The organism is Thermocrispum municipale DSM 44069 (assembly GCF_000427825.1).
Classification (GTDB): Bacteria; Actinomycetota; Actinomycetes; order Mycobacteriales; family Pseudonocardiaceae; genus Thermocrispum; species Thermocrispum municipale.
The window spans coordinates 1-51,383 of record NZ_ATYT01000019.1 but is presented as its reverse complement, the minus strand read 5'-3'; the positions used below and the strand labels follow the sequence as shown (position 1 = coordinate 51,383).

The 51,383-nt window shown below is 68.5% G+C and carries 49 protein-coding genes, 2 tRNA genes and 2 pseudogenes; 26 read left to right on the top strand and 27 right to left on the bottom strand.

Annotated features, from left to right (window positions below):
• Nucleotides 1–133 precede the first annotated feature (133 nt).
• From ngcE to YWM_RS0114630, 3 genes are read left to right on the top strand one after another with little or no spacing between them, the layout of a single operon-like run.
• Nucleotides 134–1,543, top strand: a complete 1,410-nt coding sequence (ngcE, locus tag YWM_RS0114640) for an N-acetylglucosamine/diacetylchitobiose ABC transporter substrate-binding protein (protein WP_043661162.1) — start codon at nt 134–136, stop codon at nt 1,541–1,543.
• 9 nt (nt 1,544–1,552) lie between these two features.
• Nucleotides 1,553–2,479 carry a carbohydrate ABC transporter permease gene (locus tag YWM_RS0114635; protein WP_028851352.1) on the top strand — a complete coding sequence of 309 codons (927 nt, stop codon included), beginning with the start codon at nt 1,553–1,555 and terminating at the stop codon, nt 2,477–2,479.
• Nucleotides 2,476–3,369, top strand: a complete 894-nt coding sequence (locus YWM_RS0114630; protein WP_043661160.1) for a carbohydrate ABC transporter permease — start codon at nt 2,476–2,478, stop codon at nt 3,367–3,369. Before YWM_RS0114635 ends, YWM_RS0114630 begins: the two co-directional genes overlap by 4 nt.
• 1 nt (nt 3,370) lies before the next feature.
• Here YWM_RS0114630 and aroA read toward each other — a convergent pair whose 3' ends face one another.
• Nucleotides 3,371–4,642, bottom strand: a complete 1,272-nt coding sequence (aroA, locus tag YWM_RS0114625) for a 3-phosphoshikimate 1-carboxyvinyltransferase (protein ID WP_043661159.1) — start codon at nt 4,640–4,642, stop codon at nt 3,371–3,373.
• Between the two features lie 72 nt (nt 4,643–4,714).
• Between aroA and YWM_RS0114620 the strand changes: the two genes are divergently transcribed.
• From YWM_RS0114620 to YWM_RS0114565, 12 genes are all read left to right on the top strand, one after another.
• Entirely contained in the window at nt 4,715–6,382 is a 1,668-nt protein-coding gene (locus YWM_RS0114620; protein WP_028851349.1) for a CTP synthase, read from the top strand.
• Nucleotides 6,379–7,047 carry an NUDIX domain-containing protein gene (locus tag YWM_RS0114615; RefSeq protein ID WP_052344917.1) on the top strand — a complete coding sequence of 223 codons (669 nt, stop codon included), beginning with the start codon at nt 6,379–6,381 and terminating at the stop codon, nt 7,045–7,047. The genes YWM_RS0114620 and YWM_RS0114615 overlap by 4 nt, the downstream gene beginning before the upstream one ends.
• A gap of 50 nt (nt 7,048–7,097) precedes the next feature.
• On the top strand, nt 7,098–8,033 hold the full coding sequence (gene xerD / locus YWM_RS0114610) for a site-specific tyrosine recombinase XerD (protein ID WP_028851347.1): 936 nt from the start codon (nt 7,098–7,100) through the stop codon (nt 8,031–8,033).
• A 4-nt stretch (nt 8,034–8,037) separates the two neighbouring features.
• Nucleotides 8,038–9,051 carry a Gfo/Idh/MocA family protein gene (locus YWM_RS0114605; RefSeq protein WP_028851346.1) on the top strand — a complete coding sequence of 338 codons (1,014 nt, stop codon included), beginning with the start codon at nt 8,038–8,040 and terminating at the stop codon, nt 9,049–9,051.
• 197 nt (nt 9,052–9,248) lie between these two features.
• Nucleotides 9,249–9,602, top strand: a complete 354-nt coding sequence (locus YWM_RS0114600) for a hypothetical protein (protein ID WP_028851345.1) — start codon at nt 9,249–9,251, stop codon at nt 9,600–9,602.
• Nucleotides 9,603–9,696: 94 nt separating this feature from the next.
• The gene (locus YWM_RS26470) at nt 9,697–9,927 is read left to right on the top strand and encodes a hypothetical protein (RefSeq protein WP_028851344.1); all 231 of its coding nucleotides are present in this window, start codon (nt 9,697–9,699) and stop codon (nt 9,925–9,927) included.
• Nucleotides 9,875–10,402, top strand: a complete 528-nt coding sequence (locus YWM_RS0114590; RefSeq protein ID WP_028851343.1) for a 23S rRNA (adenine(2058)-N(6))-methyltransferase Erm(C) — start codon at nt 9,875–9,877, stop codon at nt 10,400–10,402. The genes YWM_RS26470 and YWM_RS0114590 overlap by 53 nt, the downstream gene beginning before the upstream one ends.
• A gap of 130 nt (nt 10,403–10,532) precedes the next feature.
• Nucleotides 10,533–11,459: a ParA family protein gene (locus YWM_RS0114585; RefSeq protein ID WP_084612420.1), complete on the top strand. Its 927-nt coding sequence runs from the start codon at nt 10,533–10,535 to the stop codon at nt 11,457–11,459.
• Nucleotides 11,456–11,836, top strand: coding sequence for a hypothetical protein (locus YWM_RS0114580; RefSeq protein WP_028851341.1), 381 nt, complete (start codon nt 11,456–11,458; stop codon nt 11,834–11,836). Before YWM_RS0114585 ends, YWM_RS0114580 begins: the two co-directional genes overlap by 4 nt.
• Nucleotides 11,837–11,877: 41 nt before the next feature.
• Complete coding sequence (locus YWM_RS0114575; RefSeq protein ID WP_028851340.1) at nt 11,878–12,708, top strand: segregation and condensation protein A; 831 nt, start codon at nt 11,878–11,880, stop codon at nt 12,706–12,708.
• Nucleotides 12,705–13,460 (top strand): SMC-Scp complex subunit ScpB, encoded by a 756-nt coding sequence (gene scpB / locus YWM_RS23790; RefSeq protein WP_043661157.1) that lies wholly within the window; start codon nt 12,705–12,707, stop codon nt 13,458–13,460. Before YWM_RS0114575 ends, scpB begins: the two co-directional genes overlap by 4 nt.
• Nucleotides 13,461–13,488: 28 nt before the next feature.
• A complete protein-coding gene (locus tag YWM_RS0114565) occupies nt 13,489–14,232 on the top strand; it encodes a pseudouridine synthase (RefSeq protein ID WP_028851339.1) in 744 nt (247 codons plus the stop codon).
• A gap of 4 nt (nt 14,233–14,236) precedes the next feature.
• On the opposite strand, the gene YWM_RS0114560 is transcribed toward YWM_RS0114565, so the two are convergent.
• Both YWM_RS0114560 and YWM_RS0114555 read right to left on the bottom strand, forming a co-directional pair.
• The gene (locus YWM_RS0114560) at nt 14,237–15,415 is read right to left on the bottom strand and encodes a cation:proton antiporter (protein ID WP_028851338.1); all 1,179 of its coding nucleotides are present in this window, start codon (nt 15,413–15,415) and stop codon (nt 14,237–14,239) included.
• A gap of 3 nt (nt 15,416–15,418) precedes the next feature.
• The gene (locus YWM_RS0114555; protein ID WP_028851337.1) at nt 15,419–15,901 is read right to left on the bottom strand and encodes a cation:proton antiporter regulatory subunit; all 483 of its coding nucleotides are present in this window, start codon (nt 15,899–15,901) and stop codon (nt 15,419–15,421) included.
• Nucleotides 15,902–16,008: 107 nt separating this feature from the next.
• Here YWM_RS0114555 and cmk point away from each other — a divergent pair, with 107 nt between their 5' ends.
• The 3 genes from cmk to der are packed head-to-tail and all read left to right on the top strand — an operon-like array spanning nt 16,009 to nt 18,853.
• Nucleotides 16,009–16,707 carry a (d)CMP kinase gene (cmk, locus tag YWM_RS0114550; RefSeq protein ID WP_028851336.1) on the top strand — a complete coding sequence of 233 codons (699 nt, stop codon included), beginning with the start codon at nt 16,009–16,011 and terminating at the stop codon, nt 16,705–16,707.
• Nucleotides 16,704–17,390 carry a lysophospholipid acyltransferase family protein gene (locus YWM_RS23785; RefSeq protein WP_043661155.1) on the top strand — a complete coding sequence of 229 codons (687 nt, stop codon included), beginning with the start codon at nt 16,704–16,706 and terminating at the stop codon, nt 17,388–17,390. Before cmk ends, YWM_RS23785 begins: the two co-directional genes overlap by 4 nt.
• The gene (gene der / locus YWM_RS0114535) at nt 17,387–18,853 is read left to right on the top strand and encodes a ribosome biogenesis GTPase Der (protein ID WP_425426559.1); all 1,467 of its coding nucleotides are present in this window, start codon (nt 17,387–17,389) and stop codon (nt 18,851–18,853) included. The genes YWM_RS23785 and der overlap by 4 nt, the downstream gene beginning before the upstream one ends.
• Before the next feature lie 80 nt (nt 18,854–18,933).
• Here the strand turns inward: der and YWM_RS23780 are convergent, their stop codons facing one another.
• Nucleotides 18,934–19,128 (bottom strand): hypothetical protein, encoded by a 195-nt coding sequence (locus YWM_RS23780; RefSeq protein WP_245566048.1) that lies wholly within the window; start codon nt 19,126–19,128, stop codon nt 18,934–18,936.
• A gap of 174 nt (nt 19,129–19,302) precedes the next feature.
• Nucleotides 19,303–19,572 (bottom strand): hypothetical protein, encoded by a 270-nt coding sequence (locus YWM_RS0114525; protein WP_028851333.1) that lies wholly within the window; start codon nt 19,570–19,572, stop codon nt 19,303–19,305.
• A 200-nt stretch (nt 19,573–19,772) separates the two neighbouring features.
• On the opposite strand from YWM_RS0114525, the gene YWM_RS0114520 reads away from it, so the two are divergent.
• A tRNA-Pro gene (locus YWM_RS0114520) sits at nt 19,773–19,847 on the top strand.
• Nucleotides 19,848–20,401: 554 nt separating this feature from the next.
• Here YWM_RS0114520 and YWM_RS26205 read toward each other — a convergent pair.
• From YWM_RS26205 to YWM_RS0114480, 8 genes are all read right to left on the bottom strand, one after another.
• Entirely contained in the window at nt 20,402–22,399 is a 1,998-nt protein-coding gene (locus tag YWM_RS26205; RefSeq protein ID WP_156914786.1) for a hypothetical protein, read from the bottom strand.
• On the bottom strand, nt 22,396–23,523 hold the full coding sequence (locus YWM_RS0114510; RefSeq protein WP_245566047.1) for a 5'-methylthioadenosine/S-adenosylhomocysteine nucleosidase family protein: 1,128 nt from the start codon (nt 23,521–23,523) through the stop codon (nt 22,396–22,398). Before YWM_RS0114510 ends, YWM_RS26205 begins: the two co-directional genes overlap by 4 nt.
• 14 nt (nt 23,524–23,537) lie before the next feature.
• Complete coding sequence (locus tag YWM_RS0114505; protein WP_028851331.1) at nt 23,538–24,260, bottom strand: NUDIX hydrolase; 723 nt, start codon at nt 24,258–24,260, stop codon at nt 23,538–23,540.
• 304 nt (nt 24,261–24,564) lie between these two features.
• Nucleotides 24,565–25,812 (bottom strand): CaiB/BaiF CoA transferase family protein, encoded by a 1,248-nt coding sequence (locus tag YWM_RS0114500; RefSeq protein WP_028851330.1) that lies wholly within the window; start codon nt 25,810–25,812, stop codon nt 24,565–24,567.
• Nucleotides 25,809–26,726: a hydroxymethylglutaryl-CoA lyase gene (locus YWM_RS0114495; RefSeq protein WP_028851329.1), complete on the bottom strand. Its 918-nt coding sequence runs from the start codon at nt 26,724–26,726 to the stop codon at nt 25,809–25,811. The genes YWM_RS0114500 and YWM_RS0114495 overlap by 4 nt, the downstream gene beginning before the upstream one ends.
• A complete protein-coding gene (locus YWM_RS0114490) occupies nt 26,723–27,193 on the bottom strand; it encodes a hypothetical protein (protein WP_028851328.1) in 471 nt (156 codons plus the stop codon). Before YWM_RS0114490 ends, YWM_RS0114495 begins: the two co-directional genes overlap by 4 nt.
• On the bottom strand, nt 27,190–28,824 hold the full coding sequence (locus YWM_RS23775) for a GMC family oxidoreductase (RefSeq protein WP_043661152.1): 1,635 nt from the start codon (nt 28,822–28,824) through the stop codon (nt 27,190–27,192). Before YWM_RS23775 ends, YWM_RS0114490 begins: the two co-directional genes overlap by 4 nt.
• A gap of 20 nt (nt 28,825–28,844) precedes the next feature.
• Nucleotides 28,845–30,329, bottom strand: coding sequence for an aldehyde dehydrogenase family protein (locus YWM_RS0114480; RefSeq protein ID WP_169720993.1), 1,485 nt, complete (start codon nt 30,327–30,329; stop codon nt 28,845–28,847).
• Nucleotides 30,330–30,508: 179 nt separating this feature from the next.
• Here YWM_RS0114480 and YWM_RS23770 point away from each other — a divergent pair, with 179 nt between their 5' ends.
• The 3 genes from YWM_RS23770 (at nt 30,509) to YWM_RS0114465 (ending at nt 33,095) form a co-directional block, all read left to right on the top strand.
• A complete protein-coding gene (locus YWM_RS23770; protein ID WP_052344916.1) occupies nt 30,509–31,183 on the top strand; it encodes a GntR family transcriptional regulator in 675 nt (224 codons plus the stop codon).
• A gap of 74 nt (nt 31,184–31,257) precedes the next feature.
• Nucleotides 31,258–32,679, top strand: a complete 1,422-nt coding sequence (locus YWM_RS0114470; protein WP_028851326.1) for an RtcB family protein — start codon at nt 31,258–31,260, stop codon at nt 32,677–32,679.
• On the top strand, nt 32,676–33,095 hold the full coding sequence (locus tag YWM_RS0114465; protein WP_028851325.1) for an archease: 420 nt from the start codon (nt 32,676–32,678) through the stop codon (nt 33,093–33,095). The genes YWM_RS0114470 and YWM_RS0114465 overlap by 4 nt, the downstream gene beginning before the upstream one ends.
• 3 nt (nt 33,096–33,098) lie before the next feature.
• On the opposite strand, the gene YWM_RS0114460 is transcribed toward YWM_RS0114465, so the two are convergent.
• Nucleotides 33,099–33,677 carry a TetR/AcrR family transcriptional regulator gene (locus YWM_RS0114460; RefSeq protein ID WP_028851324.1) on the bottom strand — a complete coding sequence of 193 codons (579 nt, stop codon included), beginning with the start codon at nt 33,675–33,677 and terminating at the stop codon, nt 33,099–33,101.
• 145 nt (nt 33,678–33,822) lie between these two features.
• On the opposite strand from YWM_RS0114460, the gene YWM_RS0114455 reads away from it, so the two are divergent.
• Entirely contained in the window at nt 33,823–35,367 is a 1,545-nt protein-coding gene (locus YWM_RS0114455) for an MDR family MFS transporter (protein WP_052344915.1), read from the top strand.
• A 74-nt stretch (nt 35,368–35,441) separates the two neighbouring features.
• A tRNA-Pro gene (locus tag YWM_RS0114450) sits at nt 35,442–35,516 on the top strand.
• 207 nt (nt 35,517–35,723) lie between these two features.
• Here the strand turns inward: YWM_RS0114450 and YWM_RS0114445 are convergent.
• The 5 genes from YWM_RS0114445 to YWM_RS0114425 form a co-directional block, all read right to left on the bottom strand.
• Entirely contained in the window at nt 35,724–36,971 is a 1,248-nt protein-coding gene (locus YWM_RS0114445) for a tyrosine-type recombinase/integrase (RefSeq protein WP_028851322.1), read from the bottom strand.
• Complete coding sequence (locus tag YWM_RS0114440; RefSeq protein ID WP_026529681.1) at nt 36,937–37,149, bottom strand: helix-turn-helix transcriptional regulator; 213 nt, start codon at nt 37,147–37,149, stop codon at nt 36,937–36,939. Before YWM_RS0114440 ends, YWM_RS0114445 begins: the two co-directional genes overlap by 35 nt.
• Nucleotides 37,146–37,733 (bottom strand): hypothetical protein, encoded by a 588-nt coding sequence (locus tag YWM_RS0114435; protein WP_028851321.1) that lies wholly within the window; start codon nt 37,731–37,733, stop codon nt 37,146–37,148. Before YWM_RS0114435 ends, YWM_RS0114440 begins: the two co-directional genes overlap by 4 nt.
• Nucleotides 37,734–37,813: 80 nt before the next feature.
• Nucleotides 37,814–39,592 carry a type IV secretory system conjugative DNA transfer family protein gene (locus YWM_RS0114430; protein WP_028851320.1) on the bottom strand — a complete coding sequence of 593 codons (1,779 nt, stop codon included), beginning with the start codon at nt 39,590–39,592 and terminating at the stop codon, nt 37,814–37,816.
• The gene (locus YWM_RS0114425; protein WP_028851319.1) at nt 39,589–40,101 is read right to left on the bottom strand and encodes a hypothetical protein; all 513 of its coding nucleotides are present in this window, start codon (nt 40,099–40,101) and stop codon (nt 39,589–39,591) included. The genes YWM_RS0114430 and YWM_RS0114425 overlap by 4 nt, the downstream gene beginning before the upstream one ends.
• 110 nt (nt 40,102–40,211) lie before the next feature.
• On the opposite strand from YWM_RS0114425, the pseudogene YWM_RS0114420 reads away from it, so the two are divergent.
• A pseudogene (locus tag YWM_RS0114420) lies at nt 40,212–40,532 on the top strand (DNA-processing protein DprA); the annotation flags it as partial.
• Between the two features lie 21 nt (nt 40,533–40,553).
• Here YWM_RS0114420 and YWM_RS26650 read toward each other — a convergent pair.
• Nucleotides 40,554–42,815, bottom strand: coding sequence for an ATP-dependent DNA helicase (locus YWM_RS26650; protein WP_211232505.1), 2,262 nt, complete (start codon nt 42,813–42,815; stop codon nt 40,554–40,556).
• On the bottom strand, nt 42,734–44,119 hold the full coding sequence (mobF, locus tag YWM_RS26645) for a MobF family relaxase (RefSeq protein WP_211232504.1): 1,386 nt from the start codon (nt 44,117–44,119) through the stop codon (nt 42,734–42,736). The genes YWM_RS26650 and mobF overlap by 82 nt, the downstream gene beginning before the upstream one ends.
• 306 nt (nt 44,120–44,425) lie before the next feature.
• Here mobF and YWM_RS26905 point away from each other — a divergent pair, with 306 nt between their 5' ends.
• Nucleotides 44,426–45,628, top strand: coding sequence for a DNA cytosine methyltransferase (locus YWM_RS26905; RefSeq protein WP_084612417.1), 1,203 nt, complete (start codon nt 44,426–44,428; stop codon nt 45,626–45,628).
• Nucleotides 45,629–45,697: 69 nt separating this feature from the next.
• Here YWM_RS26905 and lnt read toward each other — a convergent pair.
• The 6 genes and pseudogenes from lnt to YWM_RS23750 all read right to left on the bottom strand — a co-directional run.
• Nucleotides 45,698–46,981 (bottom strand): annotated as a pseudogene (gene lnt / locus YWM_RS23755) (apolipoprotein N-acyltransferase); the annotation flags it as partial.
• 223 nt (nt 46,982–47,204) lie between these two features.
• Nucleotides 47,205–47,570 carry a thioredoxin gene (trxA, locus tag YWM_RS0114400; RefSeq protein ID WP_028851317.1) on the bottom strand — a complete coding sequence of 122 codons (366 nt, stop codon included), beginning with the start codon at nt 47,568–47,570 and terminating at the stop codon, nt 47,205–47,207.
• Nucleotides 47,571–47,624: 54 nt separating this feature from the next.
• Entirely contained in the window at nt 47,625–48,518 is an 894-nt protein-coding gene (locus YWM_RS0114395; RefSeq protein WP_028851316.1) for a sulfite exporter TauE/SafE family protein, read from the bottom strand.
• A gap of 121 nt (nt 48,519–48,639) precedes the next feature.
• Nucleotides 48,640–49,239 carry a rhodanese-like domain-containing protein gene (locus tag YWM_RS0114390; RefSeq protein WP_028851315.1) on the bottom strand — a complete coding sequence of 200 codons (600 nt, stop codon included), beginning with the start codon at nt 49,237–49,239 and terminating at the stop codon, nt 48,640–48,642.
• A gap of 100 nt (nt 49,240–49,339) precedes the next feature.
• Nucleotides 49,340–50,749 (bottom strand): MBL fold metallo-hydrolase, encoded by a 1,410-nt coding sequence (locus YWM_RS0114385; protein ID WP_028851314.1) that lies wholly within the window; start codon nt 50,747–50,749, stop codon nt 49,340–49,342.
• A 352-nt stretch (nt 50,750–51,101) separates the two neighbouring features.
• A partial coding sequence (locus YWM_RS23750) for an integrase core domain-containing protein (protein WP_156914680.1) occupies nt 51,102–51,383 on the bottom strand: 282 nt, incomplete at its 5' end.

Genomic DNA, 51,383 nt, shown 5'->3' with positions numbered 1-51,383 from the left:
CCCGCACCAGGGTGCGGCCGTCGGCGCGGCGAGGCTTGCCGCATTGGCTCTTGCTGAAAACAAATTTTGACACTAGCGTCCTTGCTCGATCGCAAGTATCGTCCCTGCCCATCCATCGGATGAGGAGGCCGACATGGTCGACGTGGACAGGCGGGTATTTCTGCGCCAGGCCCTTGCGGCAGGGGCGCTGTTCCTACCGGTGTCGGGGATGATGGCTGGTTGCGCGACCGCCGGCGGCGGTGGCAACGAGCAGGCGAAGGGGGACGTGTCGGCGAAGAACCCGCTGGGTGTCGATTCGTCGGCCGCGCTCGAGGTGGTCACGTTCGCCGGCGGGTTGAAGACCACCTTCCCCGAGGTCCAGGCCGCGTACAAGAAGGCGCACAGCGGCGCGGACCTCTCGGTCAAGGGCATGGTCAACATCAACTCGCTGCAGCCGCGGTTCGCCAGCGCCGACCCCCCTGATCTGGTCGACGACTCCGGCGCACAGAAGATCCCGCTCGGCACCCTGGTCGGCGGCAAGCAGCTGGCCGACCTCGGGCCACTGCTGGACGCGCCGTCGGTGGACGATCCGAACGTCAAGGTGCGCGACACGTTGGTCGACGGCACCGTCGAGGTGGGCAGCTACAACGGCACCTTCCACGCGCTCAACTACGTGCTGTTCGTCTACGGCATGTGGTACTCGCGCTCGCTGTTCGACAAGCACGACTGGGAGATGCCCGAGCAGTGGGACGACTTCCTGGCGTTGTGCGAGGAGATGAAGGCGGCGGGCCTGGCGCCGGTGGGCTACGCCGGCCAGAACGCCGCGCAGTACGTCACCACCACGCTGCTGACCATGGCGGCCAAGGCGGGTGGCCCGGACGTCCTGGTGAAGATCGACAACCTGGAGCCGGGCGCGTGGGAGCAGCCCGCGGTGGGTGACGCGGCGGCGGCCATCGAACAGCTCGCGACCAAGGGCTACCTGCTGCCCGGCGCGGCCGCGCTCGAGCACACCGAGGCGCAGACCGAATGGGTCAAGGGCAAGGTCGGCGTCTACCCGAACGCCTCGTGGGTGGAGAACGAGATGAAGTCGGCCACCCCGAAGGGCTTCGACATGGTGATGTCGCCGGTCCCGAGCCTGTCGAGCGACGACGCGATGCCGACCGAGACGCTCTTCGCCAGCCCAGGTGAGTCGTTCATCGTTCCGGCCAAGGCCGACAACGTGCGGGGCGGCATGGAGTTCTTGCGCTACATGCTGGCCAAGGACAGTGCGATGGCGTTCACCGAGTCCACCGGCTCGCTCACCGTGGTCGAGGCGGCCAACGCAGCGGTCAAGCCCAAGACCACCGGACTGGAGTCCACCCAGGCGGCGCTGAAGGCGGCGGGCAAGAACACCGTCACCTACATCCACAACCTGTGGTACGGCGACATGCACAAGGCGTGCACGCAGGCGATGGCCGACCTGCTGACCGGCCGCAAGAGCGCGGAGGAGTACGTCAAGGCCTGCCAGGCGGCCGCCGACAAGACCGCCGCGGACGACTCGATCGAGAAGTACGAGCGGAAGTAGCCCTCGCCAGTGCGCCACGGCAAGTACCGGTTCATCGTCTCGTTCCTTGCGGTGCCGCTCGGGCTGTACATCCTGTTCGTCGTCTCGCCGAACGTGCAGGCGGTGATCTACAGCTTCACCGACTGGAGCGGGTACAGCGACCAGATCAACTTCATCGGGTTCGACAACTACGCCCGGTTGCTGTCCGACGACACCTTCTGGATCGCGCTGCGCAACAACGCGGTGCTGCTCGTGGTGCTGCCGCTGGTGACCATCGCGCTCGGGCTGCTGTTCGCCTACTTGATCAACATCGGCGGCACGCGACGTGGCGCGGTGGCCACCGGCCTGCGCGGGTCGAAGTTCTACAGCGCGGTGTTCTTCTTCCCGTACCTGTTGTCGGTGGCCATCATCGCCATCCTGTGGCGGCAGGCGTACAACCCGCGCGGCGGCATCGTGCCGGAGACGATGTCGGCGCTCGGCATCGACCCGCCCGCCGACGGCCTGCTCGGCTCACCGCAGACCGCGCTGTGGGCCGTCATCGGCGTCGCGGTGTGGCACGCCGTCGGCTTCTACGTGGTGCTGTTCACCGCAGGCCTGGCGGCCATCCCGCGCGACGTGTTCGAAGCCGCCGCGTTGGACGGGGCGAACCGGTTCACCATGTTCTTCCGCATCACGCTGCCGCTGCTGTGGGACAACGTGCAGGTCGCGTTCGTCTACCTGGGCATCATCGCGCTGGACTTCTTCGCCATCGTCAACATCATGACGCCGCACCCGGAGGCGATCGCCAACTCGACCGAAGTGGTGGCGCACTACCTGTACACGCGAGCGTTCAGCGGTGACATCAACCCGCAGTACGGCTACGCCTCGGCGATCGGCGTCGCGTTGTTCTTCCTGACGCTGACGCTGGCCGCGCTGATGTTCCGGGTGACCCGCCGGGAGAAGGTGGAGCTGGGATGACGCAGACGGCCGTGCCACCCCGCACCGAGTCCCCGACGCCGACCCCGGTCAAGGCGCGCGGCTCGTGGCGCCCCACCGACGCGTTCTTCCACGTGACGTTGGCGGTGTGGGCGCTGGTGTCGGTGCTGCCGCTGCTGTGGGCGGCCATCACCGCGTTCAAACCGAACGACGAGGTGTTCGGCACGCCGTTCGAGCTGCCCAGCGAGTGGCGGGCGGACAACTTCGTCCGCGCCTGGGGCGGGGCGTCGATCGGTCAGTTCTTCCTCAACACGGTGATCGTGGTGGCCGGGGCGCTGGTGCTGACCATGCTGCTGTCCACGATGGCCGCCTACGTGCTGGCCCGCTACGAGTTCCGCGGCAACCGGTTCCTCTTCTACGTCTTCGCCAGCGGGCTGATGTTCCCGATCTTCCTGGCGGTGGTGCCGCTGTTCTTCGTGGTGCAGAACCTCGGACTGCTGCACACCCACCTGGGTCTGATCCTCGCCTACACCGCCTACGCGCTGCCGTTCTCGGTGTTCTTCCTGACCGCGTTCTTCCGCACCTTGCCCACCGCGGTCGCGGAGGCGGCGATGATCGACGGTTGTTCGCACAGCGGCGTGTTCTTCCGCGTGATGTTGCCCATGGCGCGGCCGGGCATCGTCAGCGTCGCGCTGTTCAACTTCCTGAGCATGTGGAACCAGTACCTGCTGCCGCTGGTGCTGAACCAGAACAACGAGTCGACCGCGGTGCTCACCGAGGGCCTGGCGACGTTGGTCGCCCAGCAGGGCTACGACGCCGACTGGAGCGCATTGTTCGCCGGGATGGTGATCAGCATGCTGCCGGTGCTGATCGTCTACCTGATCTTCCAGCGCAAGATCCGGGAAGGCTTCGTGGCAGGGGCGATCAAGTGAGCTAGCCGGCGATCATCGAGCTCCACGTCTCGACGAAGCCGGGGAACGTCTTGCCTACGGTGCCAGGGTTCTCCACCTGAACACCTGGCACCCGCAGACCGACGACGGCCGCAGCCATCACCAAGCGGTGGTCCTCGTAGGTGTGGAAGCGCCCGCCGTGCAGCTGACCCGGGTAGATGCGCAACCCGTCGGCGGTTTCGCTGACCCGGGCGCCCAGCCCGCTGAGCTCGGTCGCCAGCGCGGCGAGCCGGTCGGTTTCGTGACCCCGCAGGTGTGCCACACCGGAGATGGTCGACGGCCCGTCGGCGAAGCACAGCAGCGCGGCGAGCACCGGGGTGAGCTCGCCGACTTCGTGCAGGTCCAGGTCGGCGCCGGGGAATCCGGCGGGGCCGGTGATGAGCAGGCCGTCGGCGTCGAGCGTCACCGTGGCGCCGAGCTCGCCCAACAGGACACGCAGGTAGTCGCCCGGCTGGGTCGTCGTCTCCGGCCAGTCGGGGATCCGTACCGAGCCGCCGGTGAGCATGGCTGCGGCCAGGAACGGCGCAGCGGTCGACAGGTCGGGTTCGACGGTGTAGTCAGGGCAGCTCAGCTGCCCGGGCGGCACGTGGAACCGGACGCCGTCGCGCTCCGGCCGCGCACCGAACGTGCGCAGCAGGTCGAGCGTCATCGCGATGTGCGGTTCGCTCGGCGGCTTGTCTCCGACCAGCTGAACCGTCACGCCTTCGTCGAACGCGGTGCCGCTGAGCAGCAGGGCGGACAGGAACTGGCTGGACGCTGACGAATCCAGCTCGACATGACCGCCGCGCAGCCCGCCACTCCCGTGCACGGTGAACGGCAGCCCGTCGCCGTCGATCGTCGCACCCAGTTTCCGCAACGCCGCCAGCAGCGGCGCGATCGGCCGCCGGTACAGCGCCTCGTCACCGTCGAACCGCACCCGTTGCGTCCCGATCGCGGCCACCGGCGGGACGAACCGGGCCACCGTGCCCGCGTTGCCCAGCTCGACGGTCACCTCCGGCTCACCGTTCCGTCGGGGGTGCACCAACACGCCGTCCTCGACCCGCTCCGACCGCGCCCCGAGCGCCGACAGCGCGCCGAGCATCAGCCGGGCGTCGCGGGAGTCGAGCGGATGCCGCACCCGCGTCCCGGTGTCGGTCAGCGCTGCCAGCAGAAACGCCCGATTGGTGATCGACTTCGACCCGGGGACCCGCACCGTGGCTTGCAACGGCGGGTCGGACGGCGTCAAGGTGGGAACGGCCCAGTCGGGGCTGCGCATGCGGGAATGACCTCCGGTGACGATGCGGGTGTCGCCCGCCGGTTCGGCGGATGCGTGTTAGCGTAGAGGCCCGTGGGACTTCAGCCAGCCAAGGCCGCCGTAGTCAAGCACGTATTCGTCACCGGCGGTGTGGCCTCTTCTCTCGGCAAGGGCTTGACCGCCTCCAGCCTCGGGCAACTGCTCACCGCGCGCGGACTGCGCGTGACGATGCAGAAGCTCGACCCGTATCTCAACGTCGACCCGGGAACGATGAACCCTTTCCAGCACGGTGAGGTGTTCATCACCGAGGACGGCGCGGAGACGGATCTGGACATCGGTCACTACGAACGCTTCCTGGATCGTGACCTGTCGGCCAACGCCAACGTCACGACCGGCCAGGTGTACTCGGCGGTGATCGCCAAGGAACGGCGAGGGGAGTACCTGGGCGACACCGTCCAGGTGATCCCGCACATCACCGACGAGATCAAGTCGCGCATCCTCGGCATGGCCGACGAGGACACGCACGTGGTCATCACCGAGGTCGGCGGCACGGTCGGCGACATCGAGTCGCTGCCGTTCCTCGAGGCCTGCCGCCAGGTACGGCACGAGATCGGCCGCGAGAACTGCTTCTTCCTCCATGTCTCGCTGGTGCCGTACCTGGCGCCCTCCGGGGAACTGAAGACGAAGCCGACCCAGCACTCGGTGGCCGCGCTGCGCAACATCGGTATCCAGCCGGACGCGCTGGTGTGCCGCGCCGACCGGCAGATCGGCGAGGACCTCAAGCGCAAGATCGGCTTGATGTGCGACGTGGACACCGACGCGGTGATCGCGTGCCCGGACGCCCCGTCCATCTACGACATCCCCAAGGTGCTGCACGCCGAGGCGCTGGACGCCTACGTGGTCCGCAAGCTGGACCTGCCGTTCCGGGACGTCGACTGGACGGTGTGGGGTGACCTGCTCGACCGGGTCCACCACCCGGACGAGACGGTCAAGATCGCCCTGGTCGGCAAGTACATCGACCTGCCGGATGCCTACCTGTCGGTGACCGAGGCGCTGCGGGCGGGCGGGTTCGCCCACCGGGCGAAGGTGGACATCCGCTGGGTGGCCTCCGACGACCTGAACACACCCAGTGGTGCGGCCGCCGCGTTGTCCGACGTGCACGGCATCGTCGTGCCCGGCGGGTTCGGCATCCGAGGCATCGACGGCAAGATCGGCGCGATCACCTATGCCCGGGAGCGGAAGATCCCGGTGCTGGGTCTGTGCCTCGGCATGCAGTGCATGGTCATCGAGGTGGCGCGGTCGCTGGCCGGGATCACCGACGCCGGCTCGACCGAGTTCGAGCCGAACACCAAGCACCCGGTGATCTCCACGATGGCCGAGCAGCTGGACGTCGTCTCCGGCGCCAAGGACATGGGCGGCACGATGCGGCTGGGCGCGTGGCCCGCGAAGCTGGTGGACGGCACGCAGGTGGCCAAGGCCTACGGCACCACCGAGGTGTCCGAGCGCCACCGGCACCGCTACGAGGTCAACAACGCCTACCGCAAGCAGCTGACCGAAGCAGGCCTGGTGATCTCCGGTACCTCGCCGGACGGCAAGCTGGTCGAGTTCGTCGAGCTGCCCGCGGACGTGCACCCGTTCTTCGTCGGCACCCAGGCGCACCCGGAGTTCAAGAGCAGGCCGACCAGGCCGCACCCGCTGTTCGACGCGTTCATCGAAGCGGCCGTGAAGTACCAGGCCGCGGAACGGTTGCCGCTGCCGTGACCGACACCCGGCCGGCCGGCCGAACGGGCGATCCGCGGCCCGGCGAGCACGAGTTCACCGTCGTGTCCAGCACCGACGTGCACATCGGCCGGGTCGTCGGGCTCCGCATCGACGAGGTCGCGATGCCGGGCGGCGGCACGGCCCACCGGGAGGTGGTCGAGCACCTCGGCGCGGTCGCCATCGCCGCGGTCGACGACGAGCAGTGCGTGACCCTGGTGCACCAGTACCGGCATCCCATCGGCCGTCGGCTGCTGGAACTCCCGGCCGGGTTGCTGGACGTAGCGGGGGAGGACCCGCTGCGCACCGCGCAACGCGAACTGCTGGAGGAAGCGGGCCTGAAGGCCGAGCGCTGGGACACGCTGGTCGACGTCGCCGCTTCCGCCGGGTTCACCGACGAAATGGTCCGGGTGTACCTGGCGCGAGACCTCACCGAGGTCGGCCGCAAGATTCTCGACGATGACGACGAGGAGCGCGACATCGTGCTGCACCGCATGCCACTGCGGGAGGCGGTGCAACGCTGCCTGACCGGGGAGCTGATCAACGGCGCGACGGTCAGCGGGGTGCTCGCCGCGGACGCGGTGCTGAATCACGGGGTGCCTGCCAGACCGGCGGACGCTCCGTGGCGGGACAGGCCGCGTGCGTTCGCGGCACGAAAGCGTTCCTGACCAGCGCGCGCCTGCCCGCGGACGGCCCCAGGCGGGACTATGGTGCAGCCATGAGCGGCATCCGGCCGGACCGCGCGATCCGGGCGTTTCTGGACCATCTGGTGGTGGAACGGGGAACGGCCCGCAACACGGTGGACAGCTACGCCAGGGACCTGCGTCGGTATCGGGCCCATCTGGACGCGCTCGGTCGCACCGACTTGGCCGCGGTGGAATCCGCCGACATCACAGCGTTCCTCGTGTCGCTGCGGGAAGGCACCGAGGACTTCCCGCCGTTGGCGGCCTCCTCCGCGGGGCGTGCGCTGGTCGCCGTCCGCGGGTTGCATCGCTTCGCGGTCAAAGAGGGCCTGGTGCCTCGTGACGTCGCGCGGGAGGTCAAACCGCCGCCACCACCGCGTCGGTTGCCGAAGGCGCTGCCGGTCGACGACGTGTTGCGGCTGCTGGACGTGACGGGCAACGATGACGAGCTCGCGCTGCGCGACCGGGCACTGCTGGAGCTGTTGTACTCCACGGGTGCGCGGATCTCCGAGGCCGTCGGGCTCGACGTGGACGATCTTGATGCGGACCAGCGAACCGTGGTGCTCGACGGAAAGGGTGGCAAACAGCGTCTGGTCCCTGTCGGTCGGCCCGCGTTGGATGCCGTCGAGGCGTATCTGGTGCGTGCCCGTCCGGCGCTCGCGGCGCGCACCAAGCGCCTCAGCACGACGCCCGCGCTGTTCCTCAACGCTCGCGGGGGACGGCTGTCGCGGCAGGGTGCGTGGCACGTACTGAAGGTCGCCGCCGAGCGCGCAGGGATCAAAGCCGACGTTTCCCCGCACACGTTGCGGCACTCGTTCGCCACGCACCTGCTCGAAGGCGGCGCAGACGTGCGCGTGGTGCAGGAGCTGCTCGGACACGCATCGGTCACCACCACGCAGGTGTACACACTGGTGACGGTCAACACGCTGCGCGAGGTGTACGCGACGGCGCATCCGCGAGCCAGGGGATAGTGCCATGGTGAACGCAGCCGATCCCGACCGACCGATCCGCTGGGGATTCCTGGGTGCGGGCCGTATCGCCGGCAAGTTCGCCGGCGACCTGCGCACCGCGCGCGGCAGCGAACTCGTCGCGGTGGCCGCACGTGACGCCGAACGCGCCCGCGCCTTCGCCGAGACCCACGGTGCCCGCCGCTCGTATGGTTCGTACGCCGAGCTACTGGCGGACGACGAAGTCGACGTCGTCTACATCGCGACCACCCACGGTCAGCACTACGAACAGGCGTTGCAGACCTTCGAGGCGGGCAAGCCCGCGTTGATCGAGAAGTCGTTCACGCTGAATGCGCGGCAGACCGCCGAGGTCATCGACGCGGCACGCAGTCGAGGGCTGTTCTGCATGGAAGGCATGTGGATGCGGACCAACGGCCTGATCCGCACCGCGTTGCAGCTGGCGAATGAGGGTCGTATCGGCGAGCTGCGCAGCGTGACCGTGGACAACGGCCTGCTGTTCCCCTACGACCCGGCGCACCGGCTTTACGATCTGCACCTCGGCGGCGGGGCCCTGCTCGACCTGGGCGTGTACGCCGTGACGTTCGCGTGGATCTTCTTGGGCGAGCCGGATCGTGTGCGGGCGACCGGCGCATTGGCTCCGACCGGCGCCGATCAGACGATGGCCATGCAGTGGGAGTACGACGACGACCGGTTCGCCCACGTGTCGTGCACGACCATGGCCGCGACGCCGCAGCGGGGGATCGTCGTGGGCACGAAGGGCTCACTGACGCTGGACAGGCCGTTCTACCGCCCGGAGCGGCTCATCGTCGAGCAAGCGGAAGGCCGGACCGTCACCAGCGAGGAGGTGCTGCAACCGATCGTCGGCAACGGGTTCGGCCCGGAAATCGCCGAGGTCGAACGCTGCCTGCGGGAAGGGCTGACGGAGAGCCCGCTGATCCCGCTGGACGACACGCTGGCGATCATGCGGCTGATGGACTCCGCCAGGGCCGAGGTCGGCGTCCGCTACGCCGCGGACACCTGAGACACCGGTCCGATCGCGGCGGGCCTTCGTTCATGGATGTCCTGTGGATGCGGACCAACCGCCTGATCCGAACTGCGCTGGTCGATACATGACGTGACCGTCGACAACGCTTCGCTGTCGCTCGTAGGATCCGGCGCACCGGCCCTACGAGCTGTACCCAGCTGATGCGCGAGGGCCATCAAGGAGGCATGGCACCAGTGCGATGGTTCAGGAAGAAGACGCGGCAAGGACGCAGCACGCACGGGGGCCGCAAAGCGTTCCGATACGTACTCGAGCTGGGCGACACGGAGAGCGACAGAGTGGTGTCCTCCGCGGTGATGGACCGTCTGGTGCAAGCCACCAAGGGACCCGCCTTGCACGCCTTGGACCGGCACTGGCGTACCGAGATGTGGTGTTCGGAGATCAGGACGCATACGAGCCTGCAAGGTCCTTGCGTGTATTTCATTCTCGACATCAATGTTCAGCCAGGAGAGACGCAGGACACCATGGCGCAGCGTGTCAACGACGAGTTCAGCAAATACTGGGACGCTGCCGTGCGCACCGTGCTGTAGCGGGCCGGCTCATCGTGGCGGCTGACGGGCGAACCGTCACCAGCGGGGAGGTCGTCGGCGACGGGGTCGGCCTGACCGATCGCCGAGTCGACCGGTGCTGGCGAGGAGCGTCGATCCGCACGACGGCACGCTGGCGATCATGTGGTTGATGGACTCCGCCAGGGCCGAAGTCGGCGTCGTCCGCTACGCCGCGGACGCCGGAAAAATTCGTTCGACCGTGACGGCGGTGATCACTACCGTGACCGGCATGACGTACATGGTGATGGTGCGCCGTGTCCGGCGCCCGGCGATCGCGTCGGGCGTGGGGTTGGCATCCGCTCGCTGACGAATGGGCGGCCCGCGTGGTCGCCGACGCCGACGTGCGTCCCGGGCAGTACGTGCTGGACATCGGCGCCGGGAAAGGCGCCCTGACCAAGCACCTGGTGGCCGCCGGGGCGCGTGTGCTGGCGATCGAACCGCACCCCGCTCGAGCCGAGGAACTGCAAGAACGCTTCGCCGGCCAACCGGTGACGGTGCTGCGTGTCGACGCCCGCGAACTCGTGTTGCCGCGGCGTCCGTTTCGGGTGGTGGCGAGCCCGCCGTACTCGATCAGTAGCGAGCTGCTGCGCAAGTTGCTGAAGACGCCGTCCGGGATGGTCGCCGCCGATCTCGTGTTGCAGCGCGCGGTCGTGCGCCGGTTCACCGATCCCGCGCGGGTACCGCGACGGTGGCGTGCGCGCATCGGCCGGTCGCTGCCACGTTCGGCGTTTCACCCGCCCCCGCGGGTGGATTCCGCGGTGCTGGTCGTACGCAAGCGGTAGGCGTCGAAAATGCGGCCGGTTGCTGCGGATTTGCGGACGAATCGCGGGCCACAACGGCGAGCCGCTTTGTTCGTTGCCGCGCCCGGTGCTTAGGCTTCCGACAGCAGCCACGGCAAGGAGCCTTCTCGCTATGTCGACATTCGAGCCACTCACGATGACGGCGACCAAGAGCCCGGGCGCCGACGAGGTCGACCAGGTCAACGGAGCCGACACCAACGGCACCCAGGCACGGGTGGGCCCGACCGGGCGCCCGTTGCGCGAGATCCCCACACCGCCGCCGGTGAAGGAGCACGGCCCGGCGCGCGTGCTGGCCATGTGCAACCAGAAGGGTGGCGTCGGCAAGACCACGTCGACGATCAACCTCGGGGCTTCGCTGGCCGAGTACGGGCGCAAGGTGCTGCTGGTCGACTTCGACCCGCAGGGCGCGTTGTCGGTCGGGTTGGGTGTGCAGCCGCACGAGCTGGACCGGACGATCTACAACGCGATCATGGAGCAGTCGTGCGACGTGCGGGACGTGCTGCGGCCGACCGGGATCGAAGGGTGCGACCTGCTGCCCAGCAACATCGACCTGTCGGCGGCCGAGGTGCAGCTCGTTGCCGAGGTCGGCCGTGAGCACAGCCTGCTGCGGGTGCTCAAGCCGGTGCTGGGCGACTACGACTACGTGCTCATCGACTGCCAGCCGTCGCTGGGCCTGCTGACGGTCAACGCGTTGACCGCGGCGCACGGCATCATCATCCCGCTCGAGTGCGAGTTCTTCAGCCTGCGTGGGGTGGCCCTGCTGATGGACACCATCGACAAGGTGCGGGAGCGGCTCAACCCGGACCTGGAGATCACCGGGATCCTGGCCACCATGTTCGACCCGCGCACGCTGCACTCCAAGGAAGTGATGGCGCGCGTGGTGGAGGCGTTCGGCGACAAGGTGTTCGACACGGTGATCAACCGGACGGTCCGGTTCCCGGAGACCACGGTGGCCGGTGAGCCGATCACCAGCTGGGCTCCCAAGTCCGCAGGTGCCGAGGCGTATCGGCAGCTGGCCCGTGAGGTGATTCTGCGGTGAGTCGACGGGCGCGGTTGCCCGGTGCGTCCGATCTGTTCTTCCGCAAGACGGCGGACCTCGGCACGGATCGGGGAGGGGCGACGCGGCGGGTCCCGCGGCGCGGGTCGCCACGAGTCAAACACGACACCAAGATCACGGTGTATCTGTCACAGCAGGAGCTGATCGCGCTCGAGCAGGCGCGGCTGACCCTGCGCGCCGAGCACGACCTGCGGGTCGATCGCGGCAGGCTGGTCCGGGAGGCGGTCGCGGTGATGCTGGCCGATCTGGAGGCCTCCGGCCCCGAATCGGTCCTGGTGCGCAGGCTCAGCAGTGACGACGAGGAGGCCGAGCAGGCCGAGCCCACCGATGCCGACGGGCCCGAGGAGACCGTGGCGTGATCGTGGCCGCGGACGACACTTCCGGCCCGGCGTCGGACACGGTGGACCAGCCCGACGAACAGCCGGAGGGTCGGCCGAAGTTCCGGGTGCGCCTGGAGAACTTCGAGGGGCCGTTCGACCTGCTGCTGCAGCTGATCTCGCAGCACGAACTCGATGTCACCGAGGTCGCCCTGCACCAGGTGACCGACGACTTCATCGCGCACACCCGCCAGCTCGGCCCGGAATGGAACCTGGACGAGACCACCGAGTTCCTGGTCATCGCGGCGACGCTGCTGGATTTGAAGGCGGCGCGTCTGCTGCCGTCCGGTGAGGTGGAGGACGAGGAAGACCTCGCCCTGCTGGAGGCCCGCGACCTGTTGTTCGCCCGCGTGTTGCAGTACCGGGCGTACAAGCAGGTGGCGGCGCTGTTCGCGGAACTCGAGGCAGGGGCGCTGCGGCGTTATCCGCGGTCGGTCTCGCTCGAGGAACGCTACGTCGAACTGCTGCCCGAGGTCATGCTCGGGGTGGATGCGGCGGCGTTCGCCGAGATCGCCGCCGCGGTGTTCCGGCCCAAGCCGCCGCCGACGGTGTCGCTGGACCACCTGCACGCCACCAAGGTGTCGGTTCGCGAGCAGGCGGCGGTGCTGCGGGTACGGCTGGCCGAACGTGGCGAGGCGACGTTCGCCGAACTGGTCGCCGACTGCGAGACCACGATGATCGTGGTCGGACGGTTCCTGGCGCTGCTGGAGCTGTACCGGGAGACGGTGGTGCAGTTCGACCAGCAGGACCCGCTGGGCGAGCTGCGGGTGCGGTGGACCGGGGGGACGGTCGAGGAGGCCAAGGCGGCCTCCGAGGCGGATCTGGCCAGTACCGAGGAGGAGGACTACGCGTGAGCGGGACGGCAGCGGCCGACGAGCCGCAGGAGTCCACCGCGGTCGATGAACGCCCGGAGGCGGTCGGCCAGGAACCCGAGCCGGACGACGCAGACACAACCCTCGACGCAGGCACCGTGGCTGTTGAGGGTGCCGCGACCGAGGACGAGGGCGCCGGCTCCGAGGCCGACGACGAGCCGGTCGCGATGGCCAAGGACCCGCTGCCGGATCTGACCTCCGACGAGGCGCTGATGTCGGCGCTGGAGGCGCTGCTGCTTGTCGTGGACGCGCCGATCGGGGAGGCGACGCTCGCGTCTGCGCTGGAGCAACCGGTCGACCGGGTGACCGAAGCCCTGCGCACGATGGCCAACGATCTGCAGGATCGCCGCAGCGGCATCGACCTGCGCCGGGTCGGCGACGGCTGGCGCTTCTACACCCGGGACGTCTACGCGCCGTACGTGGAGAAGTTGCTGCTCGACGGCCAGCGCTCGAAGCTGACCCGCGCGGCGCTGGAGACGCTGGCGGTCATCGCCTACCGGCAGCCGGTCACGCGCGCGCGGGTCGCTGCGGTGCGTGGCGTGAACGTCGACGGCGTGATCCGCACCCTGTTGGCCCGGGGGCTGATCGCGGAGGCCGGTACCGACCCGGAGACTGGTGGCACGCTGTACGAGACGACGGAGTTGTTCCTCGAGCGGCTCGGCCTGAGCTCGTTGAACGACCTGCCGCCGATCGCGCCGCTGTTGCCCGAGGTCGACTCGATCGACGACCTGTGACCGACCGAGACTTCCACTGAGAGCGAGCATGGCCGACAAGCAGAACGTCGAAGGTGTCCGCTTGCAGAAGGTGCTCGCCCGAGCAGGCGTCGCTTCGCGCCGGGCAGCCGAAGAACTCATCGCGCAGGGACGGGTGAGCGTGGACGGCGAGACCGTGCGCGAACAGGGCAGGCGCGTCGATCCCGAGCGCGCGGTCATCAAGGTGGACGGCCGGCGCATCGAGGTGCGTTCCGGCATGGTGTACCTGGCGCTGAACAAGCCGGCCGGTGTGCACACGACCATGCGTGACGAGCGCGGCCGCCCGTGCGTCGGCGACCTGGTGCGCGACCGCCCCGAGCGGCTCTTCCACGTCGGCAGGCTCGACGCCGACACCGAAGGCTTGCTGCTGCTGACCAACGACGGCGACCTGGCCCATCGGCTGATGCACCCGTCGTTCGAGGTGCTCAAGACCTACCTGGCCGAGGTCGAGGGCGCGGTGCCGCGCACCCTGGGCAAGCAGCTGCGCGCCGGGATCGAGCTGGACGACGGGCCGGTCGCGGTCGACGGCTACAAGGTCGTCGACAAGCTGTCCGGGCGGACGCTCGTCGAGGTGGTGCTGCACGAGGGCCGCAACCGCATCGTCCGCCGGATGTTCGACGCCGTCGGCCACCCGGTGCGCAGGCTGGTGCGCACCGCGATCGCCGACGTGCGTCTCGGTGACCTCAAGCCCGGCACGCTGCGCGAGCTGACCCAGCAGGAGATCTCGTCCCTGCACGCCGTGCTGGAGCAGTGACCCGTCAGGCCGCCGTGGGTGCGGTCGCCGGCTTCATGACGCGCTGAGCTACCGGCTCGGCCACCCTGGCCACGATCGGGCCGAGGACTGCCATCAGAAGCACGTAGGCCGTCGCCAACGCCGCGAGCTGTGGTGGCGCCGCGCCGGACGACACGGCCAGGCCCGCGATGACGATGGAGAACTCACCGCGCGCCACGAGTGCTGCTCCGGCACGGACGCGGCCTTTGCGGCCGACTCCGGATCTCGCCGCCGCGATCCAGCCGGTGGCCATCTTGGTCGCTGCGGTGACCACCGCCAGGATCAGCGCGAAGACCAGGACCGGCGGGATGTCGCTCGGGTTGGTGCTCAGACCGAACGCGACGAAGAACATCGCCGCGAACAGATCACGCAACGGCTCCAGCAGCTGCGCGGCGGTGTGCGCCGCCGGGCCCGCGATCGCGATGCCCAGCAGGAAGGCGCCGACGGCCGCGGAGACCTGCAATGCGGCCGCGATACCCGCGACCAGCAACGCCGATCCGAGCAGCTTGAGCAGGAAGATCTCCCGATCCTCCGAGTAGAGCACCGCGGAGACGAACCGGCCGAACTTCACCGCGATCAGCAGGACGCCGGAGACGACGAACAACGAGATACCCACCGTCGTCAGTCCGGCAACCAGGCTGACGCCGCCCAGTACGGCGGTGAGGATGGGCAGATAGAGCGCCATCACCAAGTCTTCGAGCACCAGGATGGCCAGCACCACCGGCGTCTCGCGGTTACCCATCCGGCCCAGGTCGCCCAGAATCTTCGCGATGATGCCGGACGAGGAGATATAGGTGACGCCGGCCATCACGAGTGCGCCGACCGGGCCCCAGCCCAGGATCAGCGCCACGACGGCACCCGGCAGAGCGTTCAACACCAGGTCCACCGCACCGGCCACCCAGGAGCGTTTCAGTCCGGTGACCAGTTCCGCTGCCGAGTACTCCAGGCCGAGCATGAGCAGCAGCAGAACGACACCGATCTCGGCCGCGAGCTCGGTGAACGAATCGATGTGCAGTTCGACGACGCCGCCGTGGCCGAAGAACAGTCCCCCCACCAGATAGAGCGGGATCGGCGACATCCCGATGCGTTGCGCCAGCCTCCCCAGTAAGCCCAATCCGAAGAAGACGGCACCGAGCTGGATCAACTCAAGTGCGGTGCTTCCCACGGATCAGCCCTTCTTCAGCAACTTCGCAGCGGCAGCCAAGCCCTCGGCGGTGCCCACGCACACCAGCAGGTCACCTGCGGTGAAGGTGAGTTCGGGACCGGGCGACGGCAGCACCTGACCGGCGCGCATGACGGCAACGATCGACACTTTCGTACGAGTTCGCATCTCGGTATCCCCCAGCGTGCGTCCGTCGAAGGGAGAACCCTCCGGGATCGGCAGCTGCTTGGTCATGATGCCGGGGACGTCGCGATGCTCCTCGGTGAGCTGGGCGACCAGCTGCGGCGCGCCGAGCAGGTTGCCCAAGGTCGCCGACTCGTCCGTGGTCAGCGGGATGGATGCAAGACAAGCGTCCGGGTCGTCGGTGCGTGACACGATGAGCTCGATGCCGCCATCGCGATGGGTGATCACGCCGATGCGTTTGCCTGCCCTGATCGCGAAGTCCTTGCGCACACCGATGCCGGGTAGCGGGGTGACTTCTACGTTCACGTGCCTAACGTATCCCAGCCGCACGTGGTGTACAGCAGCAGGCAGAATGAACCACCGGGTTTCAGCCGAGGAAAAAGGGAGTGACCGTGACTGCAGTGCTGCGTGGCGTGGTCGCGTTGGACGGCCCGTCCGGCACGGGGAAGACCACCGTTGCCAGGCGTTTGGCGCAGCGACTCGGGGCTGGTTACCTGGACACGGGCGCGATGTACCGGGCCGTGACGGTCGCGGCGCTGCGCTCGGGGGCGGACCTGAGCGACGGTGAGGCCTTGGCCACAGTCGCCGCGAAAGCCGATGTCGTGGTCGGCACCGACCCATGTTCGCCTTCCGTGAAACTGGGGGAGGAGGACGTCAGCGCGGAGATCCGCGGCGAGCAGGTCACGGCCTCGGTCTCCGCGGTCGCGGCCGTCCCGGCGGTGCGCGAGCGCCTCGTCACGCTGCAGCGCGAACTGATCGCCGCCGGGCTGGAGTCGGCAGGCGGCATGGTCGTCGAAGGCCGCGACATCGGCGCGGTCGTGGTTCCGGATGCCGGGCTGAAGGTGTTCTTGACCGCCGATCCCGACGTGCGCGCGGCGCGTCGCGCGGCGCAGGACAGCGCGGCAGGCCGTCCGGCGGAGCAGGCGTCGGTGCGCGCGGCGGTGGATCGCCGGGACCGGCTGGATTCCACCAGGGCGGTCAATCCGATGCGGCCGGCGGAGGACGCTGTTCATCTGGACACCAGCGAGCTCGACATCGAGCAGGTGGTGACCGCATTGTTGGAGTTGTTGTCCCAGCGCGACTTGTTGGACACCACCGGAGCGCCACAGTGAACGACTCGGGTCTGCCTGCGGGAGCGAGCCCGCTGCTGCACGACCTGGCGCGGGGGATAGCCCGGCATCTGTACCGCCCTGCGTACCGCATCCGCGTGCACCACGTCGACCGCGTGCCGAGGACCGGCCCGGTGGTGCTGATCGCCAACCACACGTCGCTGATCGAGCCGCAGCTGATCTTCGGGCTGGTTCCGCGGCGTTCGGTGTTCTTGGTCAAGGAGGAGCTGTTCGACTCGCTCGGCGGCCTCACCGGCACGTTGCTGCGCCGGATCGGCCAGTTGTCGGTGCGGCGCGGCGAACCCGACCGCACGCCGCTGCTGGACGCCGTCCGGCTGCTGCGCAGCGGTGGCTTGGTCGCGGTGTTTCCCGAGGGCACGCGCGGTTCCGGTAATGTCGAGAAGGCTGAACACGGTGCGGCCTGGTTGGTGCGCGCATCGGGTGCGCGAGTGGTGCCGGTGGCCGCTCGTGGCACGGCGCGCCCGCCGGGGAGCAGGCGACGCTTCCGGCCGACCGTGGATCTGCTGTTCGGCGAACCGTTCACCCTCGAGGTGGCGCGCGGCCGGGAAGGTTTGCTGGCCGGAACGGAGACGTTGCGGTCCCGGCTCGCGGCGACCGTCGCCGAGCTGGACAAATGGCGTGCCGGGGCGGGTCGTGCTGCCCCGGGCAGGAGTGAGGCCCTATGAGCGAGGAGTACTCCGTCGGCGAGATGCCGGAGGTTCTCGGGGACATCGGCGGCACCTGGGAATCGGAGTCGGAGTTCGCCGAGGTCGACGCCGCAGGCGAGGCGTCGGCGGCCGACGACGGCGAGCAGCTGCAGGCGCAGCCGGTGGTCGCGGTGGTCGGCAGGCCGAACGTGGGCAAGTCGACGCTGGTCAACCGGATCCTCGGCAGGCGGGAAGCGGTCGTGCAGGACACGCCGGGCGTGACCCGGGACCGGGTCGCCTACGACGCCGCGTGGGCAGGGCGCCGCTTCACCCTGGTCGACACCGGCGGCTGGGAGCCGAACGCCAAGGGCTTGCAGGCGGCGGTCACCGCGCAGGCCGAGCTGGCGATGTCCACCGCGGACGTGGTGCTGCTGGTCGTGGACGCCACCGTGGGCGCCACGGCGACCGAGGAAGCGGTGGCCAGAACCCTGCGGCGTTCGAAGCGCCCGGTGTTGCTCGCGGCGAACAAGGTGGACGACGAACGGCTGCTCCCGGACGTGGCGGCGCTGTGGAACCTCGGGCTGGGGGAGCCGTACCCGGTGAGCGCGCTGCACGGCCGCGCGTCCGGTGATCTGCTGGATGCGGTCGTGAAGGCACTGCCCGACGCCCCTCCGGAGCGTGTCGTCACCGGTGGCCCGCGCCGCGTGGCGTTGGTCGGCAAGCCGAACGTGGGGAAGTCGAGCCTGCTCAACAAGCTGACCGGGGAAGACCGCAGCGTGGTGCACGAGGTCGCCGGTACCACGGTCGACCCGGTGGACTCGATCGTCGAACTGGACGGCGACAAGTGGCGTTTCGTCGACACCGCAGGCCTTCGTAAGCGGGTGCGTACCGCGCGGGGGACGGAGTACTACGCGTCACTGCGCACCAAGTCGGCGATCGATGCCGCTGAGGTCGCGGTGGTGCTGCTGGACGCCAGCGAACCGATCGCCGAGCAGGACCTGCGAGTGCTGAGCATGGTGGTCGAGTCGGGGCGCGCCTGCGTGCTGGCGATGAACAAGTGGGACCTGGTCGACGAGGAGCGGCGGTCTCAGCTCGAGCGCGAGCTGGACCGGGGCCTGAAGCGGATCCCGTGGGCCGAGCGGGTGAACATCTCGGCGCTCACCGGGCGCGCCGTGCAGAAGCTCGCCCCGGCCATGCGCAGGGCGCTGGCGTCGTGGGATCAGCGGGTGCCGACCGGGCAGCTCAACGGGTGGCTGTCCGAGCTCGTCGCCGCGACCCCGCCGCCGGTTCGGGGCGGCAAGCAGCCGAAGATTCTGTTCGCCACGCAGGCGTCCACGCGGCCACCGACGGTGGTGCTGTTCACCACGGGGTTCTTGGAGGCGAGCTATCGGCGCTTCCTGGAGCGAAAACTGCGGGAACGGTTCGGGTTCGTGGGTAGCCCGATCCGGATCAACCTGCGGATCCGGGAGAAGCGTCCGCGGAAGTCGGCGAAGAAGAAGTAGCGGTGATGCCGGCTTCGTCGGGGCGGCCGCCGACTGGTCGGACGCCCCGACGAAGCGGCACGTTTCGCCGAGCGGGCTTGTCAGGCCGCGGGCGCGATGTTGAGCGCTGCCCGGCCCGCCTCGGTCAGCACGGCGGGTACGCGCTCGCCCGCGCGCCCCTTCCGTACCGCGGCGATAAGGCCACGACGGACCAGTTCACGCGCGGTGGCCTGATCGCAGAAGGCCAACCCGTCGATGAAGAGGTCCGGTACGCGGCTGCAGGTGAGTTCGGCCATGTTCTGGGCCACCGCTCGCAGGGTGGCCCGCTCTCGATGGTTCAACTCGACGACCGGCCCAGACACGGTCGCGCTCCCTTCCTGCTTCCCGACCTGTCGCCGGGATGTTGCCTTCCATTAAAGCCCGTGATACCTAGATCACACTGTCTCAATGTGGCCGACGACACAAACGTGTCACGCTGCTTGCCCGGATTGCGGTATAGCGCCGAGCGCCGCGCGGCCCACGTCGGTGATCTCCGCGGGGACCCGTTCGCCTGCCGAACCGGGGCGGCTCGGCCTGATCAGGCCACGATGAGCAAGGCGGTGGACGGTGCTCTGGTCACAGCACGCGAGCCCGTCGATGAACAGATCCGGCTCCACGCTCAGGGTGATCTCGGCGCCGCCGCGAGCCACCGCCCGCAGCGTCGCCCGCTCCCGATGGTTGAGTTCGTCGCCCCCGGTCATCGCTGTGCCTTTCCCCGCTGGTCATCGACGCCTGTGTGACGTTGTGTCGCCGGACACAGTTCCGTCGTTAACCGAATGGAGCAGCCGGACGGCATCCGACGACCGGTTGAGACTCGTTGGTGATCATTTCGCGACCTGTCCTGGCGGCCCCGGGGTCACCCGGATGTCGGCAGCCCGCAGACGCTAGGCTGGGCGGCACACGGGCTGTGGCGCAGTTTGGTTAGCGCACTTGACTGGGGGTCAAGGGGTCGCAGGTTCAAATCCTGTCAGCCCGACGGTGTGATGGAGGGCCGCTGACTACCAGGTCAGCGGCCCTTTTCGTGCCGGGCGGTGCGTGGGTCGAAAAGATCAACTTCGGCTCTCTCCTGTGGGCATTTGCGGGGCGGCGGATCCGGACCGCGGGCGCGCAGTGGGGTGCGGACAGGTACTTATGGAGCAAATCCCCAGCGTCGGTAACCGACTGACGGTCTGGGTGCGGTACCGCTGAGTGGTGGTGATCGAGTCTTCTGTAGGTGATGAACAGGCACTCCTGCGTCGGCAAGCCTCGTCAGAGCGGTGTGCCGTAGGTGGTGCCGTCGCAGTTGCTGATGGCCGAGAGCTGACACGACCTCGTCCCAGTGGGTGGCGTCGCGGAGAACGGCACGGCGATTCGTCCGCCTCGTGGTCTGGTGAAGAGCCGCGCATCCGGCGAGCCGTCCGTTTCCGCAATCTTGCGCTTTACGGCCTCTCGAACCTCCAAGGCACGTGGGGGAGGACCGACTCGAGGACAGGTGGTGGCAAGACGCTGTGAGTTGCGAGGCGATGCGTGCAAACTAGGTTGACGAGAGACTCACAGCCGCTCAACGCCATGCTGTAGCCACGGCCTGCCCTCAGCGGCAATGCCCTCCAAGAGGTGCAGCGTGTGCGAGAAGCCTGCGGATTCGAGGTCGACACGCACTGCCTGCTCATCGTCCCTCCCCGGTGGTTCCCTGGGTGTCTCGATCGCGTTCCACGTTCGTCCCACAGTGATGGTCCGTGTGGGACCGTTGGTCAGAGTCAACGAGAGGGAATGACTCAGGTCGGGCGACTTCGTGACATCGATCGATGAAATCGCGTCGAATCGGTAATTTCGACGTTCTTCCCCGGCGTATGTTGCTTTGTGGAAATTCAAAACAGTCTCGAACTCACGCACGCCGTCGCGAGATATCAATATCAGAAGCACTCGATATCGGGAATGTCGCGCAGGTCCGCCCTTTTCGCGTTGCGTTTGGCAAGGGCGTTCAGCGGTAAGCAAGAAACTGTGATCGATCACGTCGCTCATGCGCAGCTTGTAAACATTTAGTGCGTGCGCCAGAATCATGGTTTTATCGGCATTGAGCCAGGTTTCAATTTCGAGGTCGCTGGGCCGTAGAGCGGCGAGGCGCTGACGCCATTGGTTGTACTGCTCCGTGCGTTCGGTAAGTGTTTGCCGAAAGTTCCTTATGGCGTCCTCGTACGTTTGCCAGTCGGCGAGGTGGTGGAGCCATCCGACGACAACAGGCCGGCTGCAAGCGATGATGATACTGGTAGCCGCAAGGCTTGCGAAATCAAGGGTCTTGATCGCATGAGTGACGATAAAGAATAGTGCCACGACGCAAGCGGAGGACGATACCATGCAAGCCGACACCGTCTTCAGTGGTGGTGAGTACTTGTCGCGATACGTGTGAAGGCTGCCGCTCAGGTAGCGATCTCTCGTTTTCTGCGCGATACTTCGAATTAGCCAATTTATTTGGCCGGGTTTGATTCTTTGCTCGCGGTATATGTCGGCCAGTTCATTGCCGAAGTGCAGGCGGATCCCAGCGCTTTTGGCGAGCCATTGATCGACCGTCAAATTACGTGGGTGATATTTCGCAAAAAAGTAGTCGAAGTGCTCGTGGACCTGTCTGGTGAATCCATTCGGTGGTGCCGTGTTGATTCGCGGCGTTCCGTGGTGTATGCGGTCCTGTTCGATGATGGTGTCGATGTGGAACTTCCATCGAGCGCCTGAGTACAGTGCAGGGAATGCCGCGATCGCCGCGGTCAGGTAACTTAGTGTGGGCCACAGGGCGAGTTGAGTCAGGATTCGCGCGCCGAGAAAGCCGAATACGATAACAGCCGTAATTGACCATACAATGGTTCGTGTGCTAGGTAGCGTTTCCGGGCGAGCAGGGCGCTTAGCTCGCGGTCTGGCAGGCTCCGGCTGAAAGAATGCCCATGCGCGTCCAGTTCGATCATTGGCCAATTGCTCGCGTTTGGCGGATTCTTTGCGATTGTCCCAGAGTGCATCGGTTACGACGCTGTTCAACGTCAGGTTCAGGTGCTGTTGGATCGCTGCCTGCAAATCTTCAGGTAGATCGTAGAACAGCTTCAGGCCGCACTGATGATCTGGCTGATCTCTGCTGTTGGGCTGCGCCAATTGGAATACGGCCTTCAGGCCGGCGGACCATCGGTCTTCCGGGATATCCCGTAACTGCTCTTCAATGTGCTCAAGTTGCTTGCGATCGCTAGTTGTCAGATCGCGGATAGAGCGTTTGCTGAATATTGCGAGCGCGAGATGAAAGTAGACTTCAGCGGACGACAAGCCGTCAGATATTGCTTCCTCGAAATACCTGCGAGCGCCAATCGGATTTCCGCCGGCCAGACAGCGCTTCCCGTAGTCCAATTTGCCTGATGGGCTCAGGGGAATCTTGGATATATACGTGTAGTTGTTGATGATGGAAGTCGAGTTTTCGACGTTTTGATTGACGATTGAGGTCGAACCTTCGACGTGGTCACCTTGGATGCCTGCGATGTGCGCTTCGTTATGTACTTCTCGAGAACCCGTGTTCATGGCAACGCCCCCGCGGCAGTGAGGAGGACAGCCACGTTGGCGGCGACGTCAACGACGTCAATCGCAAGTCCTCGTAGGCGTTTCAACGACATGACGACGCGGCTCTTCGCATCCGGGCCGCCCGCGCTGAGCGCGGACTCGGCCTGGTCAATTTCGGCATGCGCGGCTTGGAGAGTGTCGGTGTCAATGGCTCCCGTTGCCCGAGCATTGTCGAGCTGCGCTCTGAGCGATCGCAGCTCCGCGACGAGGTCAGACGCGGATTGCGGCAGCTGGGGAGTGTTTTGGATGACGACACTTCGGTCGATGTGAACGCCCTGGATGCCTGCCGGGCCGTGTGCGACGTTAGTTACCTTCAGTTTGCCCTGGTGGGGAATCTCGGACGGCGTCGTCACGCTGCGGCTCCGTTCGCTGAGTTCGCTGGCGAGTTGTACGGCGAACGCGGCGGCTGCTCCGGCTGCCCGTGGCTGCCACCGGCGGTCGTTGGTTGATCCTTTGCTTCCGTCTGCCCGGTCACTGAGGCCGCGTACGACTCCCACCGAGACGCCGGAGAGGTGGCCCGCTTGGGCGACTCCGGCGCCTTCCATCTCGAACGCGTAAGCGTCGTTGAAGTGTTCGCGAACCCAGATGGCGTCGTAGGAGACGCGCGAGTTGTGCACGACTTCGCCAGCGGCGATCGGTCCGAAATGCACTGTCGGTTTCGGGGCGGAAAGGGGCAGTCGGGACGTCCAGCTTCCGGACCGGGCGATGTGAGTGGCGATCTGGTGCAACTCGTGCGGAATTTCCCAGGAGCGTGGCCGAGCTTTCGTACCATCGTCTTCGCTGGTAGCGCCGTGATACGCGTAAACGCGGGTGGCGACCACTACGTCCCCCAGTGGCAGATCCCACACAGCACCCGCAACCCCGGAGAACAGCAGGACGCCGGGAGAGAAGTGCTGGATCGCGCGCTCTGCCAATACGGCGGCACTGTTGTTACCGGTACCGACAAGGCCGAGTACGACTCGATCGCTCGTGCCCCGCACAGTGCCAATCTCGAACCGAGTTCCCCGTGGATGGTGGTCAGTCTCGATGTCGGTCAAGTGGTGACGCAGCGCGTCATATTCGACGTTGAGTGCGGACAGAATCACGACCGGATCCCGTGTCATCGATTCCCCCAAGTGGCGTGCGGGCGGGTGATGGGCGGTTGCAGAACCTTGCTCGGTCCAGCGCGGAACAACTTGGCTGGCCGGCCTCTGGTGGACCGCCGGCCGGCCTCAACCGGGACGATGAAGCCAGGAGCGTGCTGCGCTTTGCGGTAGAAGTTGCGCGGATCCAGCCGTACTCCCCATACGGCCTCGTAGACCCGCTGGAGGTCGGCGATGGTGAATGTCTCGCCGCAGAATGCGGTGGCAAGTGTTGTTCGTTCCAGTTTGCTTCGAGCGCGTTCGATGCCTTCCTCGAGAATGTGATGATGATCGAATGCCAGCGTGAGTCGTCCTGACGTCACGTCATCCACCAGGCGCCACGCTGCGTCCGTGACGTCGCCGCCGGCGGATGGTTCGGGTAATTCTGGCGATATGGCGAGGTAGGCGATCGAGATCACGCGCCCCCGCGGATCACGCTCTGGGGCGCCATAAGCTCCCAGCTGCTCGAGGTGGAGATTCTCAGGATCGAGGGCGGTTTCCTCCTGCAGTTCGCGATGTGCAGCAGCGAGGAGGTCCTCCTTGTCGTTGTTCAGGAAACCTCCTGGAAGCGCGTAGGTGCCGCGAAACGGATCGATGCCGCGCTCGGTGAGCAGGACGTGAAGCTTGGCTTCGCGGAGCGTCAAGATCACAAGATCGACGGCTACGAGGACCCTCGGCGGCGCCCACTTGTTGTCAAGCACCTTTCAACCGTGGCTTACTGTCAGAGTGACAGGAACCGCCAAGTAGGTGGTTCCGCTGCGAGCGTCGAGTGAACTGCCAGGCCGGACAGGAAGGCCGCCGTGCGTTCGCGTCTACCTGACGACCCATCCGCTGAAGCGGGAGATCTCGTGCCGCGTCCCTTATGCGGCCACAGTGCAGGTCCGGTCCCGGAGTTGACGCGAGGAAGCACGGCGATGCCGTCAGCACCTGGCCGGATGAGAGTGGGAGGAGGCTGCAAGGTTCGCACGGATGGAGTGCGAGGCTGCCGGGTTCGCGCGGGTGGGGTCACCGGCCGCTGTCGGCCGCTTCTTCGCGCATCCGGTCGATGTCCTCCCGCGTCCAGCCGAGCAGGCCACACAAGACCTCTTCGTTGTGCTCGCCGAGGTCCGGGCCGACGGATCGGACGGGCAGCGAAGTGCCGCCGAGCAGCGGGACGATGCCGGGAAAGGCCACCTCGCGCTCCTCGCCGTCCACCTCCACCGGTAACTGTTGGATCATCGCGCGGGCGCGGAACTGCGGGTCGTCGGTGATGTCGGCGGCGGACATGATCGGTCCGGCCGGCACCCCCGCGGAGTCGAGGATCCTCAGCACGTCGGCACGCGGTAGGGAAGTGGTCCACGCGGTGATCGCGTCGTCGAGCTCGTCGCGCCGGGCCCAGCGTTGGGCGTTGGTGGCCAGGCCGGGGTCGTCGGCGAGGTCGGGCCTGCCGATGGTCTTCATGTACCGCTTGAAGATCGCGTCGTTGTTGCCCGCGATGACGACGTAGCTGCCGTCGGCGCACGGGTAGGCGTTGGTCGGTGCGATGCCTTCCATGCGACCGCCGACGCGCTCCCTGCGGACGCCGTAGGCGGAGTGGTCCGGCACGAGGGATTCCATCATCGAGAACACGGCCTCATGCAGGGCCACGTCGATGTGCTGGCTCACCGGCGACGGGCCCTGCCGGCCTGCCGCGCGCGCCGATTCCCGCTGGAACAGCGTCATCATGACCCCAAAGGCCGCATAGAGGCCTGCGATCGAGTCGCCGATCGAAACACCCACTCGCGCCGGAGGCCGGTCGGGTTCGCCCACGAGTTCTCGAAGGCCTCCGTAGGCCTCGGCGACGGCCGCGAAACCCGGGCGCGCGGACAGCGGCCCGGTCTGGCCGAACGCGGAGACGCGGGCGACCACGAGCTCGGGGTTGGCCTCGGCGAGCGTGGCCGCGTCCAACCCCCAACGGTCGAGTGTGCCCGGGCGGAAGTTCTCGATGAGCACGTCGGATTTCGCGACGAGGTCGAGCACGGCACGCCGTCCCCGCGGCGTCCGCAGGTCGAGCTCGATCGACCGCTTGTTGCGGTTCACCGTTCGGTACAGCATCGACGTCTCGCCGGCGTAGAGCCGCCAGTTGCGCAGCTCGTCACCGGTGCGGGGGCGTTCCACCTTGATCACGTCGGCACCGAAGTCGGCGAGCATGCGCCCGGCCGTCGGCGCCGCGATGTAATTGCCCAGCTCGAGGACGCGGATTCTCTCGAGCGGCAGGGGAGTGCGGCTGGTCATCGCAAACTGCCTCCGGGGAAGTCACCGGCCCGGGCAAGCAAACCCTGCACCGGGCTGTCCAACTCGTCGGCAAGCCAGGTGGCGACCCGCGTCATCGCGGGAATCTCCAGGCGCGTCCCGATGTCGACGCCGTCGCGCTGCAGGAGATACGTGAGGTCCTCCGTCGCGATGTTGCCGGTCGCGGCCGGAGCGAACGGGCAACCACCGAATCCGCCGATCGAGGCGTCGAGCGCGATCGTCCCGAGGCCATCGAGTGAACTGGCCACGGCAGCGTTGGCGTACCCCGTGTTGCGCGTGTTGTGGAAGTGGAAGCGGATCCGGGGCACCCGGCTGTCGCGGCGGACGAGCTCGGCCATGCGTGACACCTGGCCGGGGACACCGACGCCGATCGTGTCGGCGAACGCGATCTCGTCGATCCCGAGGTCAGCCACCCGGTCGTAGACGTCCCGGACGCGCGACAGCGGCACGTCGCCGGCGAACGGGCACCCGAACGCCACGGCCAGGGTGACCGACACGCTCATACCGGCGTCACGACCGACGGCCGAGGCGGATGCGGCGTGCTGGAGCATGCCGTCCACCGTGGTGTTCTGGTTTCGCGCGCAGAACTCGTCCGTCACCGGCACGACGATGTTGATTTCCGAGCACGCGGTCGCCGCCGCACGCTCGGCCCCTCGAGCATTCAGCACGAGGCCGATGTAGGTGACGTCGTCCCGGACCGGCAGCTGCGCCAGGACCTCTTCCGCGCCGGCCATCTGCGGCACCCGGTCCGGGCGAACGAAACTGACCGCCTCCAGCCGCCGCAGACCAAGGTCGACGAGACGGCGGATCAGCTCGGCGCGGGTGTCGATGTCGAGCGTGCGCGCCTCGTTCTGCAGGCCGTCCCGCGGGCCGACCTCGACAAGTTCCACGCTCATGCCGCTCCTCCCGCGGGTCTCCAGTCGGTGGGCCGATAGATCGGACCACGGGCGCGAACCGGGTCGAGCAGGCCGCCGGGTGCGTACTCGGGCTGCGGTGAACCGTCCTGCGGTTCGCCCACCTGTCCGGCGTAGTTGAGCCAGCTCCGTGCCTTCGGGCTGAGCAGGTACGCGCCGGCGATCACGAACGTCAGCCGCGAGAAGTCCTCGGGGCGCTCACGTTCCAGCCGCTCACACCACTGCCTGGGGTGGTCCAGGTTCGCCTCGGCCAGCAGAGCACGAAAGCCCGCGTGCAAGTCGGGGCGAACGGCGAAGAACTCGTCGATGAACCGAGTCGCGACCGCGGCCTGGTCCGCCGACGGTCCGGATGAGCCTTCGGGGATGAGGGTCTCACCGAGGAGGTAGACGGCCTCGCGTTCGTCGTCGGTCAACATCGATTGGTCGAGGCCGCTGGGTGCGTCGGTCATGCGGTGACTCCTGAGCGCATGTCGGTGCGGGACAGTTGTCCGTGCCGGAGCAAGGCGTCGCTGAACCAGAGCGCGAGTGCTGCCTGGGTCGCGGCCGGGTTGACACCACCGGAGGTGACCCAGGTGCTCGAGTCGAAGATGAACAAGTTGGGGATGTCGTGCGTCCGCCCGAACCGGTCGGTGACCGAGCGCGCGGGATCGGTGCCCATCACCGCCGTCCCCATGAGGTGCCAGCCACTGGACCGCACGTGGGGGCCGACGACCGTTTCGCGCGCACCGGCGGCCTCGAACGACTCCACCGCGCGCGCCAGGTGGAACTCCATCAGCCGCTTGCTGTTCTCGTCGACGGTGTAGCTGAGCTTGGCCCCGGGCAAGCCGTCGGAGTCGACGTGCTCGGACGACAGCGTGACGGTGTTCCGCTCGTCCGGCAGGTCTTCGGCAACGAGGCTCCACATGGGCGCGTGGCCGAACCGGCGTGCCAGCGTGTGGTGGAAGTGCTCGAACCACATCGGCTCGCGCGACTGGGCCCAGGGATACGAACGGGTGAGCCCGAGCGGCCCGCCGGTGGGTTGCAGCCCCCATTTCGCACCCCGGACGAAGCCACGGGACGGGTCGGACTCGTAGAAGTGCATCGACTGGATCTGCTGACCCCACGAGCCCGAGTGGGTGGCCAGGTCCTCGTCGAAGATGCCGGCGACCGAGCCGAACGGGTGCATCATCAGCCGCTTGCCCAGCAGTCCCGACGAGTTCGCCAACCCGTCGGGGTGCTCGGCGGTGGCGGACATCAGCAGGAGGCGTGGGGTGCCGATTCCGTTGGCGCACATGATCACCGCGCGCGCTTCCACCTTGTGCAGCGCGCCGCGCCGGTCCAGGTACTCCACGCCGGTGGCCCGGTCGCCGCGGACGAGCACGCGCGTGACGCGGGCGCCCGTGCGCAGGTCGGCACCGCGCTCGATCGCCGCCGGCCAGTGGGTGATGTCGGTGGACGCTTTGGCGCGCTCCGGGCAGCCCTGCATGCAGGCGGCGTGCTGCCGGCACGGGTTGAGCATGCGGTAGTGACGGGTGGAGATCGCGTTGGTGCCCGGCCACCAGTGCCAGCCGAGCTCGTTGAGCGCCTTGGCCATTCGCCTGCCGGATGCCCGGATGGGCACGGGCGGGTTCGGCGGCCCCTCGCCTGCCGGATACGCCGGATCGCCTGCCAGCCCGGACACCCCGAACTGTCGCTCGGCCTCGACGTAGTAGGGCTCGAGGTCTTCGTAGCTCAGCGGCCAGTCGTCGGCGACGCCGTCGTGGCTGCGCACGCGAAAGTCGCTCGGCGTCATCCGGTGCCATTTCGCCGAGTACAGCACCGTGCCACCGCCCACGCCGTTCCACATCAGCGCGGAGATGTCCGACGTGCTGTCGTCGACCGGGTAGTCGGCCGGTGCCCGGCGGACGTTCGGGTCGCGAGCCCAGTAGCGGTCGGCGGTGATTTCGAAGTCGGGGAAGTCGGCGCGGGCCTTGTCGTAGTCGGGCCAGTCACCCTGTTCCAGGCACACCACGCGAAGCCCGGCCGCGGTCAGTCTGGCCGCGGTGACGCCTCCGGCGAGGCCTGCGCCGACGATCACCACGTCGGTCTGGTCGCTGCTCATCTGTTCCTACCTCGGGGTCGTCATGCGGGCAGGCGGACGGTGATGACCTTCTCCACGGACATCTCGCGCATGGCGGATGCGGGGCCTTCCTTGCCGAGTCCGCTGGCCTTCACACCGCCGTAGGGCATGTTGTCGGCGCGGAAGTTGGACGAGTCGTTGATGTGCACGCCGCCGCTCTCCACACCGCGCGCCACGCGCAACGCGGTGTCGATCGACGCGGTGAACACCCCGGTCATCAGCCCGTAGGGGGTGGAGTTGGCGAGCGCGATCGCTTCGTCCAGGTCGTCGTAGGGCATGACGGCGACGACGGGACCGAAAGCTTCCTCGTGGCAGAGGCGGGCAGGCTCGCGGACACCGAGCAGCACGGTCGGCCGGAGCTCGCCGTCGACCACCCCGCCCGTCACGACCTCCGCGCCGTGCGCCGTGGCGTCCTGGACGAGGTCGGCGACCCGGCGAAGCTCTGTCGGCGCGACCAGCGTGCCGACGACGGTCTCGGGATCGAGCGGATCGCCGGTGGGCAGCGCGGCGACCTCGGCACCGATCCGCTGAGCGAGGTCGGCCGCGATCGAGGACTGGGCGAGCACCCGCTGCACGGAGATGCACGACTGACCGGTGGCTGCCATACCTCCTGTGGCGCAGGTACGGGCGGCCAGCTCCAGATCCGCGTCCGGCTCGACGATGGTCGCCGCGTTCGAACCGAGCTCCAACACGACGCGCTTGAGGTGGCGGCCGGCGCGCTCGGCGATCTTCGCGCCGATCGCGGAGCTGCCGGTGAAGCTCACCAGGCGAACCAGCGGGTCCTCGCACAGCGCGACGGCGACGTCGGGTCCACCGTTGAGGACGCTGATGGCTTCCGCAGGCCAGCCGTTGGACACCACGGCGTCGGCGAGCACGACCGACGTGAACGGGGTGCGCTCGCTCGGCTTGAGCAGGACCGGGCAGCCTGCCCCGACGGCGGCGGCGATCTTGTGCACGGCAAGCAGGAGCGGGAAGTTGAAACCGGTGATCGCGGCGACCACTCCCACCGGCTCCCACACGGTGAACGCCAGTCGCCCTGCCCCGACGGGGACTGCGTCGACGGGGATCTCCCGCCCGCCGAGTTCGGCGACGGCGTCGGCCGCGGCTTCCAGCGTGGCGATGCAGCGTTGCACCTCGCCGCGGCTGTCCCGCAGCGATTTCCCGACCTCGAGCGTCAGCGAGACGGCGAGATCGTCGGCATGCTCGCCGAGGTAGCCGGCCGCGCCGCGAAGAATCTGCGCGCGTGCTCGACGCGAGAGCGCGGCACAGGTTTTGCATGCACTCTCCGCCGCTGCCGCGGCGTTCGCCACGATGCGCGCGTCCGCGTGGACGGCGGAGCGGCCACCGTTCGGTGACGCCGGAGACGGCACCTCGACGATCTGCCCGGCGGTCGTCGGCCGACCGGCCACGACCAGCGGCAACGGCCCGGCTCCGGGGCGGAGCATCGAGGCGTCGGGAAGGGTTGGCGGCGTTGTGCTGTCCGGCATCGGTGTCCTCATCGTCGTACCCGCTATTGCATGCAATATGCCGCCCAATGGGCGCCAAAGTCAACTGAAATCCGAGTTATTGCATGCAATACTGCGTGCAGCGCGCCGGGGACGGCGAGCGAGGGCAGAGTGGCTGTGGCTTAATGTGACGTCGGCTGGACGACGGTGAGGAGGCCTCGGTGAGCGAGACGTACCCGTCCGCGGAGCGGGTCTACCGGGAGCTGCGCCGACGGATCATGACATGGCAGCTTCCGCCCGGTACGGCGCTGCGCGAAGTGCAGATCGCCGCGGACTTCGGGGTCTCGCGCACCCCCGTCAGCCAAGCCATCCAGCGCCTGCGCGCCGACGGGCTGATCGAGCCGCGCGGTCGGCGGGGCGTCGAGGTGCGCCGGTGGAGCCAGCGCGATCTCGAGGACACCTACCGGATGCGCGCCAACCTCGAGGCATGGGCGGCCCGGCTCGCCGCTGAACGCTCCGACGAAGTCGACCTGGCCCGGTTGCGCACGCTGGCCGACGAGATGTCGGAGCTGGCCCGGGTGCAGCCGCTCGACCACGAGCGCATCGCCGAGCTCAACATCGAGTTCCACGAACTCGTCCGCTCGGCGGCGGGCAGTCACCGGCTCGTCGAGGCCCTCACCACCGTCGTGCACATCCCACTGCTGCACCGCGTCTTCACCGCGTTCACTCCGCGGCAGGTGATCGCGACGTGCCAGGAGCATCACACGATCATCGACGCGCTCCAGGCGGGCGACGCCGACTGGGCGGAGTCGATCACCCGTGCCCACATCCTGGCCGCGCTGAACGCGTTGAAGGGCCCACGCGGCCTGTTCGCCGAGGTCGAGCGCGCCGGCTGAGCAGATCCCACACGGTCGCTAACGTGGGAGCTGACCGGCCTGAAACATCCCGTATCCGCGGCGGAGTGTGCACGGTGAAGCTGATCGAGGAGACGCCTTACCGATTCCGGATCGACCCCTCCGGCGACATGCGCGTGCCCGGTGTCGTGTTCGCGTCCGAGGCGTTGCTGCCGGAGGCCGCCGGTGACCAGTCGCTGCAGCAGGTGGCCAACGTGGCGGCCCTGCCGGGGATCGTCGGTGCCTCCTACGCGATGCCGGACATCCACTGGGGCTACGGGTTCCCCATCGGCGGGGTCGCTGCGACCGACGTGCGCGACGGGGGAGTGGTCTCACCGGGCGGGGTGGGCTTCGACATCTCGTGCGGCGTCAGGTTGCTTGCGGCCGACCTGAGCCGCGAGGAGTTCACCTCGGTTCGCGACAAGATCATGGACGGCTTGGCCCGCGTGACCCCGCGAGGCGCGGGCAAGGGCGCGATCTGGCCGATGTCGACGCGGCGCGAGCTGGACCGCGTGCTGACCGGTGGTGCCCGGTATGTCGTCGAACAGGGCAGGGGCACGCAGCGCGACCTGGACCGCTGCGAGGAGTTCGGCGCAGTCGCCGACGCCGACCCCGGCCAGGTAAGTGATCGTGCGGTCGAGCGCGGCTTGGCGCAGCTGGGCAGTCTGGGCTCCGGCAACCACTTCCTCGAGGTGCAGGCCGTCGAGCAGGTCCACGACGACAAGATCGCCGCGGCGTTCGGGCTGCGCGAAGGTCAGGTGTGCGTGATGATCCACTGCGGGTCGCGCGGCCTCGGTCACCAGGTCTGCACCGACCATGTGCGCGGCATGGAGCGGGCGATGCCCGAGCACGGGATCACGGTGCCCGACCGGCAGTTGGCCTGCGTCCCGGTCGACTCGCCGGAAGGTCGCGCCTACCTGGGGGCCATGGCGGCGGCGGCCAACTACGCGCGGGCGAACCGGCACCTGCTCGGGCTCGCAGCGGCCGATGTGTTCGGCAAGATCACCGGCCGCGACCTCGAACTCGTCTACGACATCTCGCACAACCTGGCCAAGGTGGAACGGCACGAGGTCGACGGCGTCGCCCGGGAGCTGTGCGTGCACCGCAAGGGCGCCACCCGCGCATTGCCGCCCGGGCATCCGGACCTGCCCGCCGACCTGAGCGAGGCAGGGCAGCCCGTCCTCATCCCCGGGTCGATGGGCACCGGGTCGTACGTGTTGGCCGGGGTGCCGGGTGGTGGCGCGTTCTACTCGACGTGTCACGGCGCTGGGCGCGTGCTCAGCCGCACCCAGGCGGCGAAGAAGGTCAACGTCACCAAGCTCGTCGACGAGCTCGAACGGCAACACGGCATCGCGGTGCGTGGCGCCTCCCGTCGTGGTCTGGCAGAGGAAGCCCCGGCGGCCTACAAGGACGTGTCCGAGGTCGTCTCGGTCGCGGAGCGAGCGGGCTTGTGCCGCATCGTCGCCAAACTGGTGCCGTTGGGTGTGGTGAAGGGATGACGACTGATCGTGGACACCACGCCGTTCCGCACACGGCCGACGTCCGGATCGAGGCGTGGGCGCCCACCCAGGAGGAATGTCTAGCCGAGGCGGTGGCCGCGCTCGTGGAGTGCTTCGCCGACGTCAAAGACGCCTCGGCCGGCCGCACGGTGACCGCGGAACTCGCCGCGGACACCGACGAGGACCGGCTGATCGCCGTGCTCGACCAGGTCATCTACCTGGTGGACACCGAGGACGCGGTGGCCGTCGGACTGACCGTGGAGATCGATGCACCGGTGCTGCGAGTCGCCATGCCGGTAGTGGACCTGGCCGACGTGGAGATCATCGGCTCGGCGCCCAAGGCGGTGGCCTTGAGCGAGCTACGGATGGAGCACGCCGAGGGGCGGTGGAACGCCTCGGCGATCGTCGACGTGTGAACGTCAGCCGATGCGAACCCGGCTCAGTGCGCGTTCCACGACCTTCATGATCGGCTCCTTGCCGCCTTGCTCGAACCACAACGTGCCCGCGGTGCGCAGAACGGTCATGAACACCGTCGCGGTCAGCCGCGCCACCTCGTGATCGAGCTCCGGGTCACGCTCCTGCAGCACCGTCGCGAGCTCCCGGGCCAGCGCGGCGTGATCTGCTGCCTGTTTGGCCATCAGCGAGGGGTGCCGCATCAGCAGCCGGAACTGCTCGACGCCGGCCAGGTCCGGCTCCATGTCCTTGTTCAGCTCCCTCGCACTGCGCCACAGCGCGAGCCAGGGGTCCTCGTCGGCGGGTCGGCTGCGGAGCAGGTCCAGCAGCTTGCGCGTGCGCTCCCGCTCGCCGTGGAGGATCGCGTCCTCCTTGTTCGCGAAGTAGTTGGAGAACGTGCGCCGGGAGACACCGACCTCGTCCGCGATCCGTTCGACGGTGACGTTGTCCAAGCCCTCGCGCAGGGCGTGCCGCAGCGCGACCTCGTGCAGCGCTTGCCGGGTCGCGGCCTTCTTCCGGTCGCGCAAGGACTCCGCACTCGTCATGAGGCAACACCTTAGCGGTATGGCTTAATTCACTTTGAGAAAGTTTGCCCAATGGGAAACGATTGAGGGGTCGTTCGCGTTATGCACTGACGGAAGCATATGGGAGTCAGCGCGGAAGGAGCGCGAGTTGGAATCACCTGAGGTGATGGGGCGACGGCAGGTTTTCGAGTCCTTGAGCGGGCTGCTGCTCGTCCTGTTCGTCGCGATGATCAGCTCGACGGTGGTGTCCATCGCGCTTCCGCGCATCATCGGCTCACTCAACGGCACCCAGACCCAGTACACCTGGGTGGTCACCGCGACGCTGCTGACCATGACCGCGAGCACGCCGATCTGGGGCAAGCTGGCGGATCTGTTCAACAAGAAGCTGTTGCTGCAGGTCGGCATCACGATCTTCGTGACCGGTTCGCTGCTGGCCGGGTTCTCCCAGAACGTCGGCGAGATGATCGCGGCGCGGGCGTTCCAGGGGCTGGGCGTCGGCGCGCTGCAGTCGTTGGTTCAGGTGGTCATCGCCGCCATCATCCCGCCGCGCGAGCGTGGCAAGTACAACGGCTACCTGGGTGGTGTCATGGCCCTGGCCACGGTCGGCGGGCCACTGCTCGGTGGATTGATCGTCGACGTGTCGTGGCTGGGCTGGCGGTGGTGCTTCTTCGTCGGCGTGCCGATCGCCGTCATCGCGTTCATCGTGCTGCAGAAGACGCTGCACCTTCCGCACGTGCGCCGGGAGGACGCCAAGGTCGACTACCTGGGCGCGACGCTGATCGCCGCGGGTGTCAGCCTGCTGCTGATCTGGGTGTCTTTCGTCGGCAACTCGTTCGCGTGGCTGTCGTGGCAGACCGGTGCCATGGTGGGTGGCTCGCTGGTGCTGCTGGGCGCGGCGATCGCGGTGGAGTCGCGCGTGCCCGAGCCGGTGGTGCCGCTGCGCATCGTGGCGAGCCGTACCCCGGCGCTGGCCATCCTCGCCAGCGTCGCGGTGGGTATGGCGATGTTCGGTGGCGCGGTGTTCCTGGGGCAGTACTTCCAGGTCGGCCGCGGCTACTCGCCGACGGAAGCCGGTCTGCTCACCATCCCGATGATGGCGGGCGTCCTCGTCTCGTCGACCATCTCCGGACGCCTGATCAGCCGGGTCGGGAAGATCAAGCCGTACCTGATCGCCGGCACCACGATCCTGGTGCTCGGCTTCTTCGGCCTCGGCCTGATGGATCACGCCACGCCGCTGTGGCAGGTCGGTGGCGCGATGCTGGTCGTCGGCATCGGTGTCGGCATGACGATGCAGAACCTGGTGCTGGCGGTGCAGAACGCGGTGCCGTTGTCCGACGTAGGTGCGGCCACCGGCTCGATCACCTTCTTCCGCTCACTCGGCGGCACCGTCGGTGTTTCCGTGCTGGGTGCCGTGCTGGCCAACCGCGTGACCGCCGACCTGAACGCCGCGTTCGGCGGGGCCATGCCCCAGTCCGGGTCCGGGGGTACCAGCGCGCTGAACCTGAAGGCATTGCCACCGCAGGTTCGCGAGGTGGTCATGACCGTGTACGGCGACGCGACCGCGCACATCTTCCTGATCTCCGCGGCGGTCGGGATCGTCGGCGTGCTCGCGGCGCTGGCGCTCAAGCCGATCAGGCTCCGTACGACGCTGGACCTCAAGCCTCAGACGGCGGTGGAGGACGCGGACTCCGTGCCGACATCGGCTCGCTGAGACCAGGAGACCTCGCCCGGGTCGTGGGTGACCGGTGCGCTATCGTTGAGCACGCACCCGGACCTCGGGTGCGGCGGGCTGTGGCGCAGCTTGGTTAGCGCACTTGACTGGGGGTCAAGGGGTCGCAGGTTCAAATCCTGTCAGCCCGACGTAAAAGCCCAGGTGAGAGTAGGTTTCTCGCCTGGGCTTCATCATGTCCGGGGGTCGTTCTCTGTGGTCCCCCTCTGGTCCCCCGGCGCTCTCGCCGGTGGTCGCCTGTGGACGAACTGATCGCCCAGAACCCGCGTCCTGTGGATAAGGGGACCAAAAGGGGACCAGAACGCTTCCGGGAGCACTCCCGCGGGCGTCGGAGCGCATCACAGGCCCCTGGTCGCGGGGCTGCTGCGCCGGGCGTTCTTGCGTTGTCCGGCGGTGGAGAGGAAGGCGTTGGCCTGCTCGGCGGCGGAGGCGAGGTGGCGGTCGTCGGGGTGGAGATAGCCGCGCGTGGTCTCCATCGAGGCGTGCCCGAGGATGTCTTGCAGTACGTGCAGCGGGATGCCCGCGTCGGCCATCCAGGTTGCCCCGGTGTGGCGTAGGCCGTGCCGGGTGAGGTCGGGCAGTCCGAGCTTCGCGACGATGCCGTCCCAGTTGGTGGCGTCGCGGACGGTCGCGGTGGTGAGGTAGCCGCCCTTCGGGCCGACCAGCAGGGAATCCTCGGGCTCCTTCCCGTCGGTGAGGCGTTCGAGCACTGGCCGGAGTGGTTCGAGGATCGGCACGCGGCGTTCTTTGCGGCTCTTGGTCGGTTTTGTAACCAGGCCGCCTTTGCCGGGGAAAACCTGCCGGCGGATCACGACGAGGTTCTTGCCGTAGTCCACGTCCCCGACCTGCAACCCGGAGACCTCCGAGGACCGTGCGGCGAGTAGCGCGGCGAGCATCACGAAGTCGCTGTAGGACTGATGCACCTTGCCGCACGCCCTGGCGAGGCGGTTGAGGGTCTTCATGTCCGGGATTGCGTGCGCCCGTGGGGAGGTGTGTTCGGCGGACTGGCCGCGGAAGGCGTTGCGGTTCAGGCTCCGCTTGGCGCGGTTCTTCGCGGGATTGATCTGGATCAGCCCGTCCCGCACGGCCTCATCGAGCACCCGCACGAGCGGGGCGATGGTGTTCTTGATGGTCGACGCGCCGTGACGCTGCTCCCACTCATCAATGGTGCGGTCGATGATCCCGGCGGTGATCTGGGTGACCGGCAGGTGCCCGAGCGCGGGCAGCACGCGCAGTTTCAGCCCGTACCCGTAGGTCTCGCCGGTGGAGGTCGGGTCCAGGCCCCGCGCCCACCGGTCGCCGATGGAGGTGACGAACTCCAGCAGCGTCATGGACACGTCCATGCCCTTGGTCGATGAGTTGCGGAGCTGGTCGAAGAACGCGTGCGCGGCCGCTTCGTCTCGCACGATTTCCGAGCGGATGATACGCCGCTTGGTGGTCGGGTCGGTCCACCGGGCTCGGGCGCGGATGCCGTAGGAGCGGCGCTCCATGTCTGTGGAGACCTTCACGCCGATCGGCGGGACCGGCTTGGGCTCGGCGGTCGGCTGCGGTTCAGCTCTGCGGGGCCCGGTCGTGTTCCAGCTCACTCAGCCAGCGGTCCACGGCGTCGAGCCGGTACCGGGCGATCCCGCCAAGCCGCAGGAACGGCGGCCCAGTGCCGGCCGAGCGCCACCGCGACAGGGTGGACTCCGAGACCTTCAAGTACGCGGCGACCTCACGGCTGTCCAGCAGGGGCGAGACGAGTGCCTCGGTCTTGTCGCTCACGACACTTCTCCGGTGTCCGGGTCGAGGTCGCGGTAGAACGCTTCCTCTGCCTCGCGGCGGGCCTGGACGTCGGCCATGACGAACTCCGCGAACTCGGCGTCGCGGTCGGTGATCGGGATGTCCTCGATCGGGTCGCCGGGTTCCTCGCCGGGCCAGACAGTCTGCCGGGTGGGACGGTCGTGGTCGAGCCGGGTGCCGCAGGCGGCGACCCATTCGCGGAGCCGCTGGCGGGCGTCGGCGAAGTCGCGGTGCCAGCCGAGCGGTGCGCTGCCGTTCTGGTCCGGGTCGTAGGCGCAGAGCCAGTGAAGGTGCAGCGCGCTCAGCTCCCACAGCAGCTCCGGGTGCATGTGCCAGGCGGGCGGGATCACGGAGGCGGGGAGCCCGTAGGTGTGGCGTAGCCAGTCCACCCAGCGGTTGAGCTCCAACCACTCGGCCTCGGCGTCCTCGGCACTCAGCAGGTTCCAGTTGATCGGGTGCGGCGGCTCGGCGATCAGCGGCTCGTCGTAGCCGTCGTCGTCCATCTGGTCCACATCCGAGTCGGGAACATCGTTCGTCGTGGCGTCGCCACCGGGTTCGTCGGACATGCTGGGCTCCTGTCTGCTCTCCGGCGCCGGTTCGTGCCGGGCCGTTGTGGCGGGCAGGTGCTCCGTGCCGCGACCGGCGTTCAGGTGCCGGAACGACGGAGCAGGGCTTCGATCTCGGCACGGTCGGCGGCGAGCTGGCCGGCGTCGGGACGCTTGGGCCAGGGGTGCAGGTCGGTGACGATCGGGGCCGCGGAGCGCAGCAGCACGATCCCGGTCCCGAACGGGAGCCGGCGGATGCGGTCGGGCGGGAAGATCGGCACCCGGCGCACGGACCGCTGGTTGGAGCGGGTGCCGTGGTCGCCCAGCGTCACGGAGTCGGTGTATTCGTCGCGTTCGCCGACCAAGGCGCTCAGGTCTTGCAGGTCCCGGCTGTTGGAAGCCCCGCCGAGGATGACCTTGACGATCGAGGCGTCCCAGATCGCGTTCGCCTGGTGCTCGTTCCACTTGTCCCGCGCCTGCGCGAGCGATTGGAGCACCAGCATGGTCGTGATCCCCGACCCGCCGCCTTCGGCCATCAGCGTCGGCAGCGACGGCAACGGCGAGAGGTTGGCTATCTCATCCAAGGCCAGCAGCATCGGCGGATCGAGCCGGGCACCGGCCGACCGTGCGGCCAGGCGGCGGGCGGTCTCGATGAGGTCTTCCACGAGCGCGGCGACCAGCGCGGCGCTGGCTCCCGCACCGGACCCGGTTGCCAGCAGGAACAACGTGCCGCGGTCGCGGATGAACGCTTCGGGATCGAAGCCCTCACCGGGGCCGGGCGATACGGCGTCGAGCACGCGCGGGTCCGCGAGGGAGCCGAGAGCCAAGGAGACGCCCTGCCAGATCGAGTCGCGGGTGCGGGGGTCGGAGTCGATCATCGCTTCCAGAGACTCGGCCCACTCGGTCGCAGCCTGCGTGGAGCCGGTCAGGATCGCCACCGCGTCAGCGGCCGCGGTCGGATCGAGAGTCCACCTGAACAGCTCGGCGGGCGGCCGATGGTCGATCGCTGCCGCGTGCAGCAGGGCTTGGAGCGCGGCCCGTGTCTTGCCCTCCCAGAAGCCTCCGCCGTCGACGCCGCCTGCGGACAGGCCGGTGCCGGCGGCGAGCCCGGTGGCGCGGATCATCGCCGTCTGCGGCGACTCGCAGCCCCGGATCGGTGACCAGCGCAGACCGGCGGGCAGACCCTCGGCCAAGTGTTGCGGGTCGAAGATCGCGACGGGGCCGATCCTGCGACGGGCGCGCATGGTCGCGGTGAGGTTGTCCGGCCTGGTCGAGGTGACGACGACGGCGCCGGGCGCGTCGAGGATCGCCGGGATCACCAGATGCAGGCCCTTCCCGGAGCGGGGCGGCCCGATCACCATGATCGAGTCCTCGACCGACGCCCACACGCCGGTGCCCTTGGAGGTGCCGAGCCGGTAGCCCACGTCCGCCGGCTTCGGGTCAGCCAGGCCGGGGCGCAGGTTTCCCGCGCGGCGCAGCAGCGCCTTCTCAGACGCAGCGGCGGCGACTTCGTGCCGTGTGGCGATCCCGGCCATGCGGCGCGGGTCGGTCTCGATCCGGTGGGTGTGGCGGCGCAACCGCAGCCACGCCCATAGCCCGCCGGTCACGAGGCCGGCGAGCAGCAGCCCGGCGACGATCCAGTAGACGACCGGGGTCAGGCCGTCCGCGTCGAGCGCCGCGCCGGGATCACCAGGGCGGAACAGCACACCGACCCCGGAAGCGGGATCGCCGGCCGGCTGGGGCGTGCCGGTCAGGAACGCGGCCACCGATCCCGCGGCGCGCAGGATCAGCGCGACGCCGAACAGGACGACCAGCCCGATCATCGCGGCGTTGGTCAGCTCGTCCCCGAACGAGCCGGTCTGCCGGCCCTGCTCGTTCACGGCACTCGCCGGATGATCGTGGTGCCGGAGACCCGGCCGAACAGGATGACCTCGATGACCTCGCCGGTCCGGTCGGCGCCGTTCCCGGCTGGGTCGATGAGGGCGCGCGCGGTGCCGGAGTGGGCGGCGTCGGTGTGCCCGGTGACGACTGCGACCGCCACGTCCTCGCCCGGAACGAACCCCTTGCCCTCGACGGTGTGAAACACCGGCCCGGCCTGCGCCGCCGGTTCCGGTTCGGGCTCGGGGCGGGAACGCCGGCGGCGGGCGGCGACGATGTCGGTGAACGTCGTGCCGTCCGCTTCGCGGACCTCGACCCTCGCCGGTGTCGTCCGGTCGTTCGTGGCGCGGTCGATGATCTGCCCGAACGAGGAGCGCCGCCACGGCGGCGCGAAAGGGTCAGGGTCCAACCGTTTCCCGTCGACGGTGACGGTCACGGTGCCGTCCTCGCGCACATCGAGCACGACGAGCGGAATGGACACCGGGACGGGCTCAGGCTCGGGCTTCCTCATAGCGTCGAGGTGAGCCAACGCCGCCATGAGAGCATGCGTGGCGCTCCTGGGCGTCCGCGCGCACGTACGAGCCGTGCAGGTCGAACCTCTGCCGCGTACGGAGGAATGTCGGACGTCTCTGGCAGGCGCTCTCGGGTGCGACTGTCATCCCCGAAGCCGGTCCCCGGTCCGGCTCGATGACCACCGTTCTCGCCGGACACGAACTCGGCCGGGGCGTCGGCGCGGTGCCCGGCCCCGTGACCAGCGTCACGAGCGCGGGACCGAACGAACTCATCAAGCAGGGCCTCGCCTCACTCGTCACTCAGTCGAGCGACGTGATCGACCTACTCGACGCCGACAGGGCCCAGGACCGGACTGTGACGCGGTCCGAGGTCGGACGCGAGATCGGGCATCGGCGCCCGTCGCCGGGCACGCCGGGGCGCTCTCTCTGACGGCCGCCCCGCTGGACGGGTTCACAAGCTCGGTGCGGGGCGTGATGTGGTCGCTGGCCGCACCGCATCAGCCGTCGTGCCTTCGTGAGCGATCGCCTGGGCGCGGTTGAGGGCGGCGCGGGCGCGGATGGCGTCGATCTTCTGGCTGGTGCTCTCCGGCGTCGGGCCGAGCGGGGTCCGGTCGTCGGTGATGCCGTAACGGTCGCGGTAGGCGGCGACGGTGCGAGCGGCACGCCACCACGCCGCCTTCTGCTTGTCGCCCCTCGGAGCCGCGCCGAGGTCGGCCGTCCACGGCTCCTCATCGGTGAGGTAGCCGCGGAGCACGGCGTCGGCGCGGGCTTCGATCAGCTCGCGGCGCTCGTCCAGGGCTCGCCGCATGTCGTCTGCCATCTGCCCGCCGGCGTGCGGGATCAGTCCGACGATCAGCCTCGGGGCCTTGCGGGTGCGGCCTGATCCGGCGGGCCGGGCGGTGGCGCGTGCCACGCGGGCGTGCAGGACGGAGGCGATGTCATCGGCATCGTCCAGACTCCGCGCGGCGACCAGCCGCGGGAGCAGCGCGTCGAGGTCGTGGTGGTTGGCCTCGGCGTGACGCAGCTCGGCCGACAGCGCGCCGTAGGCGTCGGAGCCGAGCACGTCTTCGACCTGCTCGACGGTGAGCCCGGACGCGGCGAGCAAGATCGCCCAGCGGTCGTGCTGGGCGGCTTGCGCGATCGTGTCGTACTCGGCCGCGAGCTGCGCGATCGAGCCCCAACGGTCCTGCTCGGCAGCGACCGTGTCGTGCGCAGACAGCTCGGCGCCGATGTGCTGCAACACGCCGTAGAGGATCGAGCGGGCGGTGACGTTCGGGTTGTCGCCAGGATGCGGCACCGCGTGTTCGGCGTCCTCTCGGTCGACGGTGACATAGGCGTGGTTGCTGTGGGCGCCGCGGGTCAGGGAGACGTAGAAGTTCTCGCGCGTCGTGGTGGCAGTGACGACCGCGTGCGCGGTGTCGGTGGTAACGCCCTGGGCGCGGTGCGCGGTGATCGCGTAGCCGAGGTCCAGGTGCTCGGCCACGTAGTCGGCCGGCAGGACGATCCCGCCGCCGAACCTGCGCCCGGGCGGGCGGATGCTGACCGACCCATCCTCACGAACTCCGGTGACGGTCCAGCGGGAGCCGTTGCGGACCCACGTTCGGCCGTTGCGGAGCCGCCGGTCGTTCTCGCGGGTGATGACCAGATCGCCCTCGGAGACCGCGGTGCCGTCGCGCAGCGGCAGTTCTCGGGTGGGACTCACGGTGCCGTCGATGATCCGATCCGCCCGCGCTCTGGTGTTCAGCTCGGTGACGGTCGCGTGGGTCTCGGTGACCAGGATCGACGCGCGCCCGGCGGCAAGGTCACGCCGCCATGCGGTGTAGGCGGCGTCGATCATCGCTTCCTCGTCGCCGCCGGTGATCCGGCCGTGCTCAATCAGGGTGTCGATCGCCTCGGTTCGGCCGTGGCGGAGCTGGAGCGAGGTGGTCTTCTCCCATTCGCTGGTGAAGCGGTGCAGATCGGTCAGCTCGGGGGCGTCGTCGCGGGCGTGCACGAGCATGGCGAAACTGCCGCCGGCGCCGGGTGATTGGAGCTGGCCCCAGTCGCCGACCAGGAGGACTTTCGCGCCGGCCTTCTCGGCTTCGTGGGTGAGCCGATCCAGCGACATCGTGCCGGCCAGGCTCGCCTCGTCGATGATGACGAGCTGCCCGGCCGTGAACGTGGTCCCGTACATGATGTGGTTCTGCCACCACTTCGCCGTGTTCTCAGTGGTGATGCCGAGGTCATCGGCGAGGACCTGCGCGGCGACCGCGGAGGGGGCGAGCCCGATCACCGACCCTGTGCCGTGCTCCTTCTCCCATGCCCGCCGGAGCCCATTCATGGCCGTGGTCTTCCCGGCGCCGGCCGGGCCGACCAGCACGTCCACGACGCGACCGGAGACCGCGATCGCGGCAAGGGCCGTGGTCTGATCCTCGCCGAGCACCCGGCCGCGTGCGTCGGGCTTGCGGGCGATCCTCTCGACCGTCTCCAACGGCACGGTCGGTCCTGTTGTGGCGGCGGCCCTTGCAAGGAGTAGGTCTTCGGCGGCCAGCAGGGCTTCGGATGAGAACAGGGTCGAGGCGTGCGGCCGGAACCGGGAGGTGCCGTCGACGCGGCGGAACTGCAACGGGTTCGACGCCAGCTCCGGCGGCGTCAGCCGTAGCGAGGCGTGCTCGGCGGCATCGACCACGAGCCCGGTGATCGCCTCCCGGTCCTGGATGCTGGGAACCGCCACCCCATCAACTGCCGGGATGCTTCGGCGTGCAGGTTCCAGCGGGTCCAGGTCGAACGCTTCTCACCGACCGTCTCCATCACGGTCTGCCCGACCTCATGCACCAGATCCAGCGGCACATCATCGGCGCGCAGCACCCGCCGCGGCGCTTGCGCGTTCGCCGTGGTCAGCGTGCGCGCCCAGCCATTCGGGTCCCGGCGCAGCACCCGGCCGGCGCGTTGCCGCCACTCGGCGGTGAGGTCGGCCAGCGAGCGGACCTGCTTCTCCGGCCTCGTGGCGAGCGTCGCCTGCGCCCGGAGTTTCAGCACCGTTCGCGCGGAGGGCTGCCTGCCGTGCTTGGCGACGTACTCCGCGATCAGGCGGTCTTTCTCGGCCTCGATGTGCCGGGAGCGGGTGGAGAACTCGGTCACCAGTTCGTCGGGCACGCCCTCGATTTCCCATGCCGGGTTTCGATCCCGGCCTCGCTCGCGCGCTTCCCACTCGACGCCGAGGACGCGGGTGAGCTGGTCGGCCAGAGCGGCGTTGTAGAGCTCCGACACGGCGACGACCACCGCGTGCATCGGCCGTCCGGCGAGGGTCCGCCAACGGTCGTCCTGCACGGTCAGGACCTTGTTGCTGATGACGACGTGGGTGTGCAACTGCGGGTCGCCGGCGCGGCTGTCGTAGTGATCGAACGCCGCGGCCACGACGCCGGCGACATCGACGTGTGCAACCGCGCCGCCCGGGCCGGTTGCACCGACGCGGGTTGTTGCAACCTCGCGTTCGAGGAACGCAACCAGCTCCGCAACCGCCGCATGATGAGCGTCCGCGATCAAGGCTTGGGTGCCGGCGTCCGCAACCGCCCAGATCGTGGAGACCGACTTCGGCACGCTGAACGTGAAGTCGTAACCGGCTACCGCGCGGCGGGTGCCGCGCTCGGCCTCCTCCGCCTCGATCGCGGCCACTTCCTGCGCTCGAGTCGCCGGCCCCAACTCGGGGTCGAGGGCGTCGACGCGCTGCTTGATCCGCTCGGTGATCGACGCGAACTGCTGGTAGGCGCGGCCCAGCGGCTCGCCCGTGATCGGGTCATGGCCCATCCCGACCAACAGCGCGAGCTGAGCTTCGGAGACCTGCGCTCCCTCGACCAGCTCGCCGTGCCCGAGACGACCCAGCCCCGAGCCCATCCAGAAGCCCGGCGGCGTCCCCGCCTCCGCGTAGTAGCGAGTCAGCGGCGTGGACAGCGAACGATCGCCGTCGCCCGCAGCGATGGACTTCAACAGGTACTTGTACCCATCGCCCGCGCTCATCACGCGCATCGAAACCGTCACCTGGGCCGCTCCTTCCGCCGCCGTTCGGAGGGCAGGTGAGCCCGCGAACCCGGTCGCATCCGATGCGACTCGGGACGGTCGAACCTCTTCTGAAAGACGTGTGATGGCTCGGGGAGCCGGCGGCTGAGGACCAGCGACGCCGCCTGAGTCACGGACTCCGAAGCGCGCCGGGATGGTGCGCCGAGTGCGGGCATGGCACCGGCGACGAGACATGGCGGCGTGGTTCGGGAGGTCGTGCACCTAGTCGCTGACCAGCCCGGTGGTGCGTGAAGTCCGACCGGGGATCACCCCTCAGCCGGAGCCCTCATGCACGACCCACACGACCGGACTCGCCCGCTCAGAGTCGGATCGCTGTTCTCCGGGTACGGCGGTCTCGACCTCGCCGTCGAACACGCCTTGGATGGCGAGACGATCTGGTTCTCCGAGAACAACGAACACGTCTCCCGCATCTTCGCCCACCACTGGCCCGACGCCCCCAATCTGGGCGACATCACCACCATCGACTGGCGCACCGTCGAGCCGGTCGATGTTCTCTGTGGAGGCTTCCCCTGCCAGGACGTCTCGACCGTGGGCAAGCGCGCCGGCCTCGCGCCCGGCACCCGCTCCGGGCTCTGGTCGTACATGGCCGCCGCGATCGACGCGCTGCAACCCCAGCTCGTCGTCATCGAGAACGTGCGCGGCCTGCTGTCCTCACCCGCCGTCCGCGCACCCCTAGAAGGAGACGACGATGCGCAAAGCAATCCCGGCCACGCAACCCCCGGCGATGCAGCCCTTCGCGAAGTGGAACCCGACCCGTGGGGTCTGGGAGACCTCGCAGCTCGACCTCTCCGGGCAGTCGGCGCCGTACTCGGCGATCTGGCCGACCTGCGGTATGACACGCAGTGGATCGGCCTACCAGCGTCCCTTGTCGGCGCTCCTCATCCCAGGCTTCGCGTCTTCATCCTCGCCCGCAGCCGGGGCACTGTTCAGGACGCTGCTCGCCACGGACTCGACTCGTGGCGGCGAGTCACTGGAACAGGTGAGGGCGAGGCGGGGGACGATCGCGCTCTCGCATCAGATCATCGACCTCGCGCTAAACGGGCCGGCTGGCTTGCAGAGCAAGAGCAGCGAACCCGAGATGCTGTGGTTCCTGATCGAGGACATCTTCGCCGCTGGGGACGCTACGCCCGCGCCATCGCCCGATGGGAGCATGTGACAGGACGAATCGCGCCAGCGCTGCTAGACAGGACTAGTGGACCGCGGCCGTCGCCCGAGTTCGTGGAGTGGTTGATGGGTCTCCCCAGTGGTCGGATCACTGATCCGATCCATCAACTCACGGCTAATCAGCAGATCGCTGCGCTCGGCAACGGCGTTCTTCCGCTACAAGCGCTCTCGGCGATGCGCGTCGGCGCACTCGTGCAGGCCGATGCTGCTTCGTTGGCTGGAGTCAAGCACCCGATGGTGTCGCGAGGATGCACGGTCTCGCAGGAGGAGGAAGGCGAGGACGAGAAAGCCGGCGAGAGTGCCTGAGACGATCAGCGTGTTGATCGACTGCGCCAACATGACGGCGGCGGTGAGCCCGTCCCGGAGCTCAAGGTCGGCGATCATGAGTCCGGGTTCGTCCGCGGCTAGTGCGGCCAGCGTGGCGCCGTTCGGGGCGAGTACCTGGCTGGTGCCGGTGGTGGAGAGGTTGACGACGCTGCGGCCGGTCTCGATGGCGCGCATGCGCGCGAACGCAAGCTGTTGCAGGTTTTCATCGGTGTCGCGGAAGTCGGCGTTGTTCGTCTGGAACATGAGCACCTGGGCACCGCTGTGCGCGCCTTCGTGAATGACGTCATCGAATGCCACGTCGAAGCAGATCGCCAGTCCCACCTCTACGCCGTCGACCTCGATGGCGGGTGTGTCGACGCCGGCGGCGTACTCGCGTTCAAGGAGGTCTACCAGGCTGGGCACGAGCGCGCCGTAGAACCACCGGTCGGGCACGTACTCGCCGAAGGGGACGGGATGGCGTTTGGCGTGCGTGGCCATCGGCCCGTTCGAGGTCCAGAGGAAGGAAGTGTTGTAGACGAGGTGGCCGTCTGCCGCGGCGGCGTTGAGCAGGATCGGCGCATCGTATCGGGCGGCTGCATCGTTGAGCGCGTGAGCGGTGGCCTCGTCGGCGAGGGGATCACTGTCGACGCCGCCCTCGGGCCACAGCACGACGTCGACCTGTTCATCTTTGAGAGGGGCGGAAGCGGCGAGCTGAGATTCCAGGACCGCGCCCGGTTCGTGCTCATCGACGTACGCGGCGGGGCCGTTGCCCTGCACAGCGCCCACCCGGATGGTGCCCGCGTGACTGGTCGGGAACTGCGGCACCAGGACCATCACCGCTGCGAGACCGAGCGCGGGGATCGACGCCGCCCACGAGGCGAAAGGTGTTCTCGGGTGCTCGGTGGCGTTACCGCGTGCCTGTTGCGCGCGCACGATCCAACGGAGTGCTTCGATCGCGGCGGCGCACACGGCGACCATCAGGAAGCCCAGGCCGGAGACGCCCACCCATGACGCGACCGGAGCGATCGGGCTTTCCGATTGGCTCATCGCCACCCGTCCCCACGGGGATCCACCGTAGGGCCAGGAGCCCATGATGAGTTCGCGGATCGTCCAGGCTCCCGCTACCAGCAGCGGCAGCGCCAGCAGCCGCATCGCGAAGGTGTCGCGCCGGCGCGGCAGCCATCGGTAGGCGAGGACGATCGGCACCGTCAGCACAGCCGTGTAGATCGTCAGCGCGCCAGCCAGGGCCACCCACGGGACCCCGCTCAGCGGATGCTCCCCGAGAAACTGCGCCGACCAGGACACGTGAGGAAACCAGAACGCTGCGCCGAAGACTGTCCCGACCAGCAGCGCCCCCCCAGGACCGTCGCCCGATGAGAGTGACCAGGGACAACGTCACCGAGACGAACGCCAGCGGCCACCACCCGAGTGAGGGGAACGCCGCATCCATCGCGAGCCCGGCCACGCCGGCGACTGGCATCGCGGCCCATAGCGGCAAGGGCGCAGGCTCGGACGCCCGCGTCCGCGTGGCGGCAGATGTCTCGACTCTGAGCCCGGAAATGGTGCGCTCCCTGTTCTAGCGAGGGTCCGACTCCTGTATTTGCGCGCGCACGTGGTCCATGTCTAGGTCGCGGATTTTGCCGATCAGTTCGTGTAGCGCTTTGGCCGGGAGCGCTCCGGGCTGGGAGTAGACCAGGATGCCGTCTTTGAAGCCCATCAGCGTAGGGATGGAGGTGATCTGTGCGGCGGCGGCCAGGGATGCCTGGGCCTCGGTGTCGACCTTGGCGAACAGGATGTCGGGATGCTCGGCGGACGCGGCCTCGAAGACGGGGGCGAAGCTGCGGCATGGTCCGCACCAGGCGGCCCAGAAGTCGACCAGCACGATGGGATGGTCAGTGATGGCCGCCGAGAATGCGTCTTCGGTGAGGTCGATGGTTGTCATGAGGGTGGGACTCCGGAGTCTGGTCGGCGACGGTGTGTTGTGAGGCGAAGTGGATCAGCCCGGGGTCGGCCGGGCTAGGCCGAAGGGACAGTTGAGAGCGGTCAGCCGGCAGACGAGGACGAGGACCACCGTGATGAGTCCGAGGCCTCCGGCGGCGATCGCCCAGGCCGGCGGCAGCTCGATCACGAGCACGAGCGTTCCGGTGAGCAGGACGAAGACGCCGAAGACCTTCTGGAGGGCGTCGGCTGGTATGCGTCCTGACAGGCGTGCACCGAGGAGCGCTCCAAGCACGGCCATCGCAGTGACCGCGGCCACGAGGGGCCAGTCGAGGGTCACCGTGGTCAGGTAGCCGGCGAGTCCGGCGAAGGACTTCATCGCGATCACCAGCAGTGAGGTGCCCACGGCCACCGGCATGCTGAGGCCGCCCAGCAGCACGAGGGCGGGGACGATGAGGAAGCCGCCGCCGGCGCCGACGATCCCGGTGATGAGGCCGACGACGATGCCTTCGAGCATGGTCCGCAGCATCGGCAGCGAGTGGGCGCGCTCGGTCCCGGCATCGGCGGTGGGTTGGTCAGTGTCGCGCCTGGGCTTTCTGGTGACCATCGCGATCGCGGTGGCGATCATCATGATCGCGAAGGCCACCATCAGCACGGCACCGGGGAGCTGGCCTCCGATGAGTCCTCCGACGAAGGCGCCCACCATGCCAGCGGCGCCGAAGATGAGCCCGGTGCGCCATCGGACTCGACGGTGCCGGGCGTGCACGACGAGGCTGGACAACGAGGTCACGCCGACGATCAGCAGCGAGGCCGCGATGGCCTCTTTCGGGGGCATGCCCGCGATGTAGGTGAGCAGCGGGACGGTCAGGATCGACCCGCCACCGCCGAGCGTCCCTAGCGCGAGCCCGACACCCACGGCGAGCACGAGGGTGAGGATCAGGGTGCCGCTCACTCGTGCTCACCGGGCATCGTGGTTGGTGCTGCGGGTCGTGACGCCGACCGTGCCGATGCCGGTCCTAGATGCGGGGTCGTTGCAGTTGAACGCCGTCGGAACGTCGGAGCACGCAAGGGCATCACAGTTCCTGGGTCGCGACCGGGATGGATGCGATCGCGCTCCGTGCGGTGGGGCTGGCCGTGACCTTGTTCCAGGGCATGCGGGAGAGGATGCGGCCCATCAGGCAGGAGCCGGTGAGCGCCGCGACGACGAGCCCGGCGCTGAGCGCGAACGCGATGACGCGGGACTCCGGCCAGAGGAACTCGGCCACGAGCAGGCTCACCAGGACGATCAGCCCGGCCGTGAACCGCACCTGGCGCTCGATGTCCCAGCGAGCTGCGCTGCGGACCACCTGGCCGCCAGCGGCCTCGAAGGCGGGCACGCCGCCGGTGAGCACGTTGGCCGTCCGCACACCGGCGGCAGCGAGATGCTGCTGGGCCTGGGTGGCGCGGTTGCCGGACTGGCACACCAGTACCGCGCGGTGCCCGAGCCGCTCTGCCAGATCCGAGGCGTGTTCGGTCAGCAGCGGCAGCGGGACGTTGTACGAGCCGTGAATGTGGAGGGTCTCGAACTCGGCCGGGGACCGCACGTCGATGATCGTGAGGTCGTCGTGGAGCTGACGCCACTGGGCGAGCTCCTCGGCGGTGAGCGTTCGGAGCTCGGCGGAGGGATCGGTCATGGGGTGGTTCCTCGTCAGGTCTGGCCGCGGGCAGCGGAGATGCGAACGGAAAGGGCTGGGGCCGACCGCACGTCGGAGGATGCGAGCGGTCTGCTGTGCGTCAGGCCAGCGCGGTCTCGCTGGTGGTCTCCTGCCATGCGCGCCAGGCGTTGTAGCTGCCGTCGAGTTCTACGACGTCGTGCCCGGCGCGTCGTAGGGCGCTGGCGGCGACGGTGCTCCGCATCCCGGACTGGCAGTAGGTCACGATCGTGCCGGAGCGCGGCAGCTCGTCTTGGTGCCAGAGCACGCGCGCGGCGCTGAGCTGTGTGGCGCCGGGGATGTGCCCGGCGGCGTACTCGCCGCGCTGGCGCACGTCCAGCAGCAGCGCGGCATCGAAACCTGCCAGCTCGGCCGGCTCGATGAGGGGCGGGACGAACCGAGGAAGCCCGTCGATGGTGGTGACGTAGCCGGCGGTCTGGTCGATGCCGACCCGCAGCAGCCGATCCGCGATCGCCTGGGCGGCGGGCTGGTCCTCGGCCAGCAGCACCAGCGGACGCGAGTCGGTCTCGGGATCGTAGGCCCAGGCGGCGTAGGTGGCGGTCTTGGGGCCGTCGGGGATGTTGAGCGAGCCGGCAACGGTGCCCTGATGGGCCTGCGCCGGCGGGCGGGTGTCGACGAAGGTGATCTCGTCGGCCTCCAGCCGCCGCGCCACCTCCGCTACGGCCAGCTCTGGCACCGGGCCGCGCTCGCCCAGCACGGCGGGACCCTCGCGGTTCTGCTTCTTCATCCTCGCGAAGTAGGCGTGCGCGTCGGGCTGCCCGTCGAGCAGCTCCTCGATGAACCCCTGCTCGTCGTCGGCAGCCAGGTGGCGACTCCACCACGCGTGGGCGCGCTCGTAGCCGACCGTGGTCGAGGGCAGCGCTCCGAGCGCCTTGCCGCACGCACTGCCGGAGCCGTGCCCCGGGTGGACCTGGACATGATCCGGCAAGGTCAGGAACACCTCACGCAAGCTGCTGAACAGTTGCCGCGCGCCCTCGAAGCGCGTGTCGACCCCACCCGCGGCCTCGTCCAGCAGGTCGGGGCGGCCCAGGTCCCCGGCGAACACGAAGTCGCCGGAGATGAGGTAGCCGGGCTCGCTGGCGAAGGCACCATCGGTGACCAGGAACACCAGGTGCTCAGGAGTGTGACCAGGCGTGTGCCGGGCCTGGATCGTGATGTTGCCGATCGTGATCGTGTCGCCGTCGTACAGACGCCGGGCGTCGAAACCGTACTGCCAGTCCGCGCCGCCCTCGCCGGAGACGTAGACCTCGGCGCCGACCGCCGCAGCCAGCTCGCGCGTCCCGGACAGGTAGTCAGCGTGGATGTGGGTCTCGGTCACCGCGACGATCCGCATGCCGTGCTTGGCCGCGAGCGCCAGGTAGTCCGCGATGTCGCGGCGCGCGTCGATCACCACCGCCTCGCCCTTGGCCTGGCAGCCGATGAAGTACCCGGCCTGCGCCAGGTCCTCGTCGTAGATGCGTTCGAGAAGCACTGTTCATCCTTCCGTCGATGCCATCGATACCCTGGGGGTATTTTTACTGTCTCATACCCCCTGGGGTATTTCAAGTCGAGTGTGCGACCCGAGCGCCCACGATCGACATGCCCGCGTGGCTGGCCGTCGGAGAGGACTCGTTCAGAGGGGACTCAGCGATCGTCGCCACCAGGTGCCGTCGTTCCTGGAGGAGGAGTGCAGCGCCGTTGATGGTGATGTGGGTGGGCACGATGATCGGTCCTTGGCCGTCGGGTTCGTAGGCTTGGGCGACATCACCGGTGAGGACGTTGTGGACCCGGATCGCCCCGTCCTCTCGCAGATAGAGGAAGACGCCGCCGATCGCTGTCCCGCGTCAAGAATCTGGCTCAGTTTTCTTGGATGAAAGTTGTGCTTGTTGATCTTGCTGGTGGATCTCGATCGGTCGTTGCATGCCGAGTGCCTCGTGGGGGCGGATGTGGTTGAACACGTGCCGGTAGCGCTCGGCCTCGGCGGCGAGGGTCTGCCCGTCGTCGATCTCCATCCGGTAGAGGTGCTCGTACTTCAGCGATCCGAATGCCCGTTCCCGCACGCCGTTCTGGCCGGGTGAGCGACGCCGGGTGCGGATGTGGAGCAGCTCGGGGCGAGAGGCGATGAA

What these genes read in the sequence shown, in the direction of transcription:
- YWM_RS0114465 (WP_028851325.1), top strand. Translation starts at nt 32,676, where the DNA reads ATGACGACTGATCGTGGACACCACGCCGTTCCGCACACGGCCGACGTC.
- YWM_RS0114455 (WP_052344915.1), top strand. Translation starts at nt 33,823, where the DNA reads ATGGGGCGACGGCAGGTTTTCGAGTCCTTGAGCGGGCTGCTGCTCGTC.
- YWM_RS0114390 (WP_028851315.1), bottom strand. Translation starts at nt 49,239, where the DNA reads ATGACCGATCCCTCCGCCGAGCTCCGAACGCTCACCGCCGAGGAGCTC.
- aroA (WP_043661159.1), bottom strand. Translation starts at nt 4,642, where the DNA reads ATGCGCAGCCCCGACTGGGCCGTTCCCACCTTGACGCCGTCCGACCCG.
- YWM_RS0114460 (WP_028851324.1), bottom strand. Translation starts at nt 33,677, where the DNA reads ATGACGAGTGCGGAGTCCTTGCGCGACCGGAAGAAGGCCGCGACCCGG.
- ngcE (WP_043661162.1), top strand. Translation starts at nt 134, where the DNA reads ATGGTCGACGTGGACAGGCGGGTATTTCTGCGCCAGGCCCTTGCGGCA.
- YWM_RS0114585 (WP_084612420.1), top strand. Translation starts at nt 10,533, where the DNA reads ATGTCGACATTCGAGCCACTCACGATGACGGCGACCAAGAGCCCGGGC.
- YWM_RS0114425 (WP_028851319.1), bottom strand. Translation starts at nt 40,101, where the DNA reads ATGAGGAAGCCCGAGCCTGAGCCCGTCCCGGTGTCCATTCCGCTCGTC.
- YWM_RS0114490 (WP_028851328.1), bottom strand. Translation starts at nt 27,193, where the DNA reads ATGACCGACGCACCCAGCGGCCTCGACCAATCGATGTTGACCGACGAC.
- YWM_RS0114435 (WP_028851321.1), bottom strand. Translation starts at nt 37,733, where the DNA reads ATGTCCGACGAACCCGGTGGCGACGCCACGACGAACGATGTTCCCGAC.
- YWM_RS0114495 (WP_028851329.1), bottom strand. Translation starts at nt 26,726, where the DNA reads ATGAGCGTGGAACTTGTCGAGGTCGGCCCGCGGGACGGCCTGCAGAAC.
- YWM_RS0114565 (WP_028851339.1), top strand. Translation starts at nt 13,489, where the DNA reads ATGGCCGACAAGCAGAACGTCGAAGGTGTCCGCTTGCAGAAGGTGCTC.
- YWM_RS26905 (WP_084612417.1), top strand. Translation starts at nt 44,426, where the DNA reads ATGCACGACCCACACGACCGGACTCGCCCGCTCAGAGTCGGATCGCTG.
- YWM_RS0114480 (WP_169720993.1), bottom strand. Translation starts at nt 30,329, where the DNA reads ATGCCGGACAGCACAACGCCGCCAACCCTTCCCGACGCCTCGATGCTC.
- xerD (WP_028851347.1), top strand. Translation starts at nt 7,098, where the DNA reads ATGAGCGGCATCCGGCCGGACCGCGCGATCCGGGCGTTTCTGGACCAT.
- der (WP_425426559.1), top strand. Translation starts at nt 17,387, where the DNA reads ATGAGCGAGGAGTACTCCGTCGGCGAGATGCCGGAGGTTCTCGGGGAC.
- YWM_RS0114630 (WP_043661160.1), top strand. Translation starts at nt 2,476, where the DNA reads ATGACGCAGACGGCCGTGCCACCCCGCACCGAGTCCCCGACGCCGACC.
- YWM_RS0114525 (WP_028851333.1), bottom strand. Translation starts at nt 19,572, where the DNA reads ATGACCGGGGGCGACGAACTCAACCATCGGGAGCGGGCGACGCTGCGG.
- trxA (WP_028851317.1), bottom strand. Translation starts at nt 47,570, where the DNA reads ATGACAACCATCGACCTCACCGAAGACGCATTCTCGGCGGCCATCACT.
- YWM_RS0114500 (WP_028851330.1), bottom strand. Translation starts at nt 25,812, where the DNA reads ATGACCAGCCGCACTCCCCTGCCGCTCGAGAGAATCCGCGTCCTCGAG.
- YWM_RS23775 (WP_043661152.1), bottom strand. Translation starts at nt 28,824, where the DNA reads ATGAGCAGCGACCAGACCGACGTGGTGATCGTCGGCGCAGGCCTCGCC.
- YWM_RS23780 (WP_245566048.1), bottom strand. Translation starts at nt 19,128, where the DNA reads ATGGCCGAACTCACCTGCAGCCGCGTACCGGACCTCTTCATCGACGGG.
- YWM_RS26205 (WP_156914786.1), bottom strand. Translation starts at nt 22,399, where the DNA reads ATGAACACGGGTTCTCGAGAAGTACATAACGAAGCGCACATCGCAGGC.
- YWM_RS0114605 (WP_028851346.1), top strand. Translation starts at nt 8,038, where the DNA reads ATGGTGAACGCAGCCGATCCCGACCGACCGATCCGCTGGGGATTCCTG.